Origin of the sequence: Campylobacter concisus UNSWCS (assembly GCF_000466685.1) — a bacterium.
GTDB classification, from domain to species: domain Bacteria; phylum Campylobacterota; class Campylobacteria; order Campylobacterales; family Campylobacteraceae; genus Campylobacter_A; species Campylobacter_A concisus_A.
This window is the reverse complement of record NZ_ANNG01000031.1, coordinates 1-57671: the sequence shown is the minus strand read 5'-3', so window position 1 is coordinate 57671 and position 57671 is coordinate 1. Positions and strand designations below refer to the sequence as shown.

Genomic DNA, 57671 nt, shown 5'->3' with positions numbered 1-57671 from the left:
GATTTTTCTTATATGATAAAATCAACAAAAGAAGTAGCAGTAGAATTAGGACTTTAATGGATAATTTACTTTTAGTAATTCCTGCAATTAAAAAAAATGCTGTTATTCCAGATCAATTAGTTAGAAAGCTAAATGGAGTGACTCTTTTTCAAAGAGCTATAAATACAGCACTGGATATCACAAATAAGATTTTAGTAGTTACCGACTCTGAAGAAATTTCTTTAATATGTGATAGAAATGGTATTAATTTTTATAAAGACAAAGACCTGCGCTTAAATTCTGAGAATATTTTAGAAATAATATATTCCATTGTAAAGTCATATAAAGAAGATAATATTTTTCTTTATAGAGCGAACACTCCACTTGTCGATAGTGAAATTTTAAAAGATGCTTATGCTACTTTTAAAAGAGATAGTTTAAAAATTTTAATGTCAGTTAAATCTAACAATAAAAATATCTTTTTTATGGAGAATGATACACTAAAACCTATCGAAAGAGATGTTTCTTATGGGGAGTTAAAGGCGTTTTATATATTTTCAAAAAAAAACCTCGCGCTAAAAGATTTTAAGCCGTATATTCTAGATAGTGAAAAATGTATAGAGATCGAAAGCTATCAAGATTGGTGGGTATGTGAGAAAATTTTAAGAAGAAAACGTATAGTGTTTAATGTTATAGGGGATTCTTGTATTGGAATGGGGCATATTTATAGGTCGTTAACTATAGCAAAAGAAATAAACGACCATGAGATAATTTTTGTTTGTGATGAAAAATATAACTTTGCTGTCAATAATATTGCTTCTAAATACCATAAAGTTTTTTCGTCAAGTAATATGCTAAAAACAATTCTTGATTTAAAACCAGATCTTGTTATAAATGATTGCCTTAATAATGATGAAATGTATATTCATAGTCTTAAGAATGCCAATGTAAAAATTGTAAGTTTTGAAGATATAAGCGAAAGTTCACGATATGTTGATTTGGTGTTTAATGAATTATTTGAAATTCCACAAAAAGATGGAAAAAACTATTTTTGGGGGCATAAATATACACTATTAAGAGATGAATTTGATGATGCAAAGCGAAATGATAATTTTAAAAATGTAAATAGTATTTTATTGTCTTTTGGTGGTAGTGATCCAAATAATTTAACACTAGTGGCATTAAAGTCTATATTGAAAACATGTATAGAATTTGAAATAAAAATAAATATAGTTTGTGGAAGTGCATATGCTTACGAAGAAGAGTTGAAAGATTTTATTGCAAATTGTAAATATAAAAATATTTTTTTATTTATTAATAGTGTTGCTATATCAAAAATAATGGAAGAGTGTCAGATCGCTATTTCATCAAATGGTAGAACTACGTATGAACTAGCAGATATGCATATTCCAACTATTGTTATATCTCATCATGAGAGAGAGGCTACTCATACATTCACATCCCTTCAAAACGGTTTTATCAATCTTGGTGTTTTTGATAAAAAAACAGCCATAAAACTAGAAGAAAAATTTAAAAAATTGGTTGAAGATATAGATTATAGGGAGCTTTTGTTTAATAATATCAAAAAATATGATTTTAGATCCAACAAGAATAAAGTTATTTCTAAAATCTTGGAGCTGCTATGAAAACAACTGGTGTTATTCAAGCTAGAATAGGATCTAAAAGATTACCATGTAAGATGATGTTAAATTTAAATGGGCACCCAGTAATAGAATGGGTTGTAAAGAGAGTTCAAAGATCGTCTTTAGATGAGATTATCGTTGCTATACCTGATACTAAGGAAAATGATATTTTAGAAAAATATCTAAAAGGCTTAGATGTAAAAATTTTTAGGGGTGATGAAAATAATGTTTTAAAAAGATTTTATGATGCTCTCAAGGGTACCCTATCTACACATTTTGTTAGAATCTGTGCAGATAATCCACTGATAGATCCAGCAGAGATAGATAATCTAATCAAATTTTATAAAAATAATAATTGTGACTACGCTTACAATCATATACCAAGAGGTAATTTATACCCAGATGGTCTTGGTGCAGAAATAATATCTTCGGAGCTTTTTTTTGATATTTTTCATAAAGTTACATTGACTGAGCATAAAGAACATGCGTTGTCGTATATCTGGGACAATCAAGAAAAGTATATAATAAAAACATTTGATCCTAATGATGAAAATTTGAAAAGACCTGATCTAAAATTTGATATAGATACGCTTGATGACTATTATAAGTTAGTAATGAAAGATTTTGATATTAATGTTAATTCTTTAGAGCTAGTTAAAATTTTTGGAGAATAAAGTGAAACTTATAGATTTTATGAATAGCATAAATCCCTATGAGCCAAAGCTATATAAGCCTTTTATAATAGCTGAAGCTGGTGTTAATCATGAAGGAAGTATGCAAATTGCAAAAAGGTTGATTGAAGAAGCATGTGAAGGTGGTGCTGATGCGATTAAATTTCAAACATATAAAGCAAATACGATAGCTTCCAAAAATTCTCCTGCTTATTGGGATACTAGAAAGGAGCCTATTGCAAGCCAATATGAACTTTTTTGCAAACATGATAAATTCTGGAAAAAAGAGATGGAAGAGCTTAAAAGCCATTGTGATAAAGTTGGTATAGAATTTCTTAGCACCCCATTTGATATTGAGAGCGCTAAATTTTTAAATGATCTGATGGATGTTTTTAAAATTTCATCTAGCGACATAACAAATAAGCCTTTTATAGAATTTATATGCAACTTTAAGAAACCAATAATACTATCCACTGGCGCTAGTTTTTTATACGAAATACAAGAGTCGGTTAGCTGGATAGAAAGAGCAGGCAATACTTTGGCTCTACTTCATTGTGTGCTAAATTATCCAACTCCTGATGAAAATGCAAATTTGGGCATGATACTTGGGCTAAAAAGAGCATTTCCTGATAAAATTATAGGCTATAGTGATCATACATTGCCAAAAGATATGCAAGTTTGTAAAAACGCAATTTTGCTTGGGGCTACTATTATTGAAAAGCATTTTACTCATGATAAGACCTTGACTGGAAATGATCATTATCACGCAATGGATAAAAATGATTTAACTAAATTTAAAAAAGATATAGAAGAAACTTTTAAAATTTTAGGAAAATTTGAAGTTAGTGCGCTTGATGATGAAAAACTAGCTAGAGATAATGCTAGAAGAAGCTTGGTAGCATCAAAAGATATTAAAAAAGGTGATATTATAAAAAGAGATGATCTCACCTTTAAAAGACCAGCAATGGGGATAAGTCCTAAATTTATAGATGATATTGTAGGTAGAAGAGCGTTTTGTAATATAAGTGAAGATGATGTTTTAAAATGGAATATGGTGGAGTAGAATGCAAGATAATATTTCAAGATACACAGAAAAAGACTTAAATAATATTTTAAGTAATGAACTAGGTGAAAAATATATTAGTTACAGGAAGGAATGGAATAGTATTAGTTATAATAACTTTCCAGATTTTCCATTACATATAGATTTTGAAATGCAAGATAGTTGTAACCAGTCTTGTATAATGTGTCCAAGAAATACCAAAAAACATCCAAATATAAATTATAAAGTAAATACAAATTCCAAATTAAGTTTTGATTTATTTAAGAAAGCTATTGATGAAGGAAAAAACAATGGTTTAAGGTCTATAAATCTTGGTGCTTTTGCTGAGCCACTATTAAATAAAGACGTTTTTAAAATGATTAAATATGCAACTGATAATGGTATTGTAGATACAAGGATTATTACAAATGGGTTAATGCTAGGAAAATATATAGATGATATTTTTGATAGTGGGCTAGTTAATCTTTTTGTATCGCTAGATGCATTTTATGAAAATACATACAATGACATTAGAGGCAAAGGCATGTCTTTAGTTAAAAGTTCATTAGAAAAATTTTTAGCGGAAAGATCTCTTAGAAAAAGTATACTCCCAATAACTAGAGTTTCTTTTGTAGATATGAAAAAGAATAGAGATGAAAAGAAGAAATTTATAGAATTTTGGAGAGATAAAGTAGACTTTATAGATATACAGGTTTTTGATAATTACAATATAGATATCAATGGCGAATTTGATTTTTCTATGCACAAGAAATGGAACTGTTTTTCACCATTTGCTAGAGTGGCTATTTTGTCGAATGGTGATATATTGCCTTGCTGTAATTTTTTTGGTAGAAACATACCAATAGGCAACATAAAGATTATTTCTATAAAAGATGCATTCAATAGTAAAAAAATGAATAATATTAGACAAGGTATATTGGATGATAGTCTAAGAAATTGTTCTATTTGCCAAAGGATTGGTGAGTGATAAAAATTTTTAAAAAAATACTTATATTTTTATATTGTAACTTTATATTGGAGATAATTGCATTATCTCCAACAATTATTGGAGATAAATTAAGATGGATATATGTTGAAATTTTTGCTAGAAAGTTAGGTAAAAATTTTAGAGCGCATACTGGAACATTTTTTTATTATCCTAAAAATTTGAGTATAGGCGATAATGTTAGTATAAACGGAAATTGTATAATTCAATCTCTATCGAATTTGGAGATAGGAAATGATGTGATGATAGCTTCAAATTGCAATATAATGACATCAAATCATGGCTTTAAAGATAGATATATACCCATGAATCTACAAAAAAATGAAACAAATGAACTTATTATTAATGATGATGTGTGGATAGGATTTGGAAGCGTCATAAACTCTGGTGCTAGAAAGGTGGAGATAGCAAAAGGAGTTATAATAGCATCAAATTCTGTAGTTACGAAAAGTATAGATATTGAGTATAGTATATGGGGGGGGGTTCCCGCTCATTTTATCAAGATGAGATTTGATGATGAGTGATAAGAGTGTTTTTTTGTGTACAACTGCTTTAGAGGATACATGGGATGCTAGTGCAGATAATCTATTGTTTTTAGGAGAACATTGCAGACTTTTTGATAAAAAAAAATACTACGAGAAATTAAATTATCAGATTTTTAAATATATTTGGAGCGATAAGGGAGAGATTGATCGTGCTTTAAAATATTGCATTGATATTTTTGAAGAGATTGTTGAAAAACTTGCTGAGTTGCTCAATGATTATCATGGTGTAAATTATTCAATAAAATATTGGCAAGGTCTATTATTGCCATGGCTACAATATTATATATTAACGATTTATGATAGATATATGCATATTAAAATGGTATATATGGAACATAAAGATTTATATACAAATATTTTGAGCGAAGATGATTTTAATTTTACTGCGACTACAAATGATTTTTTTGAGCATGCACATAGTGATGATTATTTTAATCTTCAGCTTTATTCGCAAGTTGTTAAATTTTTAAATTTAAAGAGTAATGTAATAAGTATAAATCATCCAAGAATACAAACAAAAATAGAAATTGGTAATAAAAAACCACTAATTAAAAAGGCATTAGGAGTAGTTTCTAGTGTTTTGAATAGACTAAATTTTAACAAAAAAGTAGTAATAGTAAGTCCATATTTTAAATTTCATGCTATTAGGCATTGTCTAAAATTGTTTATTTATTCTAAATTTAGGATAGTTTTTGACAATATGAACTATCCTATTTCTATGGATGTGCAACCAAATTTAAGCATTAGAAAAGAGCTTTTTCGCAATGTTAATTTTACAGACGAGTTTAAGAATTTTTTATTTTATTCTTTTAAACAAAATTTTCCCATTATATATTTAGAGGCTTATAAAGATTTTGACAAAAAGATAGATGGGTTAAAGCTACAACCCCCTAAAGTAGTATATAGCGCGAATGCATTGTATCATAACGAATTTTTTAGATTTTTTTGTGCTAAATATAGAAAAGATATTGTAGTGGCATATGGACAGCATGGAGGTGATTTTGGTATAGATAAAATAGATATTCAAGAAGAAATAGAAAGTAAATTTTGTGATATTTACTATACATATGGTTGGAAAAAACAGGGAGCATCTTGCGGTATTTTACCGCAGCAGCCGCTGCCAAGACGGGTTCACAATAATAAGATAGTTTTAGTAATGACTTGCATGCCGAGATATTTACATTGCATTGCATATATAGAAGATGGTGCTAAAATGTTGCAATATATTGAAAATACAAAAGTTTTTTTGAATAAATTAAAATATGGCAGTTTATTGAATATTAGAACCTATCATGGAGATTATGGGTGGAATGTTAAAAATAGACTTTTAGAGTGTGGAAAAAAGTTATTTTTTGATACAAAAACAAATTATTATAAACAAATATCTTCATCAAGACTCAATGTGTTTGACCATATGCACACAGGCTATCTTGAATCATTATCTTTAAATAAACCAACACTTATTTTTATTGCCAAAGGAGTGTACTCATTTAGGGAAGAAGTAAAACCATATATCAGTGATCTTATAGATGCCAAAATTTTATTCATAGGTGCCGAAGAATGCGCTGACTTTATAAATAAGAATTATGAAAAAATAGAGGTATGGTGGAATACCAAAGAAGTTCAAAATGCTAAAAATTTGTTTTTGCATAAATATTTTAGAACATCATCAAACTGGGTAGAAGAGTGGATTAAAGAATTTGATATGCTTTTGGAGAGAGGATGCGCGAACAAAGCTTAAAAAAAAGATATCTAGCTAAGCTTTTTTCAAATATAATTAGTGCATTTGTTAATATGGCAATAGTTTTTATTGTTCCAAAAGCTTTGGGGCCAATGTCGTATGGGCTTTTCATGTATTTACAAAATTTCTTTAATCAAATGATGGGATTTTTGGATATTGGCACGTCAAGTGCCTTTTTTGTAAAGCTTAGTGCAAATAATTCTAGAAAATCATTGTTTGTATTTTATTCTATTTACATATTATGTATATTTATTTTTTCTATCCTTTTTATTTATGCGCTAAATTCATTAGAACTGAATGAGCATTTTATGCCAAATGTGCCTCAAAACTTTATATTGATAGGTTTTTTATACTCTTTTCTTTTGTGGTTAAGTCAAGTTTTTATCAAAATTTCAGATGCATATGCTATTACTGTTAGTGTTGAATTTGTTAAGATAGTTCATAAAATTTTAATGCTTTTATTGCTTATTTTTTTTGTATATGAACTTGCGTTCAATTTAAAATTATATTATTTATATAATTTTATTTTTTATATTTCATTTATTTTTATCCTTATTTTATTTTTTTATAAAATGAGAATTTTTAAAGATATATATGGCTTAAATTTAAAAGAGTTAAAAAATCTTTTTAAAGAATTTTATTCTTTTTGTCACCCACTGTTTTTTTATACTATTGTTACTACTTGTGCAACAGTCTTTGATATTTGGCTTTTGCAAAAAGTATCAGGGAGTATTCAAAGTGGGTTTTATGGTCTTGTATATGGTCTTGTTTCTGTTGCACTTATATTCACTAGTTCAATGACTCAGATTATTATAAGAGAGTTTTCTAAAGAATATGCAGTAAAAAATTATGAGAGATTGAGATTTTTAATTGTAAGGTATGTGCCTATGCTTTACTCTATAGCTACTTTCTTTAGCGTTTTTGTATCTTTTCATTCCGATGCAATACTTGCTATTTTCATAAATGATGACTTTAAAGGTGCTTGGCTGGCATTATCTTTGATGGCTTTTTACCCGCTTCACCAAACTTATAGTCAGATAATAGGAGGTTATTGTCATGCCACTTTGCAAACAAAATTAAATAGAAATATAGCTTTGTTTTTTATGCCTATTGGATCTGTAATTAGCGTAATAGTGATATATTTTTTAAATTTAGGTGCAACAGGTTTAGTAGTTAAGATGGTATTACTACAAGCGATAAGTGCAAATGTAATGTTTTTTTTTGCCACCAAAGACTTAAACATAAAAATATTATTTTTTATTAAACATCAAATTTATTCACTTTTGTTTTTTGTTTTGTTTGGTATTTTATCAGGATATATAGCTATTTTCGATAATATCGTTATAAATTTCATTGCTTGTGGCATTTTTTATATTTGTTTATGTATAATAGGAACAATCATTTTTCCACAGGTTTTTGCTATGAAGCCAGAAGATGTGAAAATGCTTTTAAAGAAGATAGTGGGATTTGTTTATATAAAATTAAAAGGATAAAAAGTATGGATAAGAGTTATTGGGATGAATTTTATAAGCAACATACTGGAGATAGTGTTATAAAACAACAAAGTACTTTTGCTAGTTTTTGTCAAGAAGAATTTTTCAAAGATAAAAAGTTAAATATTATTGAATTAGGTTCTGGAAATTGTAGAGATTCTATTTTTTTCGCTGCTAAAAAGCATAATGTTATAGCAATTGATCAAAGCGATATTGTAATAGAAAGCAAGGAGGACGATTCTTTAAAAGATAATTTAACTATTAAAGTAGCTAATTTTGTAACCGATGATTATTCTAAATATGGTGATATAGATGTATTTTATTCTAGATTTACGATGCATGCCATCACAAAGACAGAAGAAGAAAAAATAGTAAAAAAAGTATATGATAATCTTAGGCAAAATGGGTTATTTTGTATAGAGGTAAGAACAACAAAGGATCCATTATGTGGTGTTGGACGCAACATGGGAGACGATACATTCTTTACTGATCATAATAGACGATTTATTAATTCGGATGTTTTTTTGAAACATGTCTTGAAACTTGGCTTTAAGTTAAGATATTTTACAGAAAAAAACAACTTATCCATTTACAAGAATGATAATCCTGTTTTGATGAGGATAATACTTGAAAAATGATTATTCATATAGTGAAGATGAAATTTTATTTAAAAAAGTAAATCAGCTTCTACGTAGTATAAAGTGTGAGTATTGGGTTTGTCATGGTACTTTATTGGGCATAATAAGAGATAATATGATTTTACCATGGGATCATGATATAGATTTCGCTGTTTGGAAAAAAAAAGTAAAAACGGAAGACATAGAAAAACTTTTTAAAGATAGTGGTTTTAAACAAGAAATTATTCTAGGTGAGATGGATTGTTTGCATTTTACAAACGGTTCTAAAAAAATAGATATTAGTTTTTATGATGTAAAAGATAATGTTGCCTCAGTTAGATGGGTCGTTCCAAAAAAAACAAATCTAAAAAATAAATTTTTAAATTTTATCGCAATGATTATACATTCACTTGATAATAATATTGTTATTGACCTTGAGATTAAAAACATAAAAGATTTACTAAAATTTTTATTAATAAAAGTAACAAAGTTAATAAAGCCATTTATCAAAAAAAATACTAGAAAAAAAATCTATGAGGATGCTATAAAAAGTTTTTATTATACTGGATATAGCTATGATATAAATTTAATGAAATTTAAAAACATTATTTTTTTAGATGAAGTTGTTCCTGTTCCAATAGATTCTGAAAAATGTTTGGAAATAACATATGGTAAAGATTGGAGAGTTCCAAAAAAAAATTATGTTTGGTACAATGAGGCAAATAATTTAATAAACATGTAATTAGAAAAGGAATTTATTTATGAAAGTTTTGTTACTTGCTGGTGGGTTCGGGACTAGACTAAGTGAAGAGACGGATATTAGACCAAAACCTATGGTTGAAATTGGTGGTAAGCCCATCCTTTGGCATATTATGAAAATTTATAGCCACTACGGGTTTAATGATTTTGTAATTTTATTGGGCTATAAGGGCTACTATATAAAAGAGTTTTTTGCAAATTATTTTTTACATAGAAGTGATATAACTATTGACATAGCTAGTGGTAAAATGGAGATATTAAATAACACTAGCGAACCATGGAGAGTTACTCTACTAGACACAGGTTTAAATAGTATGACTGGGGCTAGAATCAAAAAAGCTAGAAAAATCGTAGGAAATAATACTTTTATGCTGACATATGGAGATGGTGTAGCTAATATAAAAATAGACGACCTTTTAAAATTTCACTCATCCCATAAAAAAATAGTAACAATGACTTCAGCGCAGCCAGATGGAAGATTTGGCGCTTTAGAAATTTCAGATCAAGATCAAGTGCTACAATTTAAAGAAAAGCCAAAAGGTGATGGCAGTTGGATAAATGCAGGTTTTTTTGTTTGTGAGCCGGAAGTGTTTGATTATATAGATGACGATGAAAGTACTGTTTTTGAGCAAGAGCCACTTATGAGACTTGTTCAAGATGGGGAGATATTTACTTACAAACATCATGGTTTTTGGATGCCAATGGATACACTAAGAGATAAAAATAAACTAAATGAAATGTGGCGAGAAAATAAAGCGGAATGGAAAATTTGGGAATAAAAATGTTCAAAAATGTTTTTAAAAATAAAAAAGTTTTAATTACAGGGCATACTGGCTTTAAAGGTAGTTGGCTTAGTGCATGGCTCTTAAATTTAGGGGCAGAAGTTATTGGAATTTCAAAGGATATCCCAACAAATCCATCCATGTTTGTTTTACTAAATTTAAAAGATAAGATCAAAAAAGATTACAGAGCTGATATTCGTAACTTGGATATTATAGAAGAAATTTTTCTTAATGAAAAACCAGATTTTGTCTTTCATCTGGCAGCTCAACCAATAGTCTCTGTTTCATATAAAGATCCAATAGAAACCATAACTTCAAATGTTATGGGCACTACAAATATTTTAGAGATATTGAGAAAAGCAGAGCATGAATGCACGGCTATAATTATAACAAGTGATAAAGCTTATGATAATATCGAACAAGTTTGGGGATATAGAGAAAATGATGCACTTGGTGGAAAAGACATTTATAGTGGGTCTAAGGGCGCAGCAGAGCTTATTATTAAATCCTATTGTAACTCATTTTTTAAAGAGATTAAAAATATAAGGATAGGTGTAGCAAGAGCAGGAAATGTAATTGGCGGTGGGGATTGGGCTAAAGATAGAATTGTAGTGGATAGTATGATGGCATGGAGTAAAAACAAGGCTGTAAATATTAGATCTCCAAAATCTACAAGACCATGGCAACATGTTCTTGAGCCACTTAGTGGTTATTTAAATTTGGCTATGGCACTATCTTTAGACGATAGTTTAAATCACGAATGTTTTAACTTTGGTCCAAGAGCTGAACAAAATCACAGTGTGGCAGAATTATTGATGGATCTTAGTAAAATTTGGAGTTTAAAAAATATATATAATGTTGTAGATGAAATAATTTTTGACGAAGCTAAATTACTAAAGCTAAATTGCGACAAGGCGTTGCACTATCTTAAATGGCATGCAAGCTTAGAGTATAAAGAAACAATTGAGTTTACCTCACAGTGGTATTATGACTTTTACAAAAAAAACTCAGATATGTTTAAAAAGACAACAGAACAAATAATAGAATATGAAAATCTTGCAAAAAATAGAGCGTTATCATGGACGGAGTGATTTTAACACCATTAAAACAAATTTATAATCCAAAGGGTGACATTTTTCATGCGATGAAACAAAGTGATTATGGTTTTTGTGGCTTTGGAGAGGCGTATTTTTCAACTATAAACGAAAAAGAGATAAAAGGCTGGAAGAAACACAATCAAATGGTGCTTAATATTGTAGTCTGTTTGGGAGAGATTAAATTTGTAATTTATGATGATATAAAAAAAGAATTCTTAAGTGTAAAATTATCTCATAAAAATTATCAAAGACTGACTATAAAAAACGGGTTATGGATGGCTTTTTGTGGTCTCGGAAAGAATAATATGCTTTTAAATATTGCAAGCATAGAGCATGATCCTAACGAGTCTATTAGCATGGACATTAATAACATTAAATATAATTTTTAAAGGCTTTAAGTGAAAAAAATATATCAAAAGGAGTGGTTTGGTATAAAATTTAGTGAATTTACTAAGCTTAATTCTAAGAAAATTGCAGATGATGAGTTTTATAAAAAATTTTATGAGCTATTTTATAAAAAATTTAATTCATATAAAGACCTTTCAAAAGACTATATTGAGCGTAAAACAAATATTGCAAGAGATATTATAATCTTTTCGAAAAATTATAAGGATATTCTGTCTATAGGTTGCGGTAACGGTTTTATTGAAAATTTTATAATTAAAAATAGCGATAAAAATATATTAGCAATAGAGCCTTCTAATAATTTTAAGTGGTTGACAAATGGGGGGGGTGTAAAACCGTGATAGGCTTTTTCCCGGAATGTGTCAAAGATGAGAAAAAATATGAATTTGGTTATTGTAGCACCATAGACTATGTTTTTAATAATGAAGAGTATACTAATTTTTTAAAAAGTGTTTATGAATATGGATTTAAAGAATTTTATTTAGCTGAGGTTATTATGCCAGCAGAAGGATTTGTTGCAAGTATAAAAGAGATTGTAAAAACTGTTTTATCACTACTTGGATTATATAATAAGGGTCAGTTTTGGGGATACTTAAGAAATATTGATGAGCATATCATACTTCTTAAAAAGGTTGGTTTTGAAAATATAACTTATGGCACTCATAAACATGGATCATATTGGATTAGGATTAAAAATGAGAAAGATTAGACTTTCAAAATCTTCAATTGGTGATATAGAAAAACAAGCCGTTTTAAAGGTGCTTGATGAAGAGTATCTTGGTATGGGTAAAAATGTTATGCAATTTGAAATTGCTATTAAAGAGTATTTAGCTACCGATATGGAAGTAGTATGTGTAAACACTGGAACCTCTGCTCTTCATTTGGCTCTTGCAGCGCTTGATTTTAACGAAAACGATGAAATTTTAGTTCCAACTATTACTTATGTTGCGTCTTTTCAGGCTATTTCTGCTTTGGGGTTAAGACCTATTCCTTGTGATATAGATCCTGACACGATTTTTATCGATAAAGATGATATTAAAAGAAGAATTACTAAAAAAACTAGAGCCATTATGCCAGTGCATTATGCCAGCTCATCTAAGAGTATGGAAAGTATTTATGAAATTGCAAATGAGTTTGGACTAAGGGTTGTCGAAGATGCTGCTCAAGGATTTGGCTGTCTTAGGAATGGTAAGAAAGTTGGCAGCAGTGGAGATATAATTTGTTTTAGTTTTGATGGGGTAAAAAATATTACTTGTGGTGAAGGTGGAGCCATTTTATCTAGTGATTTAAAATTTATACAAAAAGTTAGAGATATGAGGCTTCTTGGAGTTGAAAAAGATAGTGAAAAAAGGTACTCAGGTCAAAGAAGCTGGGATTTTGATGTTAAGCTTCAAGGTTTCAGATATCACATGAGCAATATTATGGCGGTAATCGGAATAGCTCAGCTTTCTAGGATAGATGGCTTCATAGCTAAAAGAAAAGAGCTAGCCAGACTATATGTGGATTTGCTTAAAGATGTAGATGAAGTTGATTATTTAAAATTTGATTTTGATGATGTTGCTCCATATATCTTTGTCATAAAGGTAAAAAATAGAGATGGATTGCGAAATTTTTTACTAGAGAATGGCATAGAAACAGGTATTCACTATAAGCCAAATCATCTTCTAACAAAATTTAATGCCGGATATTCGTTGCCAAAAAGTGAAAAAATATATGATGAAATTTTAACGCTTCCGTGTCATTTTGACTTGAAAATGGATGATGTAAAATTTATTGTAAATAAGATAAGGACATTTTATGCAAGATAAACCACTAGTATCGGTGATTATGAATTGTTTTAATAGTGATGAATTCTTAAGAGAAAGTATCGAGAGCGTAATAAATCAAACATATAAAAATTGGGAATTAATTTTTTGGGATAATCAATCAACTGACAATAGCGCAAACATTGCAAAATCGTATAATGATAGTAGAATAAAATATTTCTATGCTCCAAAGTTTGCTCCACTTTATGGCGCTAGAAATTATGCCGTTAAAGAAGCCAAAGGTGATTTCATTGCATTTTTAGACTGTGATGACTTGTGGAAAAATGATAAGTTAGAAAAACAAATTTCATTAATGCACAATGGTGATTTTGGGCTTTGCTACACTAACTTTTATATTATGGGTCAAAATAAAAATAAGAAATTATTTGTTAAAACTCAGCCATCGGGATATATTTTTAAACACCAAATAGCTAATTATTCTATCGGAATTTTAACAGTTATGATTTCCAAGAAAGCATATGATAATATTGAAGATAAGTTTGACTCAAGCTTAAATTTTCCAGGAGATTATGATCTTTTTATTAGGCTTTTAAAAAACGAAAAGGCATGCTATATAGATGAGCCACTTGCGTATTATAGGGCTTCTAATGCAAATAGTATCTCCAATACAAAACGCCTTGATAACATCAAAGAGGTGAAAGTTGTATTAAAAAAATTAAAGAATATGTATAGCGAGAAGGATATATTAAAGAGGCTAGATGAAGCAAAGGCCATAATGGATATAAAAGAAATTTTATTTTCTTTGAAGGATCTTAATACAAGAGAAATTCTAAGAATTTTAAGAGATATGTCTTTTAAAGATGCTTTTTCTTTAACTGTTTTAAATAAAATTATCTCAAAAATTTTACGAATTTTGAGATGGTACTCTTAGATTTATTTGTAATATAAACGACTCACTAAATAAGCTTTTATATTTTTATGGATTGTGTTCAGAGTTTTCATACATCGTTCTAAATTTGTAGCACTTAAATATTTTAGTATCTAGCCCAACCCTGTTTTGCAAAAAATAAAGGCTGCCAGGAGACTGCTCGTCTATCTTTTTCTTTACGTAAAATTTAAGTACAAAAAGTATCACAAAAAGCAGCGAGCAGCTTATATAGTCTATCACGCGTTTTAAGGCGTATTCAAAGGCATTATAAGGCTTGATATCGTTTAAAAAGTTTAAATTTTCGCCATTTTCTGGGATGTAGCACTTTTGTAAGTAATTTTCTAAAAAACTCTCCACATTTAGAAATTTGATCTTTTTATACTTTGTTTTAAACTGCAAAAGCGTGAGAAATCTCACCAGTTTGCTATCAACGGGCTTTTGGGTATTTAGCACTATTAGCCTTTGATCGCCTGATTTTATGAGATTTTCTAGTGCGCTTCGAAGAGCTTTAGCGTCGCTATTTTCATGGGACAAAAAATTCACTTGGCCAAATTTCTTCCTAAGCTTCTCTAGCTCGAGTTTGGTGAAAGTATATTTTTCGCCAAGGATGATCATAGGCCTATCCCTTTATCTTTATTTTAAATTTGCATTATATAATTCGCCTAATTATACCCAAACGTGCTAATTGCATTTTTAAAAAAATAGTTAAGGTTAAAATATGTCTCAAAAATTTCTTGCTGTGCTTGTTTTGGCGCTGATCTGTGCCATTTCTTTTGCGCTCTCAAACACGGTTTTGGCTAAATTTCACACTAGCCCGCTCATCATCTCGATCATTCTTGGCGCCATTTTTGCAAATCTTTTCACCAAACAGACTCAAATTTTAAAAAGTAGTGGCGTAGTAGCGATCGCTGGGAAGCAAATTTTAAGGCTAGGCATCATACTTTTTGGCTTCAATATAAGCCTTAGTGAGATCGCAAGTGTCGGAGTTCTTGGCGTGATATACGCAGCTTTTATGGTCTTTGCGACCTTTTGCTTTGCGCTTTTTACCGCTAAGGCTTTGGGGCTTAGCAAGGATAGTGCCGTGCTCATTGGCTCAGGGGCAAGCATATGTGGCGCAGCTGCTGTCATGGCTACTCAAAATGAGATAAAAGCAGACGCAAACAAGCTTGCTATCGCCATTTGCACGGTGGTGCTATTTGGGACGATTGGCATGTTTATCTATCCATTTATCGCTAAATTTCTAGCTCTCACGCCTCAGCAAACTGGCTTTTTTATCGGCGGCTCGCTTCACGAGGTAGCTCATGTAGTGGCAGCCTCAGCGGCATTTGACGGCACAACAAGTGGCTCTGCCATCATCATAAAAATGCTTCGCGTCATCATGCTAGTGCCATTTTTGTTTTTGCTAAGTTTCTTAAATTTAAGCCAAAATAGTGGCGGCTCAAAGCTAAAGAGCATACCTTGGTTTGCGCTATTTTTCCTAGTGGCGATCTGCGTTAGGTCTTTGCCATTTTTCCCTGAAAATTTGGTGCAAATTTTAAAGCTCTCAGCTAGCATCTGCCTTTGCATCGCGATGTGTGCTTTGGGTTTTGGGATAGATAGAAGTATATTTAAAGCGACTGGCAAAAAGCCATTTTTGTTAGCATTTTTTATATTTTTATGGCTTATTTGCTCATCGCTTATCTTTGTTAAGACTCTTTGCTAGTTTTTAGTTTTTGCAAAAACTCTTCGATGTTGTATTTTGCTCTGTAGGCTGGGCTTAAAAGGTGTATCAAAATGTCGCCAAGGTCCATCACGATCCAATCAGGCGAGCTCTCAGTGCCTATAAATTTCTCTCCAAGAGGCTTAAGCTCCTCTTTTAGGTCTTCTCCTAGTGAGTAAGCGTGCCTCTCACCAAGCGTAGTAGCGATAACTACGGCCTTTACGAAATAATCATCCCCGCTCATATCAAACACTTGTATCTCTTCAGCCTTTTTTGCGTCTAAAACCTTAACTATACTTTCGGTGCGCTCTTGCATCGATCTTTCCTGCATCTTTAATCCTTGGTAAAAATTTATAATCTCATCTTTTATCTCGCTAGGCAGCTCATCAAGCCCCTTTTGGTGCCTGATCTGCGATGAGCTAACATCCACATGCACGTCCATTTTTTGTAAATTTTGTGGAATTTCTATGTGATTGCGCTTAGCGATCACAAACTGCACCAAATTTTTTAGCTCCTCGTAGCCATGCCACTTATCAAGCGTAGCTAGGTGGTCCGCGCCTATTATGAGATAAAATTTCTCTATCTTGAATTTCTCATACAAATACTTAACCGTCTCTATGGTAGGCACTGGGCGAGCTAAATTTATCTCATAGTCTGAGATCTCGACCTTCTCTAGGCCGCCCCAAATTTCTCTTATCCACTTTAGGCGAAGCTCTGGCGGAGCTGAAAATTCGCTCTTAAAGGGACTTATAAAAGTTGGCATGATGATGAGCTTGTCGATATCAAGGCCGCTTAGTGCCATTTTCACAATGCTATCGTGTCCTAAATGAACCGGATCAAAGCTCCCGCCAAAAAGTGCTAACTTCATCTATTAAAGTGCCTTGTTTATATTTGTTTTAAAATTCTTTTTTGTAGAATTAGGCGTAATTATATCAAAAGGAGCTAAGATGTCAGTTAAAGTAGCAATAAACGGCTTTGGGCGTATCGGTAGGTGTGCTGCTCGTATTATTTTAGAGCGAGACGATGTTGAGCTTGTCGCTATTAACGACACCGCAACAAGGGATATGACGAGGTATTTGCTTAAATATGACAGCGTGCACGGCGAATTTAAGCAAGACGTTAAGGTGATAAGCGACGAATTTATAGAAGTAAATGGCAAAAAGATAAGAGTTTTTTCTACAAGAGATCTAAACGAGCTTAGCTACGCAGACTACGGTGTAGACGTGGTTTTAGAGTGTACGGGCAAGTTTTTAACCACTGAAAAATGTGAGCCATATCTAGCTCGTGGCGTCAAAAAAGTCGTCATGAGCGCTCCCGCAAAAGACGACACGGCGACCTTTGTAGTGGGCGTAAACGACGATAAATACGCGGGCGAAGCGATCGTCTCAAATGCAAGCTGCACTACAAACGGCCTAGCTCCAGTTGCAAAGGTGCTAAATGATAAATTTGGTATCGTAAAAGGGCTGATGACCACGATCCACGCATATACAAATGGTCAGAGCTTAGTAGATGTAAAGGCAAAAGACTTCCGCCGCTCACGTGCTGCAGCGCTAAATATCGGACCTACGACCACAGGTGCTGCAAAAGCTATCGCTAAAGTGCTTCCAGAGCTAAGCGGCAAACTACACGGCCAAGCAGTGCGCGTGCCAGTGGCAAACGTCTCAATGGTCGATCTAACGGCGGTTTTAAAAAGACCAGCTAGCAAAGAGGAGATAAACGAAGCATTTAGAGCGGCTGCGGAGTCAAATTTAAAGGGAATTTTATTTGTCGATGACGACTACAGAGTTAGCAGCGACTTTTGCACGAGCACCTTTAGCAGCATCGTAGCGAGCGACACTACGCAGGTCATCGTTGATGATATGGTGAAGGTCTTTGCGTGGTACGACAACGAGTGGGGCTATTCAACAAGGCTTGTAGATCTTGCTAAGATCGTGGCTACAAAGTAAATTTAAAGGGTGAAAAATGAGTGATATTTTATCGATCAACGACCTTGAGCTTAATGGTGCAAAAGTCTTTATAAGGTGCGATTTTAACGTGCCTATGGACGAGTTTTTAAACATCACTGATGACCGCAGGATCCGCTCAGCGATACCAACTATCCGCTACTGTCTAGATAACGGCTGCAGCGTAGTTTTGGCTAGTCACTTGGGTCGTCCAAAAAATGGTTACGAAGAGAAATTTTCACTTCAAGGCGTAGCAAAAAGGCTATCAAGACTGCTTGATAGAGAGGTGATATTTGCTGAAGATGTGATCGGAAATGACGCTAAGACAAAGGCTGAGGCTCTAAAAGCTGGCGAAATTTTGATGATAGAAAATTTACGTTTTGAAAAGGGCGAAACCAAAAACGATGAGGTTTTGGCAAAAGAGCTTTCAGAATTTGGCGAATTTTACATCAATGACGCATTTGGCGTTTGCCACAGAGCTCACGCATCGGTTGAGGCGATCACTAAATTTTACGACGAGAAGCACAAGGCAGCGGGATTTTTACTACAAAAAGAGATAAATTTCGCTCAAAATCTTATAAAACATCCATCACGTCCATTTGTCGCAGTTGTGGGCGGCTCAAAGGTGAGCGGCAAGCTTCAAGCGTTGCATAACCTTCTGCCACGTGTTGATAAGCTCATAATCGGCGGTGGCATGGCATTTACATTTTTAAAATCAATGGGTGAAAATATCGGAAATTCGCTCCTTGAAGAGGAGCTCATCGAAGATGCGCGCGAAATTTTGCGTAAGGGCAGGGAGCTAGGTGTCAAAATTTATCTGCCAGTAGACGTCGTCGCTGCTCAGACATTTTCAGCTGAAAGTGCCGTAAAATACGTCCCAGCTCAAGAGATCCCAAATGGCTGGATGGGGCTTGATATCGGGCCAGCGTCCATTAGGCTATTTAAAGAGGTCATCGCCGATGCGCAAACCATCTGGTGGAACGGACCTATGGGCGTTTTTGAGATGGATAAATTTAGCAAAGGTAGCATCAAAATGAGCCACGCTATCATCGACACTCACGCGACAACCGTCGTTGGCGGTGGCGATACGGCTGATGTGGTCGAGCGCGCTGGAGACGCTGATGAGATGACATTTATCTCAACCGGCGGTGGTGCTAGCTTGGAGCTCATTGAAGGCAAAGAGCTACCTGGCATAAAGCCGCTTAGAAAAGAGGAGTAGGTCTTGAAATTTCTAGCGAATTTAAAGTGCAACCACACAAGAGAGAGCTTTAGAGAGTACGCGAAAATTTTAGACGAAAATTTAAGCGCAAACGACGACGTGAGCGTATTTGCTCCAGCTAGCGCCTTTTATGAAAAAAGGCATATTTTTAGGCTTGGGGCGCAGAATTTCTACCCGTGCGAAAGTGGGGCATTTACAGGCGAGATCGGCAAGGCAATGCTTGATGAATTTGATATCAAAGACGTGCTGATCGGCCACTCTGAGAGGCGTGAAATTTTAAGCGAGAGCGAGGAGTTTTTGCGAGCGAAATTTGACTTTGCCGCAAAAAATGGCTGGAATGTCATCTACTGCATCGGCGAAAATTTAAGCACAAACGAAAGCGGAGCTACCAAAGAATTTCTAAGCCGTCAGCTTGAAAATATAGACCTAGATTATAAAAATTTAGTCATCGCCTACGAGCCGATCTGGGCGATAGGAACCGGCAGGAGCGCTAGCATAGAGCAGATAGATGAGGTGCTAAGTTTTTTAAAGACAAAGGCAAATGTGCCACTACTTTACGGTGGAAGCGTCAATGCGGCAAACATCGCTGATATCGCAGGTATCAAAAGCTGCGATGGGGTTTTAGTAGGCACAGCCAGCTGGGATGCGAATAATTTTCTAGGGCTTATTCACGCGGCATCTCGCTGATAAATTTAAACGATCTTGCAAATTTCACCCTGTGACAGGCTATTTGCCTAGTCTTGGGATGAAATTTGCTGCGAAACATTTAAATTTGCCTAGCGATATACCCGCTTGTTGGCTTGTTTAAATTTTCGAAACGCAAATTTAAACATCTGGAGTTGCGTGATACTGCCGCTATTAAATTTGGTTTAAAATTTGAATTGCAAAATTTTAAAGGAGAAATAATGATTTTAAAAGGTAAAAAAGGTCTGATCGTCGGTGTTGCTAATGCTAAATCAATAGCTTACGGCATCGCAAAAGCTTGTCACGATCAAGGTGCGCAGATGGCATTTACATACCTAAATGACGCTCTTAAAAAGCGCGTTGAGCCGATCGCTGAGGAGTTCGGTAGTAAATTTGTCTATGAGCTTGACGTAAATAACCAAGCACATTTAGATGGGCTTGCTAGCCAAATCAAAAAAGACCTTGGCGAGATCGATTTTGTCGTGCATGCAGTGGCTTACGCACCAAAAGAGGCGCTTGAGGGCGAGTTTGTAAATACCACAAAAGAGGCATTTGATATAGCGATGGGCACTAGTGTTTATTCGCTGTTAAGCCTTACTCGCGCGGTCCTACCGGTTCTAAAAGAGGGCGGCTCGGTGCTAACTCTTACATATCTTGGCGGACCAAAATTTGTGCCACACTACAACGTCATGGGCGTTGCAAAAGCGGCACTTGAGAGCTCAGTCCGCTACCTAGCACACGACCTTGGCGCTAAAAATATCCGCGTAAATGCGATCAGTGCAGGCCCTATCAAAACGCTTGCTGCAAGCGGAATAGGCGACTTTAGGATGATCTTGCGCTACAACGAAGTAAATAGCCCACTAAAACGCAACGTCACCACAGAAGACGTCGGCAACAGCGCTATGTACCTACTTAGCGACTTAGCTAGCGGCGTAACAGGTGAAGTCCACTACGTAGACTGCGGCTACAACATCATGGGCATGGGCGATGTGGCTACCGACGCCGAGGGCAACACGATCTTAGCTTGGGACGCAAAATAACCTATCTATATAAATTTGGCGGGGCGGCTCGCCAAATTCTTCTTTTAAATTTCACCAAATTTATCGCAAGGACAGAAAAATGAGAGCTTTAGATGAGTTTATAGACACAAATGAGCCAGGCTGGGCGCTTATCGAAGAGTGGCTAAAAGAGGCTAAAAATGGCTATGAAATTTTGCCTTGCGATGAGAGTAGGGCGCAAAGTGAGCTTTTGGGACTTCAGGTAACTACTCGCTCGCCGATGGGAGCGCTTGTTTATGGGTGCGGCGGCATAGTGATAGATGGCGGTTGGCTGCGTCTTCTTGGCTCTGGATGTGAGCAAATGAAGCGCGGAATTTACAGCTTCAACCTTGGCAAAAGCTTTAGCGAAGCAGGGCAGATGCCTGGCTATTTGCTCGTGGCGGACGATGTTTTGGGCGGATTTTTCGCGGTAAATGGCGGCGCTTTTGACGGCAAAGCTGGCAACGTCTTTTACTATGCGCCAGATAGCGGCAAATGGGAAGATACGCAGCTTGGCTACTCGCAGTTTTTATACTGGGCGCTAAGTGGGGATATATCTAAATTTTACGAGCTTTACCGCTGGGATGGTTGGCGCGAAGATGTGAGAAATTTTAGCCTTGATAAGGTTATGTTTGCGCTACCACCACTTCTTTGGCAAGACGCCGACATAAGGGCAAGGCTAAAAGATATGAAAAAAGATGGCGTTAATGTAGATGAATATTTTGTTTCTTTGTTTAAGGGGGAGAAATAGGATTGATTTTGTAAATTTCGGCTTTTGCAAATTTTAAAATCTTACTCACTCACCTTAGCAACTTACTAAATTTTGAAGCGTGATATGCTCGCTCATTAATTTTTAAAATTTGCCTGACACTCGCATGATGATAAAACGCATGCGGCGCAAAGCGCTTTCGCATGCTACATCTAACGTTTGTCGGGGTTAGGGGATTGTTAAGGGGGAAGGGAGCTTCTTTGCATCGTGAGCTCGCAACTGCAAGCAGACCGTAATTCAAGCCTCTTCCCCCTTAACAAAGAAACAAAACTTTAAATTTTAAAAATCTATTTTGTAAATTTCAAAATTCCATTCACTCGCAAGAATTGGCTACTAAAATTTGGCTTCGCTTACAGCTTAGCTCAAATTTTAGAGCCGAAATTACTCGTTCATGAAATTTTAAAATTTACCTGAACTTTCTAAGTTGCAAGAAGTAAATTCCTACAAATCCAAAAATTTAAACAGATATCCTAAAATAATCAAAAAATTTAAAGGAATTTTATGCAAAGTAAGCTTTTTACGCCGCTTAAGATAGGTGGCATCGAGATCAAAAACCGCATTATCATGGCTCCGATGTGTATGTATGAGGTTAAAAAAGAGGATGGCCGTCCAAGGTGTTTTCATAAGCTTCACTACGCTACAAGGGCGATCGGCGGTGTTGGCATGATCATCGTTGAGGCGACGGCTGTGGAGGCGCGTGGCAGGATCACTAAAAAAGACCTTGGGCTTTGGAGTGACGAGCAGATCGAGGCTCACGCGGAGCTGGTAAAAGGCTGCAACAAATACGGCGCCAAAATGGCCGTCCAGCTTGCTCACGCAGGCAGAAAGGGCACTTGTGAGGGCATTATCGCGCCAAGCATGGTTAAATTTAGTGATGAATACGCCACGCCAAAAGAGATGAGCGCAGAGGATATCGCAAGCGTTAAGCAAAGCTTTGTGGAGGCGGCCATTAGAGCAAAGAGCGCAGGATACGAGGCTGTGGAGATACACGCGACGCATGGATATTTGATAAATCAATTTTTATGTGCTGGCACAAATAAGCGAAGTGACGAATACGGCGGCACTTTTGAAAACCGCATAAGGCTGCTGCTTGAAATTTTAAGAGAGATCAAAGCTGGCGCTAATATCGCAGTTGGTGCAAGAATTAGTGCAAGTAGCTGGCTTAAGGGCGACTGGGGCGTAGAAGATAGCGTAAAACTAGCGCGTGAGCTAGAGAAAAATGGAGCTGACTTCATCCACGTCTCAGCTGGTGGAGTCTATGCAAAAGTTGATAGCGCGCCTAAATTTACGCCTCTTTATCAGGCTGGCTACGCAAAAGCGGTGAAGAATGCAGTTAAAATCCCAGTCTTTGCAGTCGGTCTCATCACAAAGGCAAGCGAGTGCGAGGCATTGCTACTTGGCGATGTTTGCGACGGCGTAGCGCTTGGCATGGAGCTACTACGCAACCCATATTTTGCTTTTGGCGCCATGAAAGAATTTGGCGAAAGCGAAAAGATAGAAAACGCCTACAAAAGGGCTTACTAAATTTTCTTGGCAAGGTGAGAGCCTTGCCAAATTTCATTTTTCTTAAATAAAATCACTAAAATTTACTTGCTATTTTTTTACAATAATAAATCAAAATTTCTATATTTATAGCTATAAAATCGCATTTATTTTAAATTTTTACCTGAAATTTATATTTAAAATTATAATATTCAATTTCAAAATTAGACTATAAACTAAAATAGTAATTTTAATAATCAAACTAGGAGGAGAGATGAGATTTAAGGGCTTATTTAAGCTCTCTCTTGCAGCAAGCGTGGCAGTTTGTGCAAACGCAGCAGGCTAGAGCGTGCTAAGCGGTGTTGAGGTGACAAGTAGCAGTGGCGGATACGGCGTTGATGATATCAAAATTTCAACTAGAAACGCTGGCCTAGCAAAAGACGTGATGAGGGACATCCCTGGCGTCTATGTGGGTGGCACAAACGGCATGAACCAAAAAATTTATATGAGAGGCGTAAGTGACCGCGGTCTAAATATCACGATAGATGGCGCAAAACAAAATGGAAACACGTTTCACCACAACGCCGACTTGCTGATAGACCCTGATCTCATAAAGGCAATAGACGTCGAGGTTGGCTCAAGGTCAGTCGTAAATGGCTCTGGCGCGCTTGGTGGCTCAGTCGCCTTTAAAACAGTCGATGCAAAAGACTTGCTAGAAAGCGGCGAGATCATTGGTGCAAAGATAAAGACTGGATACGCCTCAAATAACAGCGAATTTTCTCAAGGCCTTATGCTCTTTACCACCCCAGTTGAAGGGCTTGACTTTATAGCAGCTATTAATCACAAAGGCTATGACTACGGCAAAAGCGGCAACAAAAGAAAGATAGGCGGCGACGGCAACGACCTTAGCTATCTTTTAAAGCTTGGTTATAGCTTCCTTGATGCGCATAGAATTTCTATCTCAAGAGAACATAATGAATTTAAAGGCATGTATCCAATGAGAGCCGAGTTTGGCAGCTGGTATACTGGTCAATATCCTGTTGATAACCGAAAATATGAACGTGATACTACAACGCTAAAATACGAGTATAAACCAAGTGATCTTCTAAATTTAGATGTAACGGCATACAATACCGAGCATAAAAAAGATGACCCAGTGTTAAAAATTTTGGGCGTAGAGACAAATGGCATAAATGCAAAGGCTAAAAGCGTAGTCGAGAGTGGTGCTTTGACACAGACGCTTAGATACGGCGCTGAGTTTTACCAAAGTAAAAATTTCAACAAACCAGATAATCACTACCCAGAAAAGGTAAATAACTACTCTATCTACGCAGAAGATGCGCTAAATTTTAGCTCGCTAACCGTTACTCCTGGCATCAGATATACGCACCATGAGCTAAAAAGCTACGACGGCAGAGCTGGAAATGTAAAGAGCTACACCTATAAATTTAACGAATTTACGCCAGCACTTGCGCTTGATTATGAGATCATTAAAGGATTACACGCATTTGCAAGCTACGCAAGAGTCTTTAGAGGGCCTGATGTCATGGAGTCGATGATGGCAAGCGGAAGTAGCAGGGGCAGGGCACTAAACTGGAAGGCAAATAAAGATCTAAAAGCGACAACTGGCAATAGCTATGAAACTGGCCTTAAATACCATGGTGATATAAATGAAGCTAGCTCATATAGCCTCTCTGCAAAATACTTCATGACAAAATATAAAAATTTAATAGTTGATAACAACGCAGTAGCAGCAGTAGCTGGTGGAAACCGAACTTTAGTCAGGATAAACGCTGGTGGCGCTGATATAAGTGGCGTCGAGTTACTTGCAAGGCTAAATTTAGACGCACTAAGCCTAGCTGCTAGCTATACTCATCAAAATGTAAAATATAAAGATAGAGTTGTAAATACTTCAACAGGCGGCTACTACGCTTCAAACGTCATCGGCTACCGCGATCAGGGCGATAAATACACATTTAACGCAGAGTACGCATTTTCAAGGATCGATACGCTAATAGGCTACAACCTAATCTACTTTGCCTCAAAAAATACCGTCTCAGCTAACAACGACAATAGCGCAAAGATACCAAGCTACGCAGTTAGCGACATCTACGCTACCTATGCGCCAAGCAGCGGTAAATTTAAAGGGCTAGAGATAAACGCTGGAATTTACAACCTCTTTAACAAAGCATACGCTTCGCAATCACAAAGGATGGCAGATTACACAGGCGATTCAAACTACGTAGATTGGGAGCCAGGTAGAAATTTCAAAGTGAACGTATCTTATAAATTTTAGCTTCGTGGCAAGGTGAGAGCCTTGCCAAATTTCACTTTTACACAGCCTATTTTTTACGCTCTGCTTTTTGCTGTTTGATTTAAATTTAATATAGTATCATTTGTGCAACTAAACTTTCAGGGGAAAAAATGAGGCAAAAGCACTTTGAAGTGGCAATTGTTGGAGCGGGCATTAGCGGGACGGCACTCTTTTACGAGTTGGCTGCATTTAGCGATATAAAAAAGGTCGCGCTTTTAGAAAAATATGATGGCGTAGCGACGCTAAATTCAAGCGGCAAGGGCAACTCGCAGACCATCCACTGCGGCGATATCGAGACAAACTACACGCTAGAAAAGGCAAAAAAAGTCTCACAAGTGGCAAATATGCCAGTAAAATATGCCCTAAAATACAACTTAGAGGGCAAATATATGTTTGCTCATCAAAAGATGACGCTAGCCATCGGAGATGCCGAAGTAGAGCGCATCAAGGAGCGATATGATAGCTTTAAAGAGCTATTTCCTTATCTTGAAATTTATGACAAAGAGAAGTTAAAGCAGATCGAGCCAAACGTCGTTTTTGACGCAAATGGCAATGAGCGCCCAGAAAATATCATCGCAATAGGCACGCAAAATGGTCAGTATACGACGATGGACTTTGGTGGCGTGGCAAATTCGCTCGTGCAAAATGCGCTAAATTTAGGCGGAGATGGCTATGAGTTCAGCCTAAGCTCAGAAGTGACTGATATGAAAAAGGTGGGCGATACCTTTCACATCAAGATAAATGACGGCGAAGTGATCACCGCAAACTACGTCGTAGTCGATGCTGGAGCGCACTCGCTATTTTTAGCTCACAAGATGGGTTATGGGCTACATCTTAGTACGCTGCCAGTTGCTGGAAGCTTTTACTTTGCTAACAAGCGCCTGCTAAACGGCAAAGTCTATATGGTGCAAAACGACAAGCTACCATTTGCCGCACTTCACGGCGACCCAGACATCCTAGCTAATGGCAATACTCGCTTTGGGCCAACTGCCCTTGTCATACCAAAGCTTGAGAGATTTCACGGCTGTTCTAGCTTTTTTGACTTCTTAAAGTGTCTAAAATTTGACAAAAACGTCCTTGAAGTCTTTACAAATTTACTAAAAGATGGGGACATAAGGTCATATATTTTACGAAATTTCTTGTTTGAAGTGCCATTTATCAACAAAAAAGAATTTGTTAAAGACGCTAGAAAGATCGTGCCAAGCCTAAGCGAAAATGACCTAAGTTACGCTGTAAATTTTGGTGGTGTAAGGCCGCAGGTGATCGACCGCAATAAAAAAAGGCTAGAGCTTGGCGAGGGCAAGATCAGCACAGGCGAGGGTATAAGCTTTAACATGACGCCAAGCCCGGGGGCTACTAGCTGTTTTGAAACGGCGAGGGCTGATATGGAGGAAATTTGCAAATTCTTGGGTAAAAATTTTGACGAAGAGAAATTTAACGCCGAGTTTTTTGGGTAGGAAATGACAACAAAAAGTGAAATTTTAAATTTTTTATCATCGCAAAAAGAGAGGTTGTTTTTGCTTGGAGTTACCAAGCTAGGCCTTTTTGGAAGCTACGCAAAAGATAGGGCAGATGTATTTTCTGATATAGATATAGTGATAGAAACAGATGCTAAAAAGATGGTAAAAAACCTTGGTAGTCCTTTTTTGGTAGTTACATTTTTAGATGATTTTAGAAAAAATGTGTCTGATAAATTTGGCGTTTTGGTTGATATATGTGACACCACGTCTATGTCGGCGCAAACTAAAGAAGAGCTAGTAAAAGGAGCCATTTATGTTTGAAAAAGCAAGTGTAGAGCGTCTTAAAAAAATATCTCAAAAAATAGGCTCTATCTTAAATAAATGTAGCGGTGGCATATATGAGGCACTTCACGATGAAGATGTGCTGCAACCTGCCATAATGATGCAGTTTGTTAATATCGATGCGCTATTAAAAGGCATACAAGAGAGCAATGATCTGGAGGCTTTGGCTATTTTTAGCAAAGAAGAGATAAGAGCGATTAGCACAACAAGAAATATCGCGTCACATGAATATGAAAGGCTAAATTTGGAATTAATAGAGATAGCGATTAGGGATTATTTGCCTATTTTGAAAGAAAAAATAGACAAAACGATAAAACAGAAGGAGGCTTGTCTTGAAAACAGCGCAACAAAGAAAAGATGAGAGCATAAAAATTTTAAAAAAAGAGGGCGTGGCGGTGCTTGAGAGCTTGCCACTTCGCTATGAAAATAGCGAGGTTACACCAAGAGATATCGATGAGATAATAAAGCGCGCAGTTTGCTCATTTACAGCAATCATGTGTGCTTGCACGATCCGTGATGAGGGCTCTTTGGGCGAAGAAAATATGGCTTGGGCAAAGAGCTTTTTGGGTGAGGCTTACGACGGACTAAGCATAAAAGAAAAAGAGGTCGTTGAAGACAGAGCCGATATGGACACGGCTGTGAATATGGGCTGGAAATATGAGTCGCTTTGGATCTTGCTTTGGGCGCTTGGCATAGCCGAAGATATCGGTCAGATGGATAAAATTTGCGACTGCGAGTTTGTGATGAATGTCTTTAAAGAGGGCGGGCTAAAAAGCCGCTCAAAGCTTCGCAGCATGGATGAAATTTTAAGTAAGCTCGATCTAGTTTATCGCTACCACTGGGCGTGTGTAAATGCAAGAGTAAATGGCACAAAGGCAGCTGGACTTGACGAAGAGGTCGTTATGGAAAGACGCGCAGGGCTTGAGTGGCTATGCTGCAAAGGGCAGGAAAATGACGACTTGAGCGCTGAATTTAACACTTGGGACTATCCTGATCTAAATACTTGATCTAAGAAATTTTAAGCTCAAATGAGCTTAAAATTTATCTTAATGTAAATGCTATAGGAAAGCGAAGATATCGAGCTTCTTTTGGCTTTGGAAACTCAGAGCTTGCTTTTTTGACATTTTCTAAAGCACCATTGTCAAGCGACTCAAAGCCTGAACTTTTAGTAACCTTTAGCTCATCTATGCTGCCGTCTGTTTTAAGCAAAAATCTAACTTCAACAACGCCTTGATGCTTCATCCTTCTAGCGTTATTTGGGTAGTTTTTATGCTTTTTCACAGCTGCTATGACCTTGCTAAAGTCCTCATCGCTTTGCGCGTTTGATAAATTTAGCTCTTGCGCTACTTTTTGAGCTGGAGCTGAGGCGATAGACTTATTATTTGCTGGTAAATTTGAATTTACAGCAGGTGCTGGGGTCGCGGTAGGAGCTGGCGCAGTGATAGCAGGTTTTGGCTCCACCTTTGGCTCAGGGCGAGGCTCAGGCTTTGGCAGTGGCTTTTTCTCCACTTTTTTTGGCTCAGGTTTAGGCTTTTCTATCTTTTTTGGCTCTGGTTTTGGTAGTGGCTTTGGCTCGACCTTTGGTTCAGGCTTAGGTTCTGGTTTTGGTGGCTCTGGCGGTGGTGGTGGAGCTGGAGGTGTTGGCTCTGGTATCATCACTTGTTCGCTTATCTGCGGAGCCGAAGTTTGCGGCACTGGAGTGAATGAATTTAGAGCTATTTTTATAGGTTTTTGCTCGTCTATCTTTATCTCACTAAAGTTATGTGAAAGCAAAAAATAAGCCGCTGCTACATGCACTATCGCCGATACTGCTAAGCCACTATAGTTTGAAATTTTACTCAGAGACTGTTTGGATTGCAAAGTTTTCGTGTCCCTTTTCTTTTAATATATCTATGACCTTCACAAAGCTCTCAAATTTAGCGTTTTTGTCGCTTTTTAGCTGCACTAAAGTCTTAGTATCAATGGCATTTAGCTTATCTTTCAGCTCATCTTCTGAAATTTCCGCGTCATCTATAAAAAATTTATTATCTTTATCGATAACGACACTCACTTTTTTCTCATCCTCTTTTATCTGCTCTGTGCTGTTAGCGCTTGGTAGATCGACCGCGATCTTGCCTTGAGCGATGAAGGTCGAGATGCTTAGCACGATGGCTAGCAAAACGAGCATGATATCGATAAATGGGACGATATTTAGCCCATCTTTTTTATTTAGACGCATTTTTGGCCTTGTATCTGTTTATCATGACATCGACTTTTCTAACAAAGCCGTTGTAGATCATAAGTGTTGGGATCGCCACAAGCAGGCCAAACGCGGTCGCTTTTAGCGCTAAAGATAGGCCAATCATGATACTTTTTGTATCAATGCCGCCAGCCATACCCATGTCATAAAATGTGATCATTATGCCAGCAACCGTGCCAAGAAGTCCGATATATGGGGCATTTGAGTAGATGATATAAAGTGTGGTTAAATTTTTTGTCAGCGCCCCATCGAGCTCTTCAATGTTTTTGTAGCTATTTATATCGACGCGTGAGTAAAAAATGATACGCTCTATCGTATACCAAAGCACAAAAAAGCTCATAACGCCCAAAATACCGATGATTATATAGTCAATGTTGTGTTTTAAAAGTTCCATAACGCCTCTTATTTTTAAAATTTGAGCGTGATTATAACTATATTGATAGTTAATGTCAAATATATTGTAAAAATGTAACCTAAAAATATTTTATAAGAAGAGAAATTTAAAGAGAATAGATCTGAAGATTAGCGCAAATCTGCGTTATTAATTATATAAATACGATAGATAAGCGCTAAATTTTATAATTTGATAATTGTTTTTAGTATAAATATATGGCTAAATTTTTAGCTCTTTTACCACACGTGCATTTAGTGCCATTTGCATGTGGTGTAAAAATACATTTTGGTAAAAATCACCACTATGCCCTGGTGCGTCGTAGGTTTGCACCAAATTTGCAGGCACGATGATCTCTCTTTTTAAATTTTGCTCATTTGCGCTAAGCCTTAGGTGAGAGACAAGCTGGTAAATGCACATATCGGTGCAGTCGCCCATGATGACAAAGCTATCAAATTTACTTATAAATTTATTAAACTCCTGCGAATAAGCGATACTAAGTGAGTTTTTGTAAAAAATTTTCATCTCGCTAAAAAAGTCTAAATTTCGTAGCTCATCAACTGCCTCTGCCTCATCTTGTCCCTTTAAAGCGTGCGCTGGGAAGCTCGCAAACTCAGCTGAATTTGGCTCATGAGCATCTTGGATGAGGATGTAGTTTTTAAGGTCAAATTTCTCTCTTGCCAGCCTAAAAGTATCTGCTATATGACTTGCCAGCTCGCCTACACGCTTGCTAGCTAGTGCGCCCTCACAACAAAAGCCATTTATCATATCAACGCTTATAAAGGCCACTTTTTCGCTGCCATTTTTAAAAATCTCACTAAATTTAAGTGCTTTTAGGCCATTTTGCCACGCATTTAACTCATCTAAAATTTCACTCATCACTTCTCCTTTATAGGTAAATTTATACAAAATGTCTTTGGCTCAAGGGTTATCTCTATGCTGCCCTTGTGCGCCTCGATGATCTGCAAGCAAAGGTGTAGTCCCAGGCCATTGCCCTTTAGCTTGCTCGTCTTAAATGGCTCAAAGACGATATTTTCATTTTTTATAGAGACGCCGCTGTCATAGACTATAAATTTATGTTCATTTGGCGTCTTTTCGTAGCTTAGTCTTACTACACCTTCGTCGTTTTCGTCCTCTTCGATGGCGTCGATCGCGTTAAATAAAATGTTTTGAAAGACCATCGCGATGAGGTCAAAGTCGCCGCTATAAAGGGCGTCAGGGAAATTTAGCTCAAAACTTATATCTTTTGAATACTCATAAAATTTAAGCGCCTCTTCGCACTCGCTTTTGATGTCTAAAAAGTTAAATTCCTTTGGCGTGATACTAAGCCCTTTTGTAAAAAGAAGCGTCGCTTTGATGATGCGCTCAACCCGCCAAATTCCCTTTTGTATCTGCTCGACGATAGGCAAAATTTTTGGCTCAGCCCTTTTTAAAAGTGTGGAGTTTAGAAGCGAGATAGAGCCTATGGGGTTTCTTATCTCGTGAGCTAGGTGCGCTGCTACTTGACCCATCGAGGCTAGGCGCTCGGTGCGTTTTTCCTGCGTTATATCGGTAGCTGAGATGATCTTTTTATCATCTTTGACCACCTTTTTTACTAGATAAATTTGTGAGCCAAAGCTTAGCTCGCCCTCATCTTTTGGGATGAAATTTAGCGCTTTGCCAAGCTTTTGTGCCTCTGAGTTTTGCAAGAAAATTTCATCATTTTCATCAAGCACCCAAATGGCATTTGGCAAAATTTCCACGATATCTTTTATAAAACCTTGCAAGCTCATATAAGAAGCGGTCAAATTTTTATACTCACGCTCTATCAGATAGGTCTGCTCTATCAGGCTTTTTAGGCCATTTTGTATATCGATATCACTCACAGCAACTCCTCATAATCTTTTATCTCATAAAGCCTAAGCCGCTCATCTTTTAAGCCCAAAAGCTCGTTACTAAAGCCACTTTTTGAAAAAAGCGCCACGATATCAGGCTTTATGCCTAGTCTTTCGCACTTGTGAAGGACTAAATTTAAGACATTTTTGCAAATTTTTCGCTCTTTATACTTTGCTTCGCCGACTATTATCTTGCCATTTATGCTAAAAAGCATGTCTAGCTCTATATTTTTACTCCAAAATGAGCTTAGCAAAATGCCATCAAGCCCAAGCTTTTTAGCCATTAGCTCGCCGCTTAAAAGCTCAAAGCCAAGGCTCGCGTACTCGTCAAATTCTCTTCTTATAAGCTCTAAAATTTCCTCACTCCTGCCCTCTTTTAAAAGGCTTAAATTTGGCTCGATAAATCTAAACCAAAACCTTGAAAAATGGCTGTTGAAATGAATTTTATCCTCTATCTTATAAGCTCGCTCGCTCTTTTTTAAAATTTGGCGCTTATTTTTTACTCGTGGCTTTTCTTGGCTCTTTTCAAGCACTAAAAAATCCTTGCTAAAAAGCTTTGCATAGACCCTATTTGTCATGCTTTGGGGCAAAATTTTATTTACGCTAAATTTCTTTCTGTCGCTTCTAGCAAGCTTAATGAGAGCCATTTTGATGGCCTCGTCGCTATCCTCGTCAAAATAAAACCTAGCCATCAAATTTTTATAATCATCTAAAATTTCAGCCCTGATCGCCTCAAAAACATCGTAGTATGAGCCCTTTAATAAAAAGTCATCAAAAACAAGATGAAATTTTATAACTTCAGCAATACCAAGGTGCTTCATCCGCTCAAATGTCGATTTTATGGCTAAAATTTCGTATCCTTTGTGTGGCGGATTGTAGCATATTTTTAGAAAATTTTAATTATAATCACGCAAAAACTAAAAGGCTAAAGTTGGTAAATTTAGAGCACATTAGAAGAGATATTATTTTAAAAAAAGGGATACATTATTTCGACTACACCGCCTCTGGGCTTGCGTATAAGCCTATCGAGGACGAGGTCGCTGATATCTTAAAAACCTACGCCAACACCCACTCGCTAACATCCTCAAATGCCTATAAAACGCAGCTTTTGTATGATAGCGCTAGAAGCGAGCTAAAGCGATTTTTAGGGCTTGATGATAGCTTTTATCTCATAGCCACAGGATACGGCGCCACTGGTGCGATCAAGAAATTTCAAGAGCTTTTGGGACTTTACGTGCCTCCAGCTGCTAAAAGAAGGTTTGATCTAAAGACAAACAACGACTCGCCGCTAGTCATTCTTGGCCCTTATGAGCACCACTCAAACGAGATCAGCTTTAAAGAGGCACTTTGCGAGGTTGAGCGCATCAGACTTGCAAAAGACGGCAGCATCGACCTGTCTCACTTGGAGCAAATTTTAAAGATAAATGCAGGGCGCGAGATCATCGCTAGCTTTAGCGCGGCCTCAAACGTCACAGGCGTCATAAGCGACTACAAGCAAATTTACACGCTTGTTAAGAAATTTGGTGGCATCGTGGCATTTGACGTGGCGAGCCTTAGTGCCTATGCAAATTTAGACTGCGACTACTTTGATGCGCTCTTTATCTCGCCACATAAGCTTCTTGGCGGAGTTGGTAGCTGTGGGCTACTGGCAATCAAAAAAGTGCTAGCAAATGACGATGTGCCAAGCTTTGCAGGTGGCGGCACGGTAAGCTATGTAAGCAAAAACTACCATATATTTTTAAAGGATCAAGAAGCACTTGAAGAGGCTGGCACACCGCCTATTTTAGGGCTTATAAGGGCAAATTTAGCTTACAAGCTAAGAGAAGAGATAGGGCTTGCTACCATTTACGAAAACGAGAGCGAGCTTAGCGAATACTTTTGTCAAAGACTAAGAGAGATCCCAGAGCTAGTTAGCTACTGCCCGGCAAATTTAAAGCGCCTTGCGATATTTTCATTTAATGTAAAAAACGTAGCTCCATACGAGCTTTCAAAAATTTTAAGCAAAGAGTATGGCATACAAACACGTGCTGGCTGCTCGTGCGCAGGCTCGTACGGACACGACCTTTTGGGGCTAAAAGAGGATCCAAATTTCACCCACAAGCCAGGCTGGGTGAGGGTTAGCCTGCACTATACGCATACCTTTGAGGATATTGATTATCTGGTGAGTGCGATCAAGAAAAGTATCGAGAAATACGCACTTTCGTGGCAGGTCAAAGACCCTTTTGACGTAAAAGAGATAAGTGGGTGTGTGAGTGAGTAAAAAAAATGTTTTGATAGTTGCTGGAAGCGACAGCGTCGGCGGTGCAGGCGTTCAGGCGGATATAAAAAGTTGCGAGGCATTTGGCTGCTTTAGCGCAAGCGTCATCACAGCCGTGACCGCGCAAAATACAAATGGCGTTAGCAGTGTGCTTGCGATGCCAGCAAAGATGGTGAAAGCTCAGTTTGAGATGGTGCTAGCCGAGCTTGGCATAGACGCTGTGAAGGTTGGCATGCTCTTTAACGAGGAGATAATAGCCGTTGTAAGCGCGTTTTTAAAAGAATTTAGAGCTAAAAATGTGCCAGTTGTGATAGACCCAGTTTGTGTGGCAAAGTCAGGGGCAAAACTGCTAGAAGATGGTGCGATCGAGGCGCTAAAAGAGCTTTTAAACCTTGCAAGTGTTGCCACGCCAAATGTAGATGAGGCTAGGATTTTGGGTATTAATTTTACAAATTTGCCTTGCGATATGGTGCTAAAGCGAACGAAGGTTGATGAAATTTGCGAGGATACGCTCTATCTAAAAAATGGTGACGCGATGAAATTTAGCGAGGAGCTTTTTGAGCCAAAGGTGATGCACGGGGCTGGTTGTAGCTTCTCAAGCTCGCTAGCGGCCATTTTAGCGCACCAAAGTGATCTAGTAAGCGCCATAAAAATGGCTAAAAAATTTGTGGCAAATGGGATAAAAAATGCACATAAAAGTAAATTTGGCGCAAGGCTTATAGATCATAAAGCGGGGCTTGATGGCTGAAATTTACGCTATTAGCGATGATATTTTAATGCCTGAAAATTTGGCTTTGGAGTATGCAAGAGAAATTTTGGAGTGTGGGGTTAAATTTTTTCAGTTTAGGTCAAAAAAAGCGGTCAAAAATGAGAAGCTCGCAAGTGAAATTTTAAATTTATGTGAGAAATTTGGAGCAAAATTTATCGTAAATGACGATGTCAAATTTGCTAAAAAAATAGGTGCCAACGCCGTTCATCTTGGCAAAGACGATGAGGGTATAAAAGAGGCGTTTGAGATTTTAGGCAAAGACGCATATGTGGGCGTTAGCTGCTATAACGATATAAATTTAGCCATAAATGCCGCTAAAAACGGGGCCAGCTACGTTGCTTTTGGCTCTGTTTTTACAAGCCCCACAAAGCCAAATGCCCCAAAATGTGGGCTTGAAATAGTTAAAGAGGCAAAGCAAATTTTAAACCTACCTGTTTGCGTGATAGGTGGCATAAATGAGACAAATATCGGCTCGCTCTCTCATACCAAACCCGATCTCATCGCCATCATCTCAGCGATCTACAAAGATGGCAACATTAAAGAAAATATCAAAAATTTGCAAAGAATAATTGAGCTAAATTTCTAAGCCTAAGCTATTTTTAGTAAAAATTTGTTTTGAACTATGATAAACATTAAACCGCATGCAGTGCGCTAGCACATTTGCATGCCCCTTGAACGTGCGAGGGGTTTAGGGGATTTAAAAAGGGGGATAAGGGGACGGCCTCGTAACTTGAGTCCCCTTGTTTTCCTTTTGGATAAAGAGTTTATGAATTTAAAATCTTGATTTCAAAAATAGAATTTTACTATTTCTGCAAATTTTAAAATTCCACTCACTCGCAAGAATTGACTACTAAAATTTGGCTTCGCTTATCGCTTAGCTCAAATTTTAGAGCCGAAATTGCTCGTTCATGAAATTTTAAAATTTACTGGAATTTTAATAATACATGCAGTGCGATGCACCGTTGCATGCACCTCTAACGTGTGAGGGGGTTTTACTCGGGCTTTGCCTCATAACTGCAAGCAGACGAGGGATTAAAAAAGGGGGATAAGGGGGCGGCTTCGTGTCTGTCCTGCAGTTGCGAGCTTGCGAAGCAAAATTTAAGCCCCCCCTTGTCTCCATTTTGAATAAAAAGGAATTTACAAATTTAATCAAGCTGTCTTTGCAAATTTTAAAACTTTCATTCACCCCTAAGAATTGACTACTAAAATTTGGCTTCGCTTGCTGCTTAGATCAAATTTTAGAGCCGAAATTGCTCGTTCATGAAATTTTAAAATTTGCCTGACGCTTATCTGATTTGACAAAACAAATTTGCAAATTTTAAAATTTAAATTTCACTGAGCGGTAGGTCTGATCAAACCTAAACGTTAGCAGATTTTGCAGTATCCCAAAAAGTACCATGAAGGTGACGAAGCTGCTTCCGCCGTAGCTAAAAAACGGCAGCGGCACGCCAACAACCGGTGCAAAACCAATCGTCATCGAGACATTTACCCCCACATAGACAAAGATGAGCGCGGCTATGCCAGTGGCGGTCACCTGCGTGAAATAATCATTCTTAAGCCCGTAGTTTAGGCTAAGTAAGTGCGTTATAAGAGCTCCATAAAGCCCCAGCAAAAGTAGCGCGCCGTAAAAGCCAAAACGCTCGATATTATAAGCAAAGATGAAGTCACTTGTGGCGATTGGCAAAAATTTAAAGTGCGTTTGCGTCGCCTCGTCCTTTGGCTTGCCTTTTAGCCCGCCACTACCTATGGCGATAATGCTTTGCTTGACGTGATAGCTTGGCTCTTCGGCGATGAAGTCGTGGATCCTCTTTTTTTGATAATCATGCAAATTTTCATATAAAACCGGCGCCGAAAATCCTATGGCAAGGATGATGCAGATCCAAATTTTTTTATTTACGCCGATGACAAAAAGGATGGTGTAGCCAACTATCAAAAGTATGAGCGCGGTGCCAAGATCAGGCTCTTTCATGATGAGCGCAAAAGGCAAAAGTATGTAAAAACTAAGTCTTAAAAAGTCTTTTAGCCCGTATCCATCGGCCTCTGGCGGGCGCTGCTTAACTAGATAAGCTAGCATCAACAAAAAGGCTGGCTTCATGAGCTCTGATGGCTGAAGCGTGAAGTGAACGAATGGAATTTCCAGCCAGCGCCTAGCTCCAAGCTTACTAACGCCAAAGATATCGACGCTTAAAAGCAGCACGATGCAGACCCAGTAAAACATCGGGATGATCCAGTCTATGCGTCTAATAGGCAGCAAAAATGCGATGCAAAATGAGACAAATCCGATGCCAAAATATACAAGTTGTTTGTTTGCCAAAATGTCGTTTGCTTCGGAAACTAGGATGTATGAGATGGCTATGATTGGGATGATTAAAAACGGCTGAATAAAATCAAAATGTGTTAAAATACGCCGATCTAGTTTTATCAAGAAGCAAACCTTGTTTTTTGGGCTAGATTATATCACAAACAAGGCTTTGATTTTGGTTAAATTTAATGTTTTAAATAGCTCAAGACTCGACGTTGCAGTGGCCAAAGAGCTTCAAATTTCACGTAATCAAGCTTTAAATTTGATAAAAGACTCCCTTGTAAGCGTAAATTTAAAACCAGTCTCAAAACCAAGCTTTTTACTGAGTGAAAACGATAAAATTTGCGTAAATTTTGCCCCAAAAAAAGAGGTACAAAATGAATACGAAGTAAATTTTGACATCCCGATCATCTACGAGGACGACGATCTCATAGTGCTAAACAAGCCCCCGCAAATCGTCGTTCACCAAGCTCCAAGCGTCAAAGAGGCGACACTTGTTGAGTGGCTAAATAAAAAGAGCTTTATGCTCTCAAATTTAAACGGCGACGTAAGAGCTGGCATCGTCCACCGCCTAGATAAGGGCACGAGCGGCGCTATCGTCGTTGCTAAAAACAACTTCACCCATGCAAAACTAAGCGAGCAGCTAAGCGATAAGAGCATGGGGCGAATTTATCTAGCACTCACCGACCTACCTCTAAAAGAGGACGTCATCATCGACAAGCCAATCGGCAGAAATCCAAACAACCGCCTAAAAAAAGCGATCGTTGAGGACGCTAAATTTGCAAAAAGTGCCTTTGTAAATTTGCTAAGCGAAGGTGGAGTAAATTTGATAGCGGCAAAGCTTTTTACAGGCAGGACGCACCAGATAAGAGTGCATCTTGCTAGCATAAATCGCCACATTTTAGGCGATGATTTATACGGATTTAAGAGCCAAGGCGATAAAATAAGCAGAGTTATGCTTCACGCTTATATGCTCTATTTTATCCATCCGCGAACTGGCAAAAGGGTAGAATTTACCGCAAAAACGTATGATGACTTTAACCAAATAATTTACAAAAAAATTCCCAAGGAGATTTTTGATGAAAAAATTTGCCCTACGCATATTGACACCATTTTTAGTAGCTTTCTTAGCGGGATGCGGCTCTAGCGTACCGACTCAGCAAAGCACGTCACTACCAACGATTACAAGCTTAAAAACTATTTCAGACATGACAGAAGTTGGCTTTGAGTGGAACCCAGTGACCGATGAGAGCGTCGTTGGCTACTACCTTTACCGCTCAAATCCAAACGATGCAAACTCAAAAATGCAACTAGTTGCAAACATAAAAGACCGCTTTGCTACGCACTATGTGGATCGCGACCTAGCTCCAGAGACGACTTACTCATATCAGATGAGAACCTACTCAAGTAACGCCATCTCTCAACCAGGTGCGATCGCAACTGCGACAACTAAGCCACTGCTTGATTCTGTGCCATTTGCACAAGCTATCACAGGGCTTCCAGGCCGCGTAAAAGTGATCTGGAGACCACATCCTGACAGCACAGTAGCAAGCTATATCATCCAAAGAAGCGATGCAGGAGCTAATAAATTTAGCCAAGTAGCAGAGGTAAATGGCAGACTAAATGCCGAGTATATCGACACTGAAGTAAAACCTGGTAGGTCTTATGAGTATAGGATCTTAGTTAAAACTTCTTCTGGCGTCATCTCAAAACCAAGCCAAAACATAAGCGCCACAACAAAGGAGTTACCCTAAATCAGTAACAAACGTCCAAGCGACCAAAAATGCGCCAAAAAAGATCATCTTAACGTGGGATTACGCGCCAGCTGAGGATTTTGCTTATTTTAAGGTTTATAGAACGACAAGTAAAATTTTGCCTTACACATACCTAGCAAAAACGACTAGCAACACCTATGAGGACCTCATAAACACAAACGCAGCGACAAGGTATTATAGGGTGACAGCTGTCGATAAAGACGGCCTTGAGAGCTTAAAGCAAGAAGAACCGATCGTTGGTAGCACACTTGGCGCACCAAAAACTCCAAGCATAAGCGCTAGCTATGATGGCAGCGGTGTAAATGTAAGCTGGAGTGCAGTTGATAGAGCTAGCTCATATACAGTTTATAGAAGCGGTGCTAGCGAGAAAGTCTTTAGCGGTATAAGTGATACTGGGCTTAGAGATGACAGCGTTCAAGCTGGTGCTAGCTACTCTTACAGCGTCGTAGCAGTCGATGAATACGGCATCGCCTCTGATAAGTCATCAAAAGCAGAAGTTAGCATAAAATAATGCCAAATTTCATCGCTTCGTCCTTAAAAGAGCTCTCGTTCCCATTTGGTAACGACAAGATCAAATTTCTTTGGCAGGCAAATGGCCGAAACGAGAGGCTCATCTACACAAAAAATGAAGAAGAGAGCTTTTTTCTAGTCGTAAAGCCAGGCAAAAATGGCGTCGTCGTAAAGGGTGAAAAGCTCACAAAGCCTGCTAAAGTTGGACTTTTACAAGAGGCACTTGAGCTTTTTAAAGAGCAAAGTTGCAATGGCATCATCAGCCAAGCATTTGCTGTAAAAAAGACAAATTTGACCAAAAAAGTTAGTGAAATTTTAAGCCTTGAAGAGTTTGTGCCAGCTTTTTACGAGCTAAAAGATAAATTTAAAGAGATTTTTATCGAGATTGGCTTTGGCTCTGGCAGGCACTTGCTCTATCAGGCTAAAAACAACCCAAATGCCCTAGTTATCGGCATAGAGGTCTATAAACCAAGCATCGAGCAAGTAGCAAAGCTAGCTAGGGCAAGTGCCCTAGAAAATGTGCGGCTTATAAATACCGACGCAAGGCTCTTGCTCTCGCTAGTTGGATCAAATTTAGTTGATAGAGTGTTTTTACATTTCCCAGTGCCTTGGGACAAGGCTGAGCATAGACGCGTAGTCTCATCGGCGTTTGCGCTTGAGTGCGAGAGGATACTAAAAGTTGGCGGTAAATTTGAGCTAAGGACTGATAGCAAGGAGTATTGCGACTTTAGTTTGAGTAAATTTTTAGAACCCACAAACTCAAAGATAGAGGCTTTTAAAAATAGAAATTTAGAGGTAACTAGCAAGTATGAAGACCGCTGGAGACGCCAAGATAAGGACATTTACGATGTCATTTATACTTGTGAGGCAAAAAGCGATGAGAGCGTTTTGGCTGGGGATTTTAGCTTTAAAGAAAAGACAAATGTAAAAAATATCATTAAAAATTTCAAAAATTTCATCATAAAAAAAGAGGATCATTTTTTACATTTTGAAGAAATTTACACCATAAACGAGGGTGAAATTTTGCTAAAAGTCGCCTTTGGAGCGTTTAACAAACCAGAGCAGTGTTTCATCAAAATAAGCGATGAAAAAAGCGAATATTTTATAAAAAAACCGATCTTAATACGTGAAAATTTAGCAGCACACGAGCTTTTGAAGGAGTATTTGGCTGATGCAAGAGATAATTAGCGCAAGAAATTTAAGCCTTGCTTATGAGCGCAACGAGGTTGTGATCAATAGCGTAAATTTAGACATCTACGCAAATGACTTTGTCTTTATCACAGGCAAGAGTGGAAGCGGAAAAAGCACGCTTTTAAAGTCATTTTACGGAGAAATTTCGCCTCTAGCTGGCGAGCTAAATGTCTGCATGACGCAAATGGACGATATCGATGACAAAAGACTTTGCGAGCTTAGGCAGCGAGTTGGCATTATATTTCAAAACTACCGCTTGATAAATGAGTGGAATGTCGAAAAAAACGTCATGCTGCCACTCATCATCAAAGGCGTCAATCAAAATGTGAGTAAAAAGCAGGTCGCTAAACTTTTAAAACATGTAAATATGCTTCACAAAGCCGATAAATATCCTCGCGAGCTAAGTGGCGGCGAGCAGCAAAGAGTTGCCATGGCAAGAGCACTCGCGCACAATCCAAATTTGCTCTTATGCGACGAGCCAACGGGAAATTTAGACGAATACTCAAGCGACGTCATCTGGTCGCTTCTAAAATCAGCCAGAGAATTTCTAGGCACAAGCGTGGTCGTGGTGACGCATCACATCCCATCAACGCTTCGCATCCCATACCGCCACTTCGTCATAGAAAATGGAGGCGTGCATGAGATCGCTTAAAAACCACCTTGGATTTATCCTGCCGTTAATCGCGCTTTTATTTTCAGTGCAGTTTAGCCTCACAGCGGACAAGATCGTAAGAGAGTATGAGAGGCTTATGGGAAATGACTACAACATCGTGGTGGTCTCAAACAAAGAGCTAAGCGAGCCTGTGTTAAAGCCAGTGGTTAGCACGCTAGCTAGCATTGAGCCACTAAGCCCACAAAAGATCATCGACCGCCTATCAAACGACATCTCGGCTAAAAATTTATCCATCCTTCAAAACGCCTTGCCTAAATTTTACTCGCTAAGACTAAGTGAATTTCCATCGCCAGAATATATGGAGGAGATAAAGCAAAAGCTTTTGAAATTTGATGGCATAAGCAAGGTCGAGACATTTTCAAAGACCCATGACAAGGTCTTTAAGATGCTAAATTTAGCCAAAAGTATATCGTATGCATTTATGGCGATACTTTGCGTCGTTGGGCTTATGCTTATGCTTAAGCAGACTAAAATTTGGCTATTTGAGCATAGAGAGCGCATCGAGATCATGACGCTTTTTGGCGCGCCATTTTGGTTAAAATCAGCCATGCTCTATAAATCAGCCATGGTTGATAGCATAGTTGCGACCATTGTTGTTGGTGCATTTTTCTTTTTCTTGCCTAGCATTGAAATTTTTAGAGAAAATGCCGCAAGTATCGATGTAGTCTTGCCTAGCCTTGATCTTTCAAGAGATATTTTTATCTTATTTGGCGTGGCTATGGTTTTAAGCATTTTTGCTGTTAGTTTAGTGATGAGTAAGGCTAGAAAAAGCACGATATGAAAAAAGGAATTTTTACACTTTTGCTAGCATTTAGTCTAGCTTTTGCATCAAATACTAAAGAGAAGATAAAAGACTCCAAAAACTCGCTAAGATCGACGCAGGCTATGAGCGAGCAGCTTAGTAAAAAGCTTGACGACTTGGCTGGCGATATCGTAAATGGCGAGAAAAAACTGCGCGGCATAAGCGGCGATATCACAAATTTAAAAGGTCAAATTTCAGTTCTTGAGACAAATGCTTCAAAAGCGCTTCTTGAGCTTGATGATCTAACAAAGCAAAACAAAGAGCTAGAGCGCACCCAAAAAGAGCTAGAGCAAAATATGATAAGGATCATCGCAGAAGACCTCTCATTTGATCTCATGATGTCAGCAAGCGAGGGCAAACAAAGCGAAGAGAGCATCATCTCATCGCAAATTTTAACCAAGCTAAACGCCATAGCAAAAGAGGACTTTAAAAGGCTTAGCCAAAACTACGAAGATACGATTGAGAAGATAAAAAATAAATCAAGTAAGATAAACGAGATAAACTCAAGCATAAAAAACTATAGGCGCAAGCAAAATGATCTACAAAGCCTAGAGAGCACGCAGAAAAATACAATAAACGGGCTAAAACGTGATAAAGAAATTTACAGCAAAAAGCTAGCCAAGCTTCAAGCCCAACAAGACGAGCTAAGAAAGACGCTTGAGCAGCTTGCTATCATGCAAAAGCAAGAGGATGAAGCTGCCAGAGCTGCCAGAGAAAAGCAAGAAAGAGCAGCTAGTAAAGGTGGCAAAAAAGGGTCAAAGAGCCAGCCAATGGGTGGGGGCTATCAAACAAGCTCAGTTAAGAGATACTCAGGCGCAAGAACGATCGCTCCGCTTGATAGCTACTCTGTAAAGCAAAAATTTGGCAATTACGTAGATCCGATATATAACATCAAAATTTTCAACGAGTCAGTCATACTTCGCTCAAGCACGCCAGATGCTAAGGTTAAAAGCGTGCTAAATGGCAAGGTCGTCTTTGCAAAAGCAACTCCTATGCTTGAAAATGTCGTCATCATCGAAAATGAAAACGGCATCCACACGATCTACGCTCACTTAAGTCAGATCGCGCCAACTGTAAAAGTAGGCTCAGTCGTGCAAAAAGGCTACGTCATAGGCCGAGTTAGAAACGATCTAACCTTTGAAGTAACGCAAAGAAACTACCATATCGACCCGCTTGAAATGATCTCAAAATAGTCACTTTGTAAGCGTTATTAGCTAAATTTAAAGCCTTTTTGGCTAAAATGCGTGAATTTCAAGGAGCATGACAATGAGTAAGAGAAAACGCGTATTGGTCAAATTTTCAGGCGAGGCCTTGGCTGGAGAAAATGGTTTTGGTATAGACACAGCTGTGCTTAAATTTATAGCAAGCGAGATAAAAGAGCTCATCGAAAATGATATCGAAGTTGGCATCGTAATAGGCGGCGGTAACATAGTGCGCGGTGTGAGCGCTGCAAAAGATGGTATCATCAAACGAACAAGTGGCGATCACATGGGCATGCTAGCAACTGTCATCAACTCGATCGCGATGCGTGAAGCTTTAGAGCGAAGCGGGCTTGAAGTAAGAGTGCAAAGCGCGATCAAGATGGAAGCGATCTGCGAGACTTTCATCGTGGGACGTGCGCAGCGCCATTTAGAAAAGGGCAGAGTTGTCATCTTTGCTGCAGGCACTGGCAATCCATTCTTCACAACAGATACAGCAGCTACGCTAAGAGCTATCGAGATCGGCTCAGATATGATCATAAAAGCAACAAAAGTTGATGGCGTTTATGACAAAGATCCTAAAAAATTCAAAGATGCAAAACTTCTAAAATCACTAAACTACGAAAAGGCGATGAGCGATGATATCAAGGTTATGGACGATACTGCCATAGCTTTAGCAAAAGATAACGCACTGCCGATCTTAGTTTGTAATATGTTTAAGGCTGGAAATTTATTAAAAATAATAAATGAAGAAGAAGCAGCCCTATACTCAGTTGTAAAATAAATTTCAAAAAGGATAAAAATGAGAACAGAACAAATCACAGCAAGAGCGCTAAAACAAGTAGGAGATGACAGATATAAGCTTTCACTTATCGTTGCAAAGCGTGCAGAAGCGCTAGCAAATGGCGCCATAGCTTTAGTTGATGCTGATACTTCAAAGATGAAATTTGCCGACATCGCACTACTTGAAGTGGCTGAGGGCAAAATAGGCTTAGAGGCAATAGTTGAAGGAAAATAGTCTTTTTTTAGAGCAGTTAATCGAGCAAATTTTAGCTTGCAAAAACGTTTCAGAAGCGATAAAACTGCTCTTTTCTCTTTGTGAGAGAAGTGAAATTTTAGACAAAGCCGTAGATAGCTGCGTCACATCTCACGCTGGACAATACCGCAAAAGTGGCGAACCATACGCCATCCACCCAATCTTAGTAGCCTCTATCGTAGCAAATATGGGCGGCGATGAGAGCATGGTTATAGCTGCACTTCTTCATGACGTAGTCGAAGATACCGACGTAACGTTAGGTGAGCTTCAGGCTGGATTTGGCGATGAGGTGGCAAAGCTGGTTGAAGGGCTTACAAAGATAGTTGCCATTAGAGAAAACAAGCTCGCAAGCTCAGATAGCAACGAAAAACTAGCAAGCTCGGCACTAACTTTTAGAAAGATGCTCTTAATCTCTATAGAAGACGTCAGAGTCCTTGTCGTAAAGCTTTGCGACAGACTTCACAACATGCTAACTCTTGAAGCGCTAAGGCCTGAAAAGCAAAAACGCATAGCCGAAGAGACGCTTATGGTCTATGCTCCGATCGCTCATAGACTGGGAATTTCATCGATCAAAAACATGCTCGAAGATCTAAGCTTTAAGTATGCGATGCCAGAAGAATACGCAAAGATCGATAGCTACCTAAACAAAAACAAGCAGCAGCTTAGCCTAAAGCTAAATGCTTTTCACGAAAAGGTAAGTCAAATTTTGCTTGAAAATGGCTTTATCGAGGGCACTTTTGAGATACAAAAACGCATAAAACACTACTACTCGATCTATCTAAAGATGCAAAGAAAGGGCATTTCTATCGAAGAAGTGCTTGACTTGCTTGCCATTAGGATCATCGTGCAAAAGCCGCTTGATTGCTACCTTGCACTTGGAAATTTGCATATAAATTTTAACCCTCTCATCTCAAGATTTAAAGACTATATCGCGCTTCCAAAGCAAAATGGCTATCAAACGATACACACAACCATTTTTGACAACAAAAGCATATTTGAGGCGCAAGTTCGCACTTATGATATGCATAAAACCGCTGAATACGGCGTTGCCGCTCACTGGAAATATAAAAACGGCGAGGGCAGCCTCTTAAATCCAAAGCTTGACTGGCTAAATGACATCAGCATGCAAAATAGCGAGAACGAGAGCAATGTCGAAGAGCTATATGAATATGCAAAAGATAGCCTTTATATCGAAGATATAGCAGTTTATTCTCCAAAGGGCGAGGTCTTTACATTGCCACGTGGTGCTACGGCGCTTGATTATGCTTATGAGATTCACTCAGAGATCGGACTTTACGCAAAAGAAGCTTATATAAACCGTGTTAGGATGCCACTTCTAACAGAGCTAAAAAATGGCGACATCGTTAGGATAGTAACTGGCGAAGAGGCTAAATTTCGCTGTTCGTGGATAAATAGCGTGCGAACGGGCAAGGCAAAGGCGACGATAAGGTCATTTTGTAAGCAAAAGATAAGAGATATAAACTACAAAATGGCGATAGATATCTTAAAATCAGTATTTAACGTCTCAAAAGATAGAATTTTAGAGTGGGTAGAGAGCGAAAATTTAGGCAAAAAGGTCTTTCGTGCAGCAACTGATAGTGAGTATCTGCAAGAAGTGGCAAATATGCTTAAAAAATACATTAGAAAAGAGCGTCCTTTTATGATCTCTTTGGGCGACAAATACCAGATCAAAAAGCAAAAATTTGAAAACATAGTGATCTACTCAAATCACAAAATTTCAAATGTCGAGTTTGATTATTGTTGTAATCCAAAAAGGGGCGATAGCATAGTGGGCTTTAAAAATGGTCACACCGTGACGGTGCATCACAAGCTTTGCGAGCGTGCTGGCAAGCTAATGGATAAAGGCGATGAGATCATCTTTGTCAAATGGACGAGAAATGCCCCGCATAGGTATAAAATTTTATTAAATTTAGAAAACAGAAAAGGTGCGTTGGCTGAATTTTTAACATATCTTGCTAGACTTGATATAAATTTAGCTACAATCTCGCTAAACGAAGCAAATGATCTTAGCGGAGATACGTTTGAAATAAGCGTCGAAATAGCAGAAAATATCGATGCAAACGAGATCAAAGAGAAGATCAAAGATAGATATAAGATTATTGATTTTGTTTCGCAAAGCGACCCATATCATAATTAGGAGAGAAAAATGGTTCAAGATATAGACGATATTTTACAAGAGATAAACCGCGGCGTTGCCGAGATGATCGATGCTGAGAGAGTTGAAAATTTGGTTAAAAATTATTATGAAAAAGGCGAAAATTTCTACGTAAAAGCAGGCTTTGATCCAACAGCTCCAGACCTTCACCTAGGTCACACAGTCGTTTTAAACAAGATGGCTTTGCTTCAAAAACATGGCGCGATAGTCCAGTTTTTGATAGGCGATTTTACCGCTCAAATAGGCGATCCAACAGGCAAGTCAGCCACTAGAAAAAAGCTAGATCAAGAGACCGTTTTAAAAAATGCCAAAACTTACGAAGAGCAAGTTTTTAAAATTTTAGATCCAAAAAAAACGGTGATAATGTTTAACTCAAAATGGTCAAATGAGCTTGGCGCTGCTGGGATGATCGAGCTAACTAGCACATTTTCAGTAGCTAGGATGCTAGAGCGAGATGACTTTGAAAAGAGGATAAAAGCGGGCAATCCTATATCAATCTCTGAGTTTATGTATCCGCTTCTTCAAGGCTATGATAGTGTTGCTATGAAGTGCGACATCGAGATGGGCGGCACAGATCAAAAATTTAACCTTCTAATGGGCAGAACCTTACAGCGAACATATAATATCGGCAAAGAGCAAGCTGTCATCATGATGCCACTTCTTGAGGGGCTTGATGGTGTAAATAAGATGAGTAAGAGCCTTGGCAACTACATAGGCGTAACTGAAAATGCAAATGATATGTTTGCAAAAACGCTTAGCATAAGTGACGAGCTTATGTGGCGCTGGTACGAGCTACTAAGCACAAAAACACTTGGCGAGATAGAAGAGCTGATGAATGACGTAAATAATGGCAAATATCATCCAAAAAAGGCGAAAGAGGATCTTGCTTATGAGATAACAGCGAGGTATCACGGCGAGGAGGCTGCTAAGGCTGCTATGGCTGAATTTAACAGCGTTCACTCTCAAAATCAGCTCCCAACTGATATGAAAGAATTTAGCTTAAAAGCGCCGATTTGGATAGTTGAAGCCTTGTCACAGTGTGGGCTAAGTGAGTCAAACTCTCAAGCAAGGCGAGATATAAAAGCAAATGCAGTTAGCGTCAATCAAGAAAAAATTAGTGATGAGCAGTTAAAATTAGGAGCAGGCGAGTATATCTTGCAGGTTGGTAAGCGTAAATTTGCGAAGATAAAGGTTGAATAAATGGAGTTAAAGCCATTAAAAATAGGTAAATACGAGATAAAATACCCGATATTTCAAGGCGGTATGGGGCTTGGCATCAGCTGGGACAAACTAGCTGGCAATGTGAGCTTAGAAGGCGGTCTTGGCATAATTAGCTCAGTTGGCACAGGCTACTATGAAAACCGCAAATTTATAGATAAAGAGCTAAATGCAAAGCCTTTTGGAAGCGAAAATTTCTACTCCACAAGAGGTCTTCGAGCAGTCATAGAAAATGCACGTAAAATTTGTGGCGACTTGCCACTTGGCGTAAATATCATGTATGCTGCAAACGACTACGCAAGGGTTGTAAAAGACGCTTGCGAGGCTGGCATAAATATCATAGTCTCAGGTGCAGGCTTGCCTACAAATTTACCTGAATTTACACAAAATTTTAAAGAGATAGCACTTGTGCCGATCGTCTCAAGTGCAAAAGCACTAAAGATCATCTGTAAGCGCTGGCTTCAAAGATATGAGCGCTTGCCAGATGCTGTCGTGCTTGAAGGACCTCTAAGTGGCGGACATCAGGGCTTTACATACGAGCAGTGCCTTGATCCTGAGTTTTCGCTATATAATCTCATCCCGCAGGTAAAAGCCGAGATCAAAGAGTGGGGCGACTTCCCGCTTATCGCAGCTGGTGGAATTTGGGATAAAAACGACATCGAAAAGGCGACATCGCTTGGAGCAAATGGCGTTCAGATGGGCACACGCTTCATCGGCACTCACGAGTGTGACGCAGATATCGGCTTTAAAGAGGTCTTGCTAGCAGCTGAAGAGAAAGACATCGAGCTTATAAAGAGCCCAGTTGGCTATCCAGCTCGTGGGATAAGAACAAATTTGATAAATTTAGTCGATAAAAGAATGGGTCCAAAGATCCAGTGTATAAGCAACTGCGTGAGCCCTTGCCAAAGAGGCAAAGAGGCAAAGCAGGTGGGATACTGCATCGCGGATAGGCTATTTGACGCATATAGCGGCAAAAAAGAGAGCGGGCTATTTTTCACGGGAGCAAATGGCTATAAACTAAAAGAGCTAATAAGCGTAAAAGAGCTAATGCATAAGCTGGTACATGGTGAATGAAACGGGTTTTAATATCTCTTTTTCTAGCATTTAGTTTTCTTTTTGCGGCGACAAATTCGGAGACTTTTGCCAAATTTGATAGAAATCTTATGGCTCTAAATAGAAGCGCTAAGATAAAGCTTCACAACGATATAAAAAATATCTATGTCGATGCGATCATCAAAAACGACAAAAACACGAAAAAGCAGGCACTTACTAGGCTAATAACAAGCTCAAAGGCGCTTGGCTTTGACTCAAGCGCATATATAAGAGACCTAAATGCGATAAACGGCGTAAAAGGTGCCAGCGCGCCAGCGGTTTCGCCAGCTTTAACGCTACTAAGTGCCACAAAGGTAAATGACACCTTGGTGCTTAAATTTAATACAAAGCTAGATACCGCAAGGCTAAAAACATCGTTTGCCAAACAGCAAAATGTCTACAAAAATATCATGGACATTGATGGCAGGCTAAATGGCAACCCACTAACTTATAAAAATTTCATCTCAGACTACATCCACATCTCTCAGTATGACAAAAACACCGTCAGGATCATCTTTTCTGACAAGGTGCAAAAGACGATAAAGGCAAATGCGACTGGGGATTTGCTAATAATCAGCGCTCAAAATTTCATCTCAAATGAAAATGTAAGAGCACCGCTTCATAAGCTTAAAAATAAAAATGAAAAGCCAGCACAAAGCGCAGTAGAGCCAAATTTAAAGTCTGAGCCAGCGCAGAGTGAGCCAGCACAAAGTGAGCCAGTAGAAGAGCCTTTGCCTCCAGTTGCTGCGGGTAAATTTTCACGCAACAAAACGATCGTCATCGACCCAGGGCATGGCGGCACGGATCCTGGTGCGGTAAATGGCAGTTTAAAAGAAAAAACAGCCGTTTTAGGTGTAGCCAAAAAGCTTGGCGAGATACTAAAATCTCGTGGCTACAAGGTCTATTTCACTAGATCAACTGATGTTTTTATAAATTTAAGATCAAGAACAAAATTTGCAAACGACAAGATGGCTGACCTCTTTGTCTCAATCCACGCAAACGCCGCTCCAAACGCCGCTAAAGCAAAGAGTATGCACGGTATCGAGACATTTTTCTTATCGCCTGCAAGAAGCGAACGCAGCAAAAACGCAGCCGCACTTGAAAACAAATCAGACATTGAAGAGATGAACTATTTTTCTCAGCAAACGTTTCTAAACGTGCTAAACCGCGAGAAGATCATCGCTTCAAACAAGCTTGGTATCGACATCCAAAAGGACATTTTAGCAAGCGCTAGAAAGGTCTATGCAGCCAGCGACGGTAGCGTGAGAGAGGCGCCATTTTGGGTACTCGTGGGCGCTCTTATGCCGGCAGTTCTTGTCGAGATCGGCTACATCACGCATCCAGTAGAAGGCGAAAAACTCTTTGACGAGGCCTATCAAAAAGCCCTTGCAAACGGCATCGCAAACGGCATAGATGGATATTTCGCAAAAAATAGATGAAAAATGCAAATTTGAGCTTTAAAGGGCAAATTCCATTTAACGAAGAGTTTGGCGATATCTACTTTAACACCGACAAGCCCTGGCTTGAGAGTGAATTTGTCTTTGCGAGCGCACTTGATGAAATTTGGCAGAGCAAAGATAGCTTTATAGTCGCTGAGACTGGCTTTGGTGCTGGGCTAAATTTCTTCACACTTTGTAAGAAATTTAAAAATAGCTTTAAAAAACTTCACTTCGTTAGCATCGAAAAAAGCCCTATCAAAAAAGAACATCTTTTAAAAATTTATGAAAATTTAGGCATTTTTAAAGCCTATGCTAAAAAGCTAGTTTCGCTCTATCCGCCGCTAATTTCTGGCATACACCGCATAAATTTCGCCCCAAATATCACCATTGATCTTTGCTACGGCGAGGCAGATCAAATTTTGCCTGAGCTTGATTTTAGCGCTGATATCTGGTTTTTAGACGGCTTTGCCCCAAGCAAAAATGGCTCGATCTGGAGCGAGGACGTCTTCAAAGAGATCGCAAAGCTAAGCAGGGTTGGCACCATAGTTAGAACTTACTCGTGCGCAAAAATGGTAAAAGATGGGCTAAAAAATGCTGGCTTTTTGCTGAGCCTAAAAGAGGGCTACGCTAGAAAACGCCAGATGAGCAGCGCCGTGCTAGAGAAAAAGGATGAAAATTTAAAGGACGCTTGGTTTGTGAGGTGTGAGCCAGTCGCCAGCGTAAAAGGCAAAACAGCGCTTATTATAGGAGCAGGAGTGGCTGGGCTTGCCACAGCTAGCGAGCTAGCCAAAAATGGCTTTAAAGTGGTGATCGCCGAGGCAAAGAGCGAGGTCGCGACAAATGGCTCAGGTAATCACTGCGGCGCCTTGATGCCACTAGTTACGAAGCCTTGGGTAAATTTAGGCCGCATGCACATAAATGTGTTTTTGCAAGCAGTGAGATTTTACAAGGCAAATTTGCCAAAAAGTCTCATCAAATTTAATGGCTGCATCGACTATGCGTTTGATGATGAGCTTGTCAAGCGATACGCCTCGTGGCAGGATCAAAGCGCGGAGGATGTTTTTAAATTTGATGAGAGTTTAAAGCCATATCCTGGGATATTTATAAAAGAGGCGGCTTATGCTAGACCAAGAGAAATTTGTAAATTTCTATCAAGTAACTTTGAAATTTTATTTAACCACGAGTACGAGAGCAGGACGCACCTGCAAAATGGCAAGATAAGCGTTAAATTTAAAAATAAAAAAAGCTTGGAGGCTGATATCTTGGTCTTTTGCACAGGTAGCAAAAGTAGCGAGATATTTAAAGCTTACGACATGCAAATAAGTAGTGTCAGAGGTCAAGTTACGCACCTAAAGCCAGTGCTAAAAAACACTCTACCACTAAGTGCAAAAGGCTACATCTGCCCAGCAGTAAAAGGGGTGCAAGTCATCGGCGCAACCTACGCTAGAAATGAAATTTGCGACACGCCTAAAGATGAGGATAACGCTAAAAATTTAAGCGATGTGAGTGAGTTTTTTGACGCCACAAAAGCCACCATTATCGGCTCACGTGTGGGATATAGAAGTTATAGCGGAGATAGATTTCCGATAATCGGCGCCCTGCATGACGAGGAGTTTTACAAGCAAAACTACAAAGGGCTATTTTGGAGTAAAAATAAAGATAATAACCCAAAAGCAAGCTACGAAAAAAATATCTTTGTAAATTTCGCTCATGGCTCGCGTGGCCTTGGCACGGCGATACTTGGAGCAAATTTGATAACCGATCTTGTGCTTGCTCGCCCACTTTGCATAGAAAGATCGCTATTTTTTGAGCTTCATCCTGCTAGATTTTTGATAAGAAAACTGAAAAAAGGACTAAAGGTATAAATTTAACAAGCTTGATCTCATAGAAATTTCAAGCGTTTTGGCATAGTTGGCGGAGCAAGTGCAAATTTAAATTTACGCAAAAGGCTTGAAGCGCTTTGCCAAAAAAATGGGTGCGAGCTTTTACTAGCATCGCTTGCGTTTTGCTCTGATAACGCGCTGATGATAGCAAGAGCTGGACGTGAGAAATACTTAAAAAAAGAGTTTATCTCGCATGATAAGCTAACTATAAATCCAAGGGTTAGCTTTAAGAAAATTGAAATTTAAAATTAGAGTAAATTTGATGGTGGCTAAAGCTAGCCACCTTGCTTAAATTTAAAGCCTTGTCTTCATCTTTTCAAATTCATCTTTTATCACTTGCTCGTGTGGCTCGCTAGTCATTTTATTTATCGCGTCGCCCCAGATACTGACCATGATGATGGCTAGGCTTGAGGTTAAAATGCCTGGTAAAATTTCATAAACATAGGCATTTAGTCCTGATGTTATCCAAAATATTACGGTCGCACCGCCAGCTATCATGCCAGCAAGCGCTCCAAGTGCGCTCATACGCTTCCAGTAAAGGCTAAAAAGTAGCACTGGTCCAAAGCTCGCGCCAAATCCAGCCCAAGCGTTGCCAACTACGTTTAGAACGTTATCTGTAGAGATAAAGGCAAGCACTGTGGCAATTATCGCTACGACCACGACCGCATAGCGGCTGATCGCTGTTTGCGTGCTTTGACTCACCTCTTTTTTATAAAAGGCAAAGATGAAGTCCTTTGTGACCGAGCTTGAAGTGACTAAAAGCTGGCTAGAGATGGTACTCATGATCGCTGAAAGCACGGCTGAGATGATGATACCTATAAAAAATGGCGGGAAAAGTAGCTCACCAAGCTTTAAAAACACGGTCTCAGGATCGCTTAGTCCGCCTCTTTGGCTAAAATAGACAAAGCCGATAAGTCCGCTCATAATAGCACCAAGTAGGCCGATCGTCATCCAGCCAATGCCGATCCTTCTTGCCTTTGCAAGCTCTTTTGAGTCACGTATCGCCATAAATCTAACGATGATATGTGGTTGCCCAAAGTAGCCAAACCCCCAAGCTAGAAGGCCCAAAATGCCCCAGAAAGTCTGGTCTCTAAATGGATTTAGGTGATTTGCATCAAGCCTGCTTATCTCTTTTATCAAATTTGTATCGCTTGGCAAGTCTAAATTTAGATATGCCACGACTGGGATCGAGACTAGGACACAAAACATCAAAAGCCCCTGAAATGCGTCAGTTATGCTAACAGCCTTAAATCCACCAAAAAACGTATAAAAGACCACGATACAAAGCGTAAATATCGCGCCATATTTAAAGCCTATGCCAAAAAAGCTCTCAAAAGTCTTGCCACCAGCGATGATACCGCTACTTACGTAAAGGGTAAAAAATATCAAAATGATAAGGCCAGATACGATCCTTAAAATTTTAGTCCTATCTTTAAAGCGGTTTTCTAAAAAATCAGGTATCGTGATGCTGTCGCTCGCAACCTCAGTATAGACCCTAAGCCTTTTTGCTAGAAATAAGTAGTTGCAGTACGCTCCCACGATAAGACCAGCTATCATCCAGACATTTGCAACGCCAGTTGCGTATAAGGCCCCGGGCACGCCAAGTAACATCCAACCACTCATATCAGAGGCGCCAGCACTAAGTGCGGTGACGACTGGACCCATTTGACGGTTATCCAGCAGATATTGGTTCATACTTGCGTTTTTATCGTAGAAATATCGTCCGATAAAGAGCAAAAAGCCAAAATAGATGGCGATGGCTAAATAAGACCCAAAGCTCATAAAATTCCTTTCAAATAAAATAAAACGGTTATGTTATTACAAAAATATTTAAATTTCAATGAGCGGGCTTGTTCCTTAAAAATTTTTAAGCAAAATGATATATTTTTTTTCGTATCATTTAAGGTTACATTTTAAAGAAAAGGACGAAGTTGAAGGCTCAAAATTTAGCTAAATTTCTGTTTTTTATAACAATCGTCTCATTGGGCGCATATTTTTTCTACCCAAGGGAACTTAGCGATGCTCAGCAGCTAGCCTATATCAAGAGCTACGGAGTGACGCTGGGGCTTACTATCGGTGGTGTCGCCATAGGTATTACGCTTGGATTTATCTTGGCGTTTATTAAATTTTTAAACATCAAAGTTATAAATTTTATAATAGACGAATACATCGACATCTTGCGTGGAACGCCTGTAATACTTCAACTTCTTATATTTTCAGTGGTCATTTTCGCCACTTGGAGTGACAACTTCTACGTCGCTGTGATCGCACTTGGACTAAATAGCTCAGCATACGTAGCTGAGATCGTAAGAAGCGGCATAAATAGCGTTGATAAAGGCCAGATGGAGGCAGCTCGTGCGATGGGCCTAAACTACTACGTTTCTATGCGTGAGGTGGTTTTTCCACAGGCTACAAAAAACATCTTGCCAGCGCTTGCAAACGAATTTATCTCGCTTTTTAAAGAAACTTCAGTCGTTGGCTACATAAGTGTTGTTGATATCACGATGCAAAGTAAGAGCCTTCAGGCAGTGTTTTACAGCCCAGAGCCAGTCATTTTTACAGGCATCGTTTACTACGTGAGCGTTAAATTTTTCACCTTCTTGGTGAAACTACTTGAGAGGAGACTAAATCGCCATGATTGAGATTAAAAATTTAAATAAAAGCTATGGCGATCTACTTGTTTTAAACGACATTAGCGTTGATATCAAAAAAGGCGAAGTCATAGCGATAATTGGTCCAAGTGGTGGCGGAAAAAGTACATTTTTGCGTTGCATAAACCGCCTTGAAGAGCCAGATAGCGGGCATATCAAGATAAACGGCGAAGATATCTTGGATAAAAAATCAGATATAAATAAAATTCGCCAAAAAGTGAGCATGGTGTTTCAGCACTTTAACCTTTTTGCAAACAAAAACGTCTTGCAAAATTTAACCCTAGCTCCGATAAAAGCTGGGATCTTAGACAAAGAGAGTGCTGAGAGGAGGGCAGATGAACTGCTAAAGAGCGTTGGGCTAAGCGATAAGAAATTTGCCTATCCGCATAAGCTCTCAGGCGGTCAAAAGCAGCGTATCGCCATCGCTAGAAGCCTAGCTATGGAGCCAGAGGTGATACTATTTGACGAGCCAACAAGCGCGCTAGATCCTGAGATGATCGGCGAGGTGCTTGATATCATGAAAGATGTCGCAGCAAAGGGCATAACGATGCTTGTGGTGACTCACGAGATGGGCTTTGCAAGAAACGTGGCAAATAGAATTTTCTTTATGGACAAAGGCAAGATAGCAGTTGATGATACGCCAAAAAATGTCTTTACAAATCCGCAGCACGAGCGTCTGCGAGAGTTTTTAGGTAAAATTTTAAATCACTAATAAGGAGTAAAATGAAAAATTTATTAAAAGTTCTAGCGTTAGGGTTAGCCCTGTTTTTTATAGGTTGTGGTGATGATAGTGGCAAAAAAACCGCTGCAAATGCGCCAGAAGCTAGCAAAGAGGTAGTTTATAAGGTAGGTTCAAGTGCTGATTATCCTCCATTTGAGTATCTTGATGATAAAAATCAAATCGTTGGTTTTGAGATCGATCTTCTAAATGAGATCACTAAAAAAACTGGGATCAAATTTGACGTTGCAAATATGAGTTTTGATGGGCTAATACCTGCTTTAAAAACAGGTAAGATCGATATCGCGATAAGCGGCATGAGTGCGACTGATGAGAGAAGAAAGTCTGTTGATTTTACTAAGCCATATTATTTTTCAGAGAATTTATTTATCCGCAAAAAAGGCTCAGATGTAAATAAAGATAACCTTAAAGATAAGAAAATTTCAGCTCAAGTTGGCACACTTCAAGAGGAGGCAGCTAAAAAGATCACAACTCAGTCAATCCCAGCTGAAAACGTAGCAGCAGCTATAATGTCACTAAGTGCTGGCAAGATCGATGTTGTGCTTACTGATAGCCCAATAGGTGTTGAGTTTTTAAAACAAAATCCAGACTTAGAGGAGTTTTTGAGACTTCCTGACGGCACAGAGGGCTTTGCGATGGCATTTGATAAGGGCAAACATACTGATCTTATCAAAAAGATAGATGCTGCGATCGAAGAGCTACAAAAATCTGGCGAATTTGACAAAATGCTCGCTAAATACGACCTTAAAAAATAAATCCTAATATAAATTTGCAAGAGGCAAGATGCTTCTTGCAAAAAATCTCACAAATTTCTAATTTATAAAATTAAATATTATTTAAATATATTGTAATAAAATTGTCAATTTAATTTAAGGAGAACGCGATGAAATCACTCAGGATGAGAACGGCACTTGTGCTAAGTGTCATGATCTTAGTTTGTGTTAGTGTGGTTGGTCTTGTGACCTATAACATGGCTAAAAATTTATATACCGACAGGGTCGAAAGTAAAGAATTTCCACTTGCTGTCAATGAAGTTGGCTATAAAATAGAATCTTACATCGATAAGATAATCGACGCTTCTTATCAAATAACTCAAAATAGCTTTTTAATAGACTGGGTTAAAAATGGCGAGGACGAGCACGGCAGAAAGGTCTTGTTTGACTATTTTCAAACTCTTACTAAAAATTTAAAGCTAGATACAATAATGTTTGGATCAGATAGAACCCTAAACTACTACGTCGAAGATAAAATTTTAAAGGTCATTAATCCAGAAAATGACAAATGGTACTACGCCTTAAAAGATGGCAGCAGCCTAAGCCTAATCGACATAAACAAGGCTGAAGACGGCAGCGGCAAGATAATGATGTATATAAACTACAAAGTTCAAAAAGATGATAAATTTTATGGTATCGCAGCGACTGGCGTAAATTTAAGCGAGATAGTAAATTTTGTCCAGTCACAAAAGATAGGTCGTGGCGGTAAATTTCTACTTGTCGATGAAAAAGGCGACATCAAGATCGGTAAAGATGTAAGCGGCAACCTAAAAGATTTAGTCGGCGATGCAAATCTCAAAAAACTTCTAAGTGAAAATGGTGGCTATGTCTCACTAGAAAAAGATGGCAGAAATTTATTGATTGGCTCAAAATATATCAAAAATATGGGCTGGTATCTTATCGGTGAGCTTGATAAAGACGAGCTTTTAGAGGATCTAAACTCACTTGCATATGCATCTGTCGGAGTGCTTGTGGTAGTGCTTATTTTAGGATTATTACTCTCACTTTACCTATCTTCTTACCTCCTAAAAATCATCCTCAAACTAAAAACAGGCCTGCTATCTTTCTTTGATCTGCTTAACTATAAAACAAATAAAGCAGATCCTATATATATAAATTCTAAAGATGAATTCGGTGTTATGGCACAGCTCATCAACGAAAACATCAAAAAGATCCAAGACACTGCTAATCAAGATGCTACTGCTGTTAATCAATCAGTATCAACAGCTAAAGAGATAGAAAAAGGAAATTTAAAAGCT

Annotated in this window: 60 protein-coding genes and 1 pseudogene (1 of these 61 running past the window's edge); 51 read left to right on the top strand and 10 right to left on the bottom strand. The window is 38.2% G+C overall.

Annotated elements, in window-relative coordinates; all coding sequences use genetic code 11:
• The 17 genes in view from UNSWCS_RS07425 to UNSWCS_RS07345 are tightly spaced (at most 19 nt apart) and all read left to right on the top strand, a layout consistent with a single transcriptional unit that may run on beyond the window.
• Positions 1-57 carry the 3' end of a DegT/DnrJ/EryC1/StrS family aminotransferase gene (locus tag UNSWCS_RS07425; protein WP_021088010.1) on the top strand. 1125 nt of this gene lie to the left of the window's left edge, so the window shows 57 of its 1182 coding nt (coding positions 1126-1182); the start codon falls outside the window, past its left edge; its stop codon occupies positions 55-57.
• Complete coding sequence (locus UNSWCS_RS07420) at positions 57-1625, top strand: NTP transferase domain-containing protein (RefSeq protein ID WP_021088009.1); 1569 nt, start codon at positions 57-59, stop codon at positions 1623-1625. The genes UNSWCS_RS07425 and UNSWCS_RS07420 overlap by 1 nt, the downstream gene beginning before the upstream one ends.
• Positions 1622-2296 carry a cytidylyltransferase domain-containing protein gene (locus UNSWCS_RS07415; RefSeq protein ID WP_021087955.1) on the top strand — a complete coding sequence of 225 codons (675 nt, stop codon included), beginning with the start codon at positions 1622-1624 and terminating at the stop codon, positions 2294-2296. Before UNSWCS_RS07420 ends, UNSWCS_RS07415 begins: the two co-directional genes overlap by 4 nt.
• Before the next feature lies 1 nt (position 2297).
• Positions 2298-3356, top strand: a complete 1059-nt coding sequence (locus UNSWCS_RS07410) for an N-acetylneuraminate synthase family protein (protein WP_021087974.1) — start codon at positions 2298-2300, stop codon at positions 3354-3356.
• 1 nt (position 3357) lies between these two features.
• Positions 3358-4323 (top strand): radical SAM/SPASM domain-containing protein, encoded by a 966-nt coding sequence (locus tag UNSWCS_RS07405; RefSeq protein ID WP_021087998.1) that lies wholly within the window; start codon positions 3358-3360, stop codon positions 4321-4323.
• On the top strand, positions 4320-4865 hold the full coding sequence (locus UNSWCS_RS07400; RefSeq protein WP_051267838.1) for an acyltransferase: 546 nt from the start codon (positions 4320-4322) through the stop codon (positions 4863-4865). The genes UNSWCS_RS07405 and UNSWCS_RS07400 overlap by 4 nt, the downstream gene beginning before the upstream one ends.
• A complete protein-coding gene (locus UNSWCS_RS07395; RefSeq protein WP_021088004.1) occupies positions 4855-6627 on the top strand; it encodes an LIC12162 family transferase in 1773 nt (590 codons plus the stop codon). The genes UNSWCS_RS07400 and UNSWCS_RS07395 overlap by 11 nt, the downstream gene beginning before the upstream one ends.
• Positions 6609-8120 (top strand): lipopolysaccharide biosynthesis protein, encoded by a 1512-nt coding sequence (locus tag UNSWCS_RS07390; protein ID WP_021087965.1) that lies wholly within the window; start codon positions 6609-6611, stop codon positions 8118-8120. The genes UNSWCS_RS07395 and UNSWCS_RS07390 overlap by 19 nt, the downstream gene beginning before the upstream one ends.
• 5 nt (positions 8121-8125) lie before the next feature.
• Positions 8126-8758: a class I SAM-dependent methyltransferase gene (locus UNSWCS_RS07385; protein ID WP_021087968.1), complete on the top strand. Its 633-nt coding sequence runs from the start codon at positions 8126-8128 to the stop codon at positions 8756-8758.
• Positions 8748-9479, top strand: coding sequence for a LicD family protein (locus UNSWCS_RS07380; protein ID WP_021088015.1), 732 nt, complete (start codon positions 8748-8750; stop codon positions 9477-9479). Before UNSWCS_RS07385 ends, UNSWCS_RS07380 begins: the two co-directional genes overlap by 11 nt.
• Before the next feature lie 19 nt (positions 9480-9498).
• On the top strand, positions 9499-10275 hold the full coding sequence (gene rfbF, locus UNSWCS_RS07375) for a glucose-1-phosphate cytidylyltransferase (RefSeq protein WP_021087987.1): 777 nt from the start codon (positions 9499-9501) through the stop codon (positions 10273-10275).
• The gene (gene rfbG, locus UNSWCS_RS07370) at positions 10257-11369 is read left to right on the top strand and encodes a CDP-glucose 4,6-dehydratase (RefSeq protein WP_235044399.1); all 1113 of its coding nucleotides are present in this window, start codon (positions 10257-10259) and stop codon (positions 11367-11369) included. Before rfbF ends, rfbG begins: the two co-directional genes overlap by 19 nt.
• Positions 11357-11764, top strand: a complete 408-nt coding sequence (locus tag UNSWCS_RS07365) for a WxcM-like domain-containing protein (RefSeq protein WP_021087991.1) — start codon at positions 11357-11359, stop codon at positions 11762-11764. Before rfbG ends, UNSWCS_RS07365 begins: the two co-directional genes overlap by 13 nt.
• A gap of 9 nt (positions 11765-11773) precedes the next feature.
• Positions 11774-12121, top strand: coding sequence for a hypothetical protein (locus tag UNSWCS_RS07360; protein ID WP_035143698.1), 348 nt, complete (start codon positions 11774-11776; stop codon positions 12119-12121).
• Positions 12118-12489 carry a hypothetical protein gene (locus UNSWCS_RS07355; protein WP_035143696.1) on the top strand — a complete coding sequence of 124 codons (372 nt, stop codon included), beginning with the start codon at positions 12118-12120 and terminating at the stop codon, positions 12487-12489. The genes UNSWCS_RS07360 and UNSWCS_RS07355 overlap by 4 nt, the downstream gene beginning before the upstream one ends.
• Positions 12476-13588 (top strand): DegT/DnrJ/EryC1/StrS family aminotransferase, encoded by a 1113-nt coding sequence (locus tag UNSWCS_RS07350; protein ID WP_021088017.1) that lies wholly within the window; start codon positions 12476-12478, stop codon positions 13586-13588. Before UNSWCS_RS07355 ends, UNSWCS_RS07350 begins: the two co-directional genes overlap by 14 nt.
• The gene (locus UNSWCS_RS07345; protein WP_021088007.1) at positions 13578-14477 is read left to right on the top strand and encodes a glycosyltransferase family 2 protein; all 900 of its coding nucleotides are present in this window, start codon (positions 13578-13580) and stop codon (positions 14475-14477) included. The genes UNSWCS_RS07350 and UNSWCS_RS07345 overlap by 11 nt, the downstream gene beginning before the upstream one ends.
• Positions 14478-14522: 45 nt before the next feature.
• Here UNSWCS_RS07345 and UNSWCS_RS07340 read toward each other — a convergent pair whose 3' ends face one another.
• Positions 14523-15089, bottom strand: coding sequence for a sugar transferase (locus tag UNSWCS_RS07340; protein ID WP_021087976.1), 567 nt, complete (start codon positions 15087-15089; stop codon positions 14523-14525).
• A 103-nt stretch (positions 15090-15192) separates the two neighbouring features.
• On the opposite strand from UNSWCS_RS07340, the gene UNSWCS_RS07335 reads away from it, so the two are divergent.
• A complete protein-coding gene (locus UNSWCS_RS07335) occupies positions 15193-16176 on the top strand; it encodes a YeiH family protein (protein WP_021087973.1) in 984 nt (327 codons plus the stop codon).
• Here UNSWCS_RS07335 and nadD read toward each other — a convergent pair.
• The gene (nadD, locus tag UNSWCS_RS07330) at positions 16160-17041 is read right to left on the bottom strand and encodes a nicotinate (nicotinamide) nucleotide adenylyltransferase (protein WP_021087982.1); all 882 of its coding nucleotides are present in this window, start codon (positions 17039-17041) and stop codon (positions 16160-16162) included. The two genes, UNSWCS_RS07335 and nadD, sit on opposite strands and share 17 nt — an antisense overlap.
• A 79-nt stretch (positions 17042-17120) precedes the next feature.
• Here nadD and gap point away from each other — a divergent pair, with 79 nt between their 5' ends.
• The 11 genes from gap to UNSWCS_RS07275 all read left to right on the top strand — a co-directional run bounded on the left by gap (position 17121) and on the right by UNSWCS_RS07275 (position 28430).
• On the top strand, positions 17121-18119 hold the full coding sequence (gap, locus tag UNSWCS_RS07325; RefSeq protein WP_021087967.1) for a type I glyceraldehyde-3-phosphate dehydrogenase: 999 nt from the start codon (positions 17121-17123) through the stop codon (positions 18117-18119).
• A 16-nt stretch (positions 18120-18135) separates the two neighbouring features.
• Complete coding sequence (locus UNSWCS_RS07320; RefSeq protein ID WP_021087962.1) at positions 18136-19335, top strand: phosphoglycerate kinase; 1200 nt, start codon at positions 18136-18138, stop codon at positions 19333-19335.
• A 3-nt stretch (positions 19336-19338) separates the two neighbouring features.
• Entirely contained in the window at positions 19339-20022 is a 684-nt protein-coding gene (locus UNSWCS_RS07315) for a triose-phosphate isomerase (RefSeq protein ID WP_021088012.1), read from the top strand.
• Positions 20023-20240: 218 nt separating this feature from the next.
• Entirely contained in the window at positions 20241-21059 is an 819-nt protein-coding gene (gene fabI, locus UNSWCS_RS07310) for an enoyl-ACP reductase FabI (RefSeq protein WP_021088025.1), read from the top strand.
• Positions 21060-21138: 79 nt separating this feature from the next.
• Positions 21139-21807, top strand: a complete 669-nt coding sequence (locus UNSWCS_RS07305; protein WP_021088024.1) for a DUF2625 family protein — start codon at positions 21139-21141, stop codon at positions 21805-21807.
• 519 nt (positions 21808-22326) lie between these two features.
• Complete coding sequence (locus tag UNSWCS_RS07300) at positions 22327-23349, top strand: NADH:flavin oxidoreductase/NADH oxidase (RefSeq protein WP_021088033.1); 1023 nt, start codon at positions 22327-22329, stop codon at positions 23347-23349.
• Positions 23350-23656: 307 nt separating this feature from the next.
• Entirely contained in the window at positions 23657-25603 is a 1947-nt protein-coding gene (locus UNSWCS_RS07295; RefSeq protein WP_235044398.1) for a TonB-dependent receptor domain-containing protein, read from the top strand.
• A gap of 128 nt (positions 25604-25731) precedes the next feature.
• A complete protein-coding gene (locus tag UNSWCS_RS07290; protein WP_021087969.1) occupies positions 25732-27078 on the top strand; it encodes an FAD-dependent oxidoreductase in 1347 nt (448 codons plus the stop codon).
• A 3-nt stretch (positions 27079-27081) separates the two neighbouring features.
• Positions 27082-27402: a nucleotidyltransferase family protein gene (locus tag UNSWCS_RS07285; protein ID WP_021087994.1), complete on the top strand. Its 321-nt coding sequence runs from the start codon at positions 27082-27084 to the stop codon at positions 27400-27402.
• On the top strand, positions 27395-27784 hold the full coding sequence (locus UNSWCS_RS07280; protein ID WP_021087984.1) for a DUF86 domain-containing protein: 390 nt from the start codon (positions 27395-27397) through the stop codon (positions 27782-27784). The genes UNSWCS_RS07285 and UNSWCS_RS07280 overlap by 8 nt, the downstream gene beginning before the upstream one ends.
• Positions 27756-28430, top strand: coding sequence for a DUF4272 domain-containing protein (locus tag UNSWCS_RS07275; protein ID WP_021088028.1), 675 nt, complete (start codon positions 27756-27758; stop codon positions 28428-28430). Before UNSWCS_RS07280 ends, UNSWCS_RS07275 begins: the two co-directional genes overlap by 29 nt.
• 34 nt (positions 28431-28464) lie before the next feature.
• Here the strand turns inward: UNSWCS_RS07275 and UNSWCS_RS07270 are convergent, their stop codons facing one another.
• From UNSWCS_RS07270 to UNSWCS_RS07245, 6 genes are all read right to left on the bottom strand, one after another.
• The gene (locus UNSWCS_RS07270) at positions 28465-29283 is read right to left on the bottom strand and encodes an energy transducer TonB (protein WP_035143693.1); all 819 of its coding nucleotides are present in this window, start codon (positions 29281-29283) and stop codon (positions 28465-28467) included.
• Entirely contained in the window at positions 29258-29641 is a 384-nt protein-coding gene (gene exbD / locus UNSWCS_RS07265; RefSeq protein WP_012140137.1) for a TonB system transport protein ExbD, read from the bottom strand. The genes UNSWCS_RS07270 and exbD overlap by 26 nt, the downstream gene beginning before the upstream one ends.
• A complete protein-coding gene (gene exbB / locus UNSWCS_RS07260) occupies positions 29628-30056 on the bottom strand; it encodes a TonB-system energizer ExbB (protein WP_021087981.1) in 429 nt (142 codons plus the stop codon). The genes exbD and exbB overlap by 14 nt, the downstream gene beginning before the upstream one ends.
• A 219-nt stretch (positions 30057-30275) precedes the next feature.
• Positions 30276-30932, bottom strand: coding sequence for a cysteine hydrolase family protein (locus tag UNSWCS_RS07255; protein WP_021088013.1), 657 nt, complete (start codon positions 30930-30932; stop codon positions 30276-30278).
• Positions 30932-31918: a sensor histidine kinase gene (locus UNSWCS_RS07250; protein ID WP_021088016.1), complete on the bottom strand. Its 987-nt coding sequence runs from the start codon at positions 31916-31918 to the stop codon at positions 30932-30934. The genes UNSWCS_RS07255 and UNSWCS_RS07250 overlap by 1 nt, the downstream gene beginning before the upstream one ends.
• The gene (locus tag UNSWCS_RS07245) at positions 31915-32748 is read right to left on the bottom strand and encodes a DUF234 domain-containing protein (protein ID WP_021088030.1); all 834 of its coding nucleotides are present in this window, start codon (positions 32746-32748) and stop codon (positions 31915-31917) included. The genes UNSWCS_RS07250 and UNSWCS_RS07245 overlap by 4 nt, the downstream gene beginning before the upstream one ends.
• A gap of 110 nt (positions 32749-32858) precedes the next feature.
• On the opposite strand from UNSWCS_RS07245, the gene UNSWCS_RS07240 reads away from it, so the two are divergent.
• Genes UNSWCS_RS07240 through thiE form a run of 3 tightly spaced genes read left to right on the top strand, consistent with a single transcriptional unit; the run spans position 32859 to position 35539 of the window.
• Positions 32859-34187: an aminotransferase class V-fold PLP-dependent enzyme gene (locus tag UNSWCS_RS07240; protein ID WP_035143706.1), complete on the top strand. Its 1329-nt coding sequence runs from the start codon at positions 32859-32861 to the stop codon at positions 34185-34187.
• A complete protein-coding gene (gene thiD / locus UNSWCS_RS07235; RefSeq protein ID WP_021087989.1) occupies positions 34180-34932 on the top strand; it encodes a bifunctional hydroxymethylpyrimidine kinase/phosphomethylpyrimidine kinase in 753 nt (250 codons plus the stop codon). Before UNSWCS_RS07240 ends, thiD begins: the two co-directional genes overlap by 8 nt.
• On the top strand, positions 34925-35539 hold the full coding sequence (gene thiE / locus UNSWCS_RS07230; protein ID WP_021087990.1) for a thiamine phosphate synthase: 615 nt from the start codon (positions 34925-34927) through the stop codon (positions 35537-35539). The genes thiD and thiE overlap by 8 nt, the downstream gene beginning before the upstream one ends.
• 732 nt (positions 35540-36271) lie before the next feature.
• On the opposite strand, the gene UNSWCS_RS07225 is transcribed toward thiE, so the two are convergent.
• Complete coding sequence (locus UNSWCS_RS07225; RefSeq protein WP_021087985.1) at positions 36272-37378, bottom strand: FtsW/RodA/SpoVE family cell cycle protein; 1107 nt, start codon at positions 37376-37378, stop codon at positions 36272-36274.
• A 52-nt stretch (positions 37379-37430) separates the two neighbouring features.
• Here UNSWCS_RS07225 and UNSWCS_RS07220 point away from each other — a divergent pair, with 52 nt between their 5' ends.
• From UNSWCS_RS07220 to UNSWCS_RS11850, 15 genes and pseudogenes are all read left to right on the top strand, one after another.
• The gene (locus tag UNSWCS_RS07220; protein WP_035143703.1) at positions 37431-38402 is read left to right on the top strand and encodes an RluA family pseudouridine synthase; all 972 of its coding nucleotides are present in this window, start codon (positions 37431-37433) and stop codon (positions 38400-38402) included.
• Positions 38335-39009, top strand: a complete 675-nt coding sequence (locus UNSWCS_RS07215; protein ID WP_180385121.1) for a fibronectin type III domain-containing protein — start codon at positions 38335-38337, stop codon at positions 39007-39009. Before UNSWCS_RS07220 ends, UNSWCS_RS07215 begins: the two co-directional genes overlap by 68 nt.
• A 118-nt stretch (positions 39010-39127) precedes the next feature.
• A complete protein-coding gene (locus UNSWCS_RS07210) occupies positions 39128-39541 on the top strand; it encodes a hypothetical protein (protein ID WP_021087995.1) in 414 nt (137 codons plus the stop codon).
• Positions 39541-40728, top strand: coding sequence for a tRNA (guanosine(46)-N7)-methyltransferase TrmB (gene trmB / locus UNSWCS_RS07205; protein ID WP_021088003.1), 1188 nt, complete (start codon positions 39541-39543; stop codon positions 40726-40728). The genes UNSWCS_RS07210 and trmB overlap by 1 nt, the downstream gene beginning before the upstream one ends.
• A complete protein-coding gene (locus tag UNSWCS_RS07200) occupies positions 40712-41383 on the top strand; it encodes a cell division ATP-binding protein FtsE (RefSeq protein WP_004317228.1) in 672 nt (223 codons plus the stop codon). The genes trmB and UNSWCS_RS07200 overlap by 17 nt, the downstream gene beginning before the upstream one ends.
• Positions 41370-42185, top strand: a complete 816-nt coding sequence (locus UNSWCS_RS07195) for a cell division protein FtsX (RefSeq protein WP_021088006.1) — start codon at positions 41370-41372, stop codon at positions 42183-42185. Before UNSWCS_RS07200 ends, UNSWCS_RS07195 begins: the two co-directional genes overlap by 14 nt.
• Complete coding sequence (locus tag UNSWCS_RS07190; protein ID WP_021087992.1) at positions 42182-43399, top strand: murein hydrolase activator EnvC family protein; 1218 nt, start codon at positions 42182-42184, stop codon at positions 43397-43399. Before UNSWCS_RS07195 ends, UNSWCS_RS07190 begins: the two co-directional genes overlap by 4 nt.
• Positions 43400-43472: 73 nt before the next feature.
• Positions 43473-44189 (top strand): UMP kinase, encoded by a 717-nt coding sequence (gene pyrH, locus UNSWCS_RS07185; protein ID WP_009294284.1) that lies wholly within the window; start codon positions 43473-43475, stop codon positions 44187-44189.
• Positions 44190-44207: 18 nt separating this feature from the next.
• Positions 44208-44423, top strand: a complete 216-nt coding sequence (locus tag UNSWCS_RS07180; RefSeq protein ID WP_004317259.1) for a DNA-directed RNA polymerase subunit omega — start codon at positions 44208-44210, stop codon at positions 44421-44423.
• Positions 44410-46599, top strand: a complete 2190-nt coding sequence (locus UNSWCS_RS07175; protein ID WP_021087980.1) for a RelA/SpoT family protein — start codon at positions 44410-44412, stop codon at positions 46597-46599. Before UNSWCS_RS07180 ends, UNSWCS_RS07175 begins: the two co-directional genes overlap by 14 nt.
• 9 nt (positions 46600-46608) lie before the next feature.
• Positions 46609-47817: a tyrosine--tRNA ligase gene (gene tyrS, locus UNSWCS_RS07170; protein WP_021087963.1), complete on the top strand. Its 1209-nt coding sequence runs from the start codon at positions 46609-46611 to the stop codon at positions 47815-47817.
• The gene (locus tag UNSWCS_RS07165) at positions 47818-48909 is read left to right on the top strand and encodes a nitronate monooxygenase (RefSeq protein WP_021088023.1); all 1092 of its coding nucleotides are present in this window, start codon (positions 47818-47820) and stop codon (positions 48907-48909) included.
• Positions 48906-50366 (top strand): N-acetylmuramoyl-L-alanine amidase family protein, encoded by a 1461-nt coding sequence (locus UNSWCS_RS07160; RefSeq protein ID WP_021088022.1) that lies wholly within the window; start codon positions 48906-48908, stop codon positions 50364-50366. Before UNSWCS_RS07165 ends, UNSWCS_RS07160 begins: the two co-directional genes overlap by 4 nt.
• Positions 50363-52231, top strand: a complete 1869-nt coding sequence (gene mnmC, locus UNSWCS_RS07155; RefSeq protein WP_021088020.1) for a bifunctional tRNA (5-methylaminomethyl-2-thiouridine)(34)-methyltransferase MnmD/FAD-dependent 5-carboxymethylaminomethyl-2-thiouridine(34) oxidoreductase MnmC — start codon at positions 50363-50365, stop codon at positions 52229-52231. Before UNSWCS_RS07160 ends, mnmC begins: the two co-directional genes overlap by 4 nt.
• 21 nt (positions 52232-52252) lie before the next feature.
• Positions 52253-52495 (top strand): annotated as a pseudogene (locus UNSWCS_RS11850) (tRNA (adenosine(37)-N6)-threonylcarbamoyltransferase complex transferase subunit TsaD); the annotation flags it as partial.
• A 48-nt stretch (positions 52496-52543) separates the two neighbouring features.
• On the opposite strand, the gene putP reads toward UNSWCS_RS11850, so the two are convergent.
• Positions 52544-54031, bottom strand: coding sequence for a sodium/proline symporter PutP (gene putP, locus UNSWCS_RS07150; RefSeq protein ID WP_021088011.1), 1488 nt, complete (start codon positions 54029-54031; stop codon positions 52544-52546).
• A gap of 191 nt (positions 54032-54222) precedes the next feature.
• Here putP and UNSWCS_RS07145 point away from each other — a divergent pair, with 191 nt between their 5' ends.
• From UNSWCS_RS07145 to UNSWCS_RS07130, 4 genes are all read left to right on the top strand, one after another.
• The gene (locus tag UNSWCS_RS07145) at positions 54223-54891 is read left to right on the top strand and encodes an amino acid ABC transporter permease (protein ID WP_414531021.1); all 669 of its coding nucleotides are present in this window, start codon (positions 54223-54225) and stop codon (positions 54889-54891) included.
• A complete protein-coding gene (locus UNSWCS_RS07140) occupies positions 54884-55612 on the top strand; it encodes an amino acid ABC transporter ATP-binding protein (protein ID WP_021088018.1) in 729 nt (242 codons plus the stop codon). The genes UNSWCS_RS07145 and UNSWCS_RS07140 overlap by 8 nt, the downstream gene beginning before the upstream one ends.
• 11 nt (positions 55613-55623) lie before the next feature.
• Positions 55624-56394: a basic amino acid ABC transporter substrate-binding protein gene (locus UNSWCS_RS07135; protein ID WP_021087999.1), complete on the top strand. Its 771-nt coding sequence runs from the start codon at positions 55624-55626 to the stop codon at positions 56392-56394.
• 128 nt (positions 56395-56522) lie between these two features.
• Positions 56523-57671 (top strand): cache domain-containing protein (locus UNSWCS_RS07130; protein ID WP_035143689.1); only part of this gene is annotated, 1149 nt, incomplete at its 3' end.

Excerpts from the sequence above, each read along its gene's own strand:
- UNSWCS_RS07245 (WP_021088030.1), bottom strand. The coding sequence starts at position 32,748 with ATGAAGCACCTTGGTATTGCTGAAGTTATAAAATTTCATCTTGTTTTT.
- UNSWCS_RS07390 (WP_021087965.1), top strand. The coding sequence starts at position 6,609 with ATGCGCGAACAAAGCTTAAAAAAAAGATATCTAGCTAAGCTTTTTTCA.
- thiE (WP_021087990.1), top strand. The coding sequence starts at position 34,925 with ATGGCTGAAATTTACGCTATTAGCGATGATATTTTAATGCCTGAAAAT.
- trmB (WP_021088003.1), top strand. The coding sequence starts at position 39,541 with ATGCCAAATTTCATCGCTTCGTCCTTAAAAGAGCTCTCGTTCCCATTT.
- pyrH (WP_009294284.1), top strand. The coding sequence starts at position 43,473 with ATGAGTAAGAGAAAACGCGTATTGGTCAAATTTTCAGGCGAGGCCTTG.
- UNSWCS_RS07285 (WP_021087994.1), top strand. The coding sequence starts at position 27,082 with ATGACAACAAAAAGTGAAATTTTAAATTTTTTATCATCGCAAAAAGAG.
- UNSWCS_RS07190 (WP_021087992.1), top strand. The coding sequence starts at position 42,182 with ATGAAAAAAGGAATTTTTACACTTTTGCTAGCATTTAGTCTAGCTTTT.
- UNSWCS_RS07200 (WP_004317228.1), top strand. The coding sequence starts at position 40,712 with ATGCAAGAGATAATTAGCGCAAGAAATTTAAGCCTTGCTTATGAGCGC.
- UNSWCS_RS07305 (WP_021088024.1), top strand. The coding sequence starts at position 21,139 with ATGAGAGCTTTAGATGAGTTTATAGACACAAATGAGCCAGGCTGGGCG.
- UNSWCS_RS07420 (WP_021088009.1), top strand. The coding sequence starts at position 57 with ATGGATAATTTACTTTTAGTAATTCCTGCAATTAAAAAAAATGCTGTT.
- UNSWCS_RS07195 (WP_021088006.1), top strand. The coding sequence starts at position 41,370 with ATGAGATCGCTTAAAAACCACCTTGGATTTATCCTGCCGTTAATCGCG.
- rfbF (WP_021087987.1), top strand. The coding sequence starts at position 9,499 with ATGAAAGTTTTGTTACTTGCTGGTGGGTTCGGGACTAGACTAAGTGAA.
- UNSWCS_RS07180 (WP_004317259.1), top strand. The coding sequence starts at position 44,208 with ATGAGAACAGAACAAATCACAGCAAGAGCGCTAAAACAAGTAGGAGAT.
- UNSWCS_RS07255 (WP_021088013.1), bottom strand. The coding sequence starts at position 30,932 with ATGAGTGAAATTTTAGATGAGTTAAATGCGTGGCAAAATGGCCTAAAA.
- UNSWCS_RS07290 (WP_021087969.1), top strand. The coding sequence starts at position 25,732 with ATGAGGCAAAAGCACTTTGAAGTGGCAATTGTTGGAGCGGGCATTAGC.
- UNSWCS_RS07385 (WP_021087968.1), top strand. The coding sequence starts at position 8,126 with ATGGATAAGAGTTATTGGGATGAATTTTATAAGCAACATACTGGAGAT.
- UNSWCS_RS07160 (WP_021088022.1), top strand. The coding sequence starts at position 48,906 with ATGAAACGGGTTTTAATATCTCTTTTTCTAGCATTTAGTTTTCTTTTT.
- gap (WP_021087967.1), top strand. The coding sequence starts at position 17,121 with ATGTCAGTTAAAGTAGCAATAAACGGCTTTGGGCGTATCGGTAGGTGT.
- UNSWCS_RS07415 (WP_021087955.1), top strand. The coding sequence starts at position 1,622 with ATGAAAACAACTGGTGTTATTCAAGCTAGAATAGGATCTAAAAGATTA.
- UNSWCS_RS07395 (WP_021088004.1), top strand. The coding sequence starts at position 4,855 with ATGATGAGTGATAAGAGTGTTTTTTTGTGTACAACTGCTTTAGAGGAT.
- UNSWCS_RS07280 (WP_021087984.1), top strand. The coding sequence starts at position 27,395 with ATGTTTGAAAAAGCAAGTGTAGAGCGTCTTAAAAAAATATCTCAAAAA.
- nadD (WP_021087982.1), bottom strand. The coding sequence starts at position 17,041 with ATGAAGTTAGCACTTTTTGGCGGGAGCTTTGATCCGGTTCATTTAGGA.
- UNSWCS_RS07300 (WP_021088033.1), top strand. The coding sequence starts at position 22,327 with ATGCAAAGTAAGCTTTTTACGCCGCTTAAGATAGGTGGCATCGAGATC.
- rfbG (WP_235044399.1), top strand. The coding sequence starts at position 10,257 with ATGGAAAATTTGGGAATAAAAATGTTCAAAAATGTTTTTAAAAATAAA.
- exbB (WP_021087981.1), bottom strand. The coding sequence starts at position 30,056 with ATGGAACTTTTAAAACACAACATTGACTATATAATCATCGGTATTTTG.
- mnmC (WP_021088020.1), top strand. The coding sequence starts at position 50,363 with ATGAAAAATGCAAATTTGAGCTTTAAAGGGCAAATTCCATTTAACGAA.
- UNSWCS_RS07320 (WP_021087962.1), top strand. The coding sequence starts at position 18,136 with ATGAGTGATATTTTATCGATCAACGACCTTGAGCTTAATGGTGCAAAA.
- tyrS (WP_021087963.1), top strand. The coding sequence starts at position 46,609 with ATGGTTCAAGATATAGACGATATTTTACAAGAGATAAACCGCGGCGTT.
- UNSWCS_RS07335 (WP_021087973.1), top strand. The coding sequence starts at position 15,193 with ATGTCTCAAAAATTTCTTGCTGTGCTTGTTTTGGCGCTGATCTGTGCC.
- UNSWCS_RS07135 (WP_021087999.1), top strand. The coding sequence starts at position 55,624 with ATGAAAAATTTATTAAAAGTTCTAGCGTTAGGGTTAGCCCTGTTTTTT.
- UNSWCS_RS07140 (WP_021088018.1), top strand. The coding sequence starts at position 54,884 with ATGATTGAGATTAAAAATTTAAATAAAAGCTATGGCGATCTACTTGTT.
- UNSWCS_RS07215 (WP_180385121.1), top strand. The coding sequence starts at position 38,335 with ATGAAAAAATTTGCCCTACGCATATTGACACCATTTTTAGTAGCTTTC.
- UNSWCS_RS07350 (WP_021088017.1), top strand. The coding sequence starts at position 12,476 with ATGAGAAAGATTAGACTTTCAAAATCTTCAATTGGTGATATAGAAAAA.
- UNSWCS_RS07345 (WP_021088007.1), top strand. The coding sequence starts at position 13,578 with ATGCAAGATAAACCACTAGTATCGGTGATTATGAATTGTTTTAATAGT.
- UNSWCS_RS07340 (WP_021087976.1), bottom strand. The coding sequence starts at position 15,089 with ATGATCATCCTTGGCGAAAAATATACTTTCACCAAACTCGAGCTAGAG.
- fabI (WP_021088025.1), top strand. The coding sequence starts at position 20,241 with ATGATTTTAAAAGGTAAAAAAGGTCTGATCGTCGGTGTTGCTAATGCT.
- putP (WP_021088011.1), bottom strand. The coding sequence starts at position 54,031 with ATGAGCTTTGGGTCTTATTTAGCCATCGCCATCTATTTTGGCTTTTTG.
- UNSWCS_RS07365 (WP_021087991.1), top strand. The coding sequence starts at position 11,357 with ATGGACGGAGTGATTTTAACACCATTAAAACAAATTTATAATCCAAAG.
- exbD (WP_012140137.1), bottom strand. The coding sequence starts at position 29,641 with ATGCGTCTAAATAAAAAAGATGGGCTAAATATCGTCCCATTTATCGAT.
- UNSWCS_RS07405 (WP_021087998.1), top strand. The coding sequence starts at position 3,358 with ATGCAAGATAATATTTCAAGATACACAGAAAAAGACTTAAATAATATT.
- UNSWCS_RS07165 (WP_021088023.1), top strand. The coding sequence starts at position 47,818 with ATGGAGTTAAAGCCATTAAAAATAGGTAAATACGAGATAAAATACCCG.